This window comes from Flavobacterium sp. 140616W15 (assembly GCF_003668995.1).
In the GTDB taxonomy this organism is placed as follows: Bacteria; Bacteroidota; Bacteroidia; order Flavobacteriales; family Flavobacteriaceae; genus Flavobacterium.
This window is the reverse complement of the sequence record NZ_CP033068.1, coordinates 1,903,157-1,960,827: the sequence shown is the minus strand read 5'-3', so window position 1 is coordinate 1,960,827 and position 57,671 is coordinate 1,903,157. Positions and strand designations below refer to the sequence as shown.

54 protein-coding genes (1 of these 54 cut by a window edge) are annotated in these 57,671 nt (G+C 31.7%); 18 read left to right on the top strand and 36 right to left on the bottom strand.

Going from position 1 to position 57,671, the window contains the following annotated elements; genetic code table 11:
* Nucleotides 1–101 precede the first annotated feature (101 nt).
* Complete coding sequence (locus tag EAG11_RS08285; protein WP_129538775.1) at nucleotides 102–695, bottom strand: TetR/AcrR family transcriptional regulator; 594 nt, start codon at nucleotides 693–695, stop codon at nucleotides 102–104.
* 336 nt (nucleotides 696–1,031) lie between these two features.
* Here EAG11_RS08285 and EAG11_RS21655 point away from each other — a divergent pair, with 336 nt between their 5' ends.
* Both EAG11_RS21655 and EAG11_RS08280 read left to right on the top strand, forming a co-directional pair.
* Nucleotides 1,032–3,599 (top strand): hypothetical protein, encoded by a 2,568-nt coding sequence (locus EAG11_RS21655; RefSeq protein ID WP_164998675.1) that lies wholly within the window; start codon nucleotides 1,032–1,034, stop codon nucleotides 3,597–3,599.
* Nucleotides 3,599–4,684 carry a DUF2339 domain-containing protein gene (locus EAG11_RS08280; RefSeq protein WP_242499301.1) on the top strand — a complete coding sequence of 362 codons (1,086 nt, stop codon included), beginning with the start codon at nucleotides 3,599–3,601 and terminating at the stop codon, nucleotides 4,682–4,684. The genes EAG11_RS21655 and EAG11_RS08280 overlap by 1 nt, the downstream gene beginning before the upstream one ends.
* Before the next feature lie 64 nt (nucleotides 4,685–4,748).
* Here the strand turns inward: EAG11_RS08280 and EAG11_RS08275 are convergent, their stop codons facing one another.
* Nucleotides 4,749–5,678: a ketopantoate reductase family protein gene (locus EAG11_RS08275; protein WP_129538773.1), complete on the bottom strand. Its 930-nt coding sequence runs from the start codon at nucleotides 5,676–5,678 to the stop codon at nucleotides 4,749–4,751.
* A 101-nt stretch (nucleotides 5,679–5,779) separates the two neighbouring features.
* Between EAG11_RS08275 and EAG11_RS08270 the strand changes: the two genes are divergently transcribed.
* Nucleotides 5,780–6,607, top strand: coding sequence for a helix-turn-helix transcriptional regulator (locus EAG11_RS08270; RefSeq protein WP_129538772.1), 828 nt, complete (start codon nucleotides 5,780–5,782; stop codon nucleotides 6,605–6,607).
* A 242-nt stretch (nucleotides 6,608–6,849) separates the two neighbouring features.
* Here the strand turns inward: EAG11_RS08270 and EAG11_RS08265 are convergent, their stop codons facing one another.
* The 5 genes from EAG11_RS08265 to EAG11_RS08245 form a co-directional block, all read right to left on the bottom strand.
* On the bottom strand, nucleotides 6,850–9,954 hold the full coding sequence (locus tag EAG11_RS08265) for an efflux RND transporter permease subunit (protein WP_129538771.1): 3,105 nt from the start codon (nucleotides 9,952–9,954) through the stop codon (nucleotides 6,850–6,852).
* A gap of 37 nt (nucleotides 9,955–9,991) precedes the next feature.
* The gene (locus EAG11_RS08260) at nucleotides 9,992–11,080 is read right to left on the bottom strand and encodes an efflux RND transporter periplasmic adaptor subunit (RefSeq protein WP_129538770.1); all 1,089 of its coding nucleotides are present in this window, start codon (nucleotides 11,078–11,080) and stop codon (nucleotides 9,992–9,994) included.
* Between the two features lie 52 nt (nucleotides 11,081–11,132).
* Complete coding sequence (locus EAG11_RS08255) at nucleotides 11,133–12,419, bottom strand: TolC family protein (protein ID WP_129538769.1); 1,287 nt, start codon at nucleotides 12,417–12,419, stop codon at nucleotides 11,133–11,135.
* A gap of 97 nt (nucleotides 12,420–12,516) precedes the next feature.
* Nucleotides 12,517–13,875, bottom strand: coding sequence for a HAMP domain-containing sensor histidine kinase (locus tag EAG11_RS08250; RefSeq protein ID WP_129538768.1), 1,359 nt, complete (start codon nucleotides 13,873–13,875; stop codon nucleotides 12,517–12,519).
* Nucleotides 13,876–13,877: 2 nt separating this feature from the next.
* Complete coding sequence (locus tag EAG11_RS08245) at nucleotides 13,878–14,549, bottom strand: response regulator transcription factor (protein WP_129538767.1); 672 nt, start codon at nucleotides 14,547–14,549, stop codon at nucleotides 13,878–13,880.
* Nucleotides 14,550–14,904: 355 nt separating this feature from the next.
* Between EAG11_RS08245 and EAG11_RS08240 the strand changes: the two genes are divergently transcribed.
* Complete coding sequence (locus tag EAG11_RS08240; protein ID WP_129538766.1) at nucleotides 14,905–15,741, top strand: sulfite exporter TauE/SafE family protein; 837 nt, start codon at nucleotides 14,905–14,907, stop codon at nucleotides 15,739–15,741.
* A gap of 4 nt (nucleotides 15,742–15,745) precedes the next feature.
* Complete coding sequence (locus EAG11_RS08235) at nucleotides 15,746–16,135, top strand: DUF1634 domain-containing protein (protein ID WP_242499300.1); 390 nt, start codon at nucleotides 15,746–15,748, stop codon at nucleotides 16,133–16,135.
* Between the two features lie 20 nt (nucleotides 16,136–16,155).
* On the opposite strand, the gene EAG11_RS22600 is transcribed toward EAG11_RS08235, so the two are convergent.
* The 8 genes from EAG11_RS22600 to EAG11_RS08195 form a co-directional block, all read right to left on the bottom strand.
* Nucleotides 16,156–16,416: a DUF4328 domain-containing protein gene (locus tag EAG11_RS22600; protein ID WP_164998673.1), complete on the bottom strand. Its 261-nt coding sequence runs from the start codon at nucleotides 16,414–16,416 to the stop codon at nucleotides 16,156–16,158.
* Between the two features lie 29 nt (nucleotides 16,417–16,445).
* Nucleotides 16,446–16,856, bottom strand: coding sequence for a DUF4328 domain-containing protein (locus EAG11_RS22595; RefSeq protein ID WP_129538763.1), 411 nt, complete (start codon nucleotides 16,854–16,856; stop codon nucleotides 16,446–16,448).
* A 301-nt stretch (nucleotides 16,857–17,157) separates the two neighbouring features.
* The gene (locus tag EAG11_RS08220) at nucleotides 17,158–17,550 is read right to left on the bottom strand and encodes a VOC family protein (RefSeq protein ID WP_129538762.1); all 393 of its coding nucleotides are present in this window, start codon (nucleotides 17,548–17,550) and stop codon (nucleotides 17,158–17,160) included.
* Between the two features lie 342 nt (nucleotides 17,551–17,892).
* On the bottom strand, nucleotides 17,893–18,912 hold the full coding sequence (locus EAG11_RS08215; RefSeq protein ID WP_129538761.1) for a TQO small subunit DoxD: 1,020 nt from the start codon (nucleotides 18,910–18,912) through the stop codon (nucleotides 17,893–17,895).
* Nucleotides 18,913–18,984: 72 nt separating this feature from the next.
* Complete coding sequence (locus EAG11_RS08210) at nucleotides 18,985–19,347, bottom strand: hypothetical protein (RefSeq protein WP_129538760.1); 363 nt, start codon at nucleotides 19,345–19,347, stop codon at nucleotides 18,985–18,987.
* 217 nt (nucleotides 19,348–19,564) lie between these two features.
* The gene (locus tag EAG11_RS08205) at nucleotides 19,565–19,978 is read right to left on the bottom strand and encodes a hypothetical protein (RefSeq protein WP_129538759.1); all 414 of its coding nucleotides are present in this window, start codon (nucleotides 19,976–19,978) and stop codon (nucleotides 19,565–19,567) included.
* 538 nt (nucleotides 19,979–20,516) lie between these two features.
* The gene (locus tag EAG11_RS08200) at nucleotides 20,517–21,065 is read right to left on the bottom strand and encodes a DUF2199 domain-containing protein (protein ID WP_164998672.1); all 549 of its coding nucleotides are present in this window, start codon (nucleotides 21,063–21,065) and stop codon (nucleotides 20,517–20,519) included.
* Nucleotides 21,066–21,405: 340 nt separating this feature from the next.
* On the bottom strand, nucleotides 21,406–21,672 hold the full coding sequence (locus tag EAG11_RS08195; RefSeq protein ID WP_129538757.1) for a hypothetical protein: 267 nt from the start codon (nucleotides 21,670–21,672) through the stop codon (nucleotides 21,406–21,408).
* 323 nt (nucleotides 21,673–21,995) lie between these two features.
* Here EAG11_RS08195 and EAG11_RS08190 point away from each other — a divergent pair, with 323 nt between their 5' ends.
* Nucleotides 21,996–22,754, top strand: coding sequence for a phosphatase PAP2 family protein (locus EAG11_RS08190; protein WP_129538756.1), 759 nt, complete (start codon nucleotides 21,996–21,998; stop codon nucleotides 22,752–22,754).
* Between the two features lie 362 nt (nucleotides 22,755–23,116).
* Here EAG11_RS08190 and EAG11_RS08185 read toward each other — a convergent pair whose 3' ends face one another.
* Nucleotides 23,117–23,911 (bottom strand): AraC family transcriptional regulator, encoded by a 795-nt coding sequence (locus EAG11_RS08185; protein ID WP_164998671.1) that lies wholly within the window; start codon nucleotides 23,909–23,911, stop codon nucleotides 23,117–23,119.
* A 395-nt stretch (nucleotides 23,912–24,306) separates the two neighbouring features.
* On the opposite strand from EAG11_RS08185, the gene EAG11_RS08180 reads away from it, so the two are divergent.
* The gene (locus tag EAG11_RS08180) at nucleotides 24,307–25,005 is read left to right on the top strand and encodes a DUF1963 domain-containing protein (RefSeq protein WP_129538754.1); all 699 of its coding nucleotides are present in this window, start codon (nucleotides 24,307–24,309) and stop codon (nucleotides 25,003–25,005) included.
* Between the two features lie 95 nt (nucleotides 25,006–25,100).
* Here the strand turns inward: EAG11_RS08180 and EAG11_RS08175 are convergent, their stop codons facing one another.
* The 6 genes from EAG11_RS08175 to EAG11_RS08150 all read right to left on the bottom strand — a co-directional run bounded on the left by EAG11_RS08175 (nucleotide 25,101) and on the right by EAG11_RS08150 (nucleotide 31,843).
* Nucleotides 25,101–25,982, bottom strand: coding sequence for a diacylglycerol kinase family protein (locus EAG11_RS08175; protein ID WP_129538753.1), 882 nt, complete (start codon nucleotides 25,980–25,982; stop codon nucleotides 25,101–25,103).
* A gap of 92 nt (nucleotides 25,983–26,074) precedes the next feature.
* Nucleotides 26,075–26,818 (bottom strand): hypothetical protein, encoded by a 744-nt coding sequence (locus tag EAG11_RS08170; RefSeq protein WP_129538752.1) that lies wholly within the window; start codon nucleotides 26,816–26,818, stop codon nucleotides 26,075–26,077.
* Between the two features lie 9 nt (nucleotides 26,819–26,827).
* Entirely contained in the window at nucleotides 26,828–29,242 is a 2,415-nt protein-coding gene (locus tag EAG11_RS08165; RefSeq protein WP_129538751.1) for an outer membrane beta-barrel family protein, read from the bottom strand.
* Nucleotides 29,243–29,411: 169 nt separating this feature from the next.
* The gene (locus EAG11_RS08160; protein WP_129538750.1) at nucleotides 29,412–29,840 is read right to left on the bottom strand and encodes a PepSY-like domain-containing protein; all 429 of its coding nucleotides are present in this window, start codon (nucleotides 29,838–29,840) and stop codon (nucleotides 29,412–29,414) included.
* 70 nt (nucleotides 29,841–29,910) lie between these two features.
* On the bottom strand, nucleotides 29,911–31,173 hold the full coding sequence (locus EAG11_RS08155) for a HAMP domain-containing sensor histidine kinase (protein WP_129538749.1): 1,263 nt from the start codon (nucleotides 31,171–31,173) through the stop codon (nucleotides 29,911–29,913).
* Nucleotides 31,166–31,843 (bottom strand): response regulator transcription factor, encoded by a 678-nt coding sequence (locus EAG11_RS08150; RefSeq protein ID WP_129538748.1) that lies wholly within the window; start codon nucleotides 31,841–31,843, stop codon nucleotides 31,166–31,168. Before EAG11_RS08150 ends, EAG11_RS08155 begins: the two co-directional genes overlap by 8 nt.
* A gap of 345 nt (nucleotides 31,844–32,188) precedes the next feature.
* On the opposite strand from EAG11_RS08150, the gene EAG11_RS08145 reads away from it, so the two are divergent.
* The 3 genes from EAG11_RS08145 to EAG11_RS08135 all read left to right on the top strand — a co-directional run bounded on the left by EAG11_RS08145 (nucleotide 32,189) and on the right by EAG11_RS08135 (nucleotide 37,950).
* Nucleotides 32,189–33,736, top strand: a complete 1,548-nt coding sequence (locus EAG11_RS08145; RefSeq protein ID WP_371414632.1) for a DUF6377 domain-containing protein — start codon at nucleotides 32,189–32,191, stop codon at nucleotides 33,734–33,736.
* Between the two features lie 220 nt (nucleotides 33,737–33,956).
* Entirely contained in the window at nucleotides 33,957–36,173 is a 2,217-nt protein-coding gene (locus tag EAG11_RS08140; RefSeq protein WP_129538746.1) for a glycoside hydrolase family 3 C-terminal domain-containing protein, read from the top strand.
* Between the two features lie 310 nt (nucleotides 36,174–36,483).
* Nucleotides 36,484–37,950 (top strand): DUF1254 domain-containing protein, encoded by a 1,467-nt coding sequence (locus EAG11_RS08135; RefSeq protein ID WP_129538745.1) that lies wholly within the window; start codon nucleotides 36,484–36,486, stop codon nucleotides 37,948–37,950.
* Nucleotides 37,951–38,081: 131 nt separating this feature from the next.
* Here the strand turns inward: EAG11_RS08135 and EAG11_RS08130 are convergent, their stop codons facing one another.
* Nucleotides 38,082–38,531, bottom strand: a complete 450-nt coding sequence (locus tag EAG11_RS08130) for a GNAT family N-acetyltransferase (RefSeq protein WP_129538744.1) — start codon at nucleotides 38,529–38,531, stop codon at nucleotides 38,082–38,084.
* An 83-nt stretch (nucleotides 38,532–38,614) separates the two neighbouring features.
* Nucleotides 38,615–38,845 carry a DUF4287 domain-containing protein gene (locus tag EAG11_RS08125; RefSeq protein WP_129538743.1) on the bottom strand — a complete coding sequence of 77 codons (231 nt, stop codon included), beginning with the start codon at nucleotides 38,843–38,845 and terminating at the stop codon, nucleotides 38,615–38,617.
* A gap of 196 nt (nucleotides 38,846–39,041) precedes the next feature.
* Here EAG11_RS08125 and EAG11_RS08120 point away from each other — a divergent pair, with 196 nt between their 5' ends.
* From EAG11_RS08120 to EAG11_RS22160, 4 genes are all read left to right on the top strand, one after another.
* Complete coding sequence (locus EAG11_RS08120; protein ID WP_129538742.1) at nucleotides 39,042–39,614, top strand: Crp/Fnr family transcriptional regulator; 573 nt, start codon at nucleotides 39,042–39,044, stop codon at nucleotides 39,612–39,614.
* A 60-nt stretch (nucleotides 39,615–39,674) separates the two neighbouring features.
* Nucleotides 39,675–40,463: an SDR family oxidoreductase gene (locus EAG11_RS08115; protein ID WP_129538741.1), complete on the top strand. Its 789-nt coding sequence runs from the start codon at nucleotides 39,675–39,677 to the stop codon at nucleotides 40,461–40,463.
* A gap of 230 nt (nucleotides 40,464–40,693) precedes the next feature.
* Nucleotides 40,694–42,649: an acyl-CoA dehydrogenase family protein gene (locus EAG11_RS08110; RefSeq protein ID WP_242499299.1), complete on the top strand. Its 1,956-nt coding sequence runs from the start codon at nucleotides 40,694–40,696 to the stop codon at nucleotides 42,647–42,649.
* Nucleotides 42,607–42,951 carry an acyl-CoA dehydrogenase gene (locus EAG11_RS22160; protein WP_242499298.1) on the top strand — a complete coding sequence of 115 codons (345 nt, stop codon included), beginning with the start codon at nucleotides 42,607–42,609 and terminating at the stop codon, nucleotides 42,949–42,951. The genes EAG11_RS08110 and EAG11_RS22160 overlap by 43 nt, the downstream gene beginning before the upstream one ends.
* A gap of 184 nt (nucleotides 42,952–43,135) precedes the next feature.
* Here EAG11_RS22160 and EAG11_RS08105 read toward each other — a convergent pair whose 3' ends face one another.
* From EAG11_RS08105 to EAG11_RS08095, 3 genes are all read right to left on the bottom strand, one after another.
* Nucleotides 43,136–43,621 (bottom strand): thioesterase family protein, encoded by a 486-nt coding sequence (locus EAG11_RS08105; RefSeq protein WP_129538740.1) that lies wholly within the window; start codon nucleotides 43,619–43,621, stop codon nucleotides 43,136–43,138.
* A gap of 53 nt (nucleotides 43,622–43,674) precedes the next feature.
* Nucleotides 43,675–44,256 carry a TetR/AcrR family transcriptional regulator gene (locus tag EAG11_RS08100; protein ID WP_129538739.1) on the bottom strand — a complete coding sequence of 194 codons (582 nt, stop codon included), beginning with the start codon at nucleotides 44,254–44,256 and terminating at the stop codon, nucleotides 43,675–43,677.
* A 122-nt stretch (nucleotides 44,257–44,378) separates the two neighbouring features.
* Complete coding sequence (locus tag EAG11_RS08095) at nucleotides 44,379–45,800, bottom strand: PLP-dependent aminotransferase family protein (protein ID WP_129538738.1); 1,422 nt, start codon at nucleotides 45,798–45,800, stop codon at nucleotides 44,379–44,381.
* Nucleotides 45,801–45,907: 107 nt separating this feature from the next.
* On the opposite strand from EAG11_RS08095, the gene EAG11_RS08090 reads away from it, so the two are divergent.
* Nucleotides 45,908–46,822, top strand: coding sequence for an EamA family transporter (locus EAG11_RS08090; protein WP_129538737.1), 915 nt, complete (start codon nucleotides 45,908–45,910; stop codon nucleotides 46,820–46,822).
* Nucleotide 46,823: 1 nt separating this feature from the next.
* On the opposite strand, the gene EAG11_RS08085 is transcribed toward EAG11_RS08090, so the two are convergent.
* The 7 genes from EAG11_RS08085 to EAG11_RS08055 form a co-directional block, all read right to left on the bottom strand.
* Nucleotides 46,824–47,279, bottom strand: coding sequence for a DoxX family protein (locus EAG11_RS08085; protein ID WP_129538736.1), 456 nt, complete (start codon nucleotides 47,277–47,279; stop codon nucleotides 46,824–46,826).
* A gap of 5 nt (nucleotides 47,280–47,284) precedes the next feature.
* The gene (locus EAG11_RS08080; protein ID WP_129538735.1) at nucleotides 47,285–48,565 is read right to left on the bottom strand and encodes an acetyl-CoA C-acetyltransferase; all 1,281 of its coding nucleotides are present in this window, start codon (nucleotides 48,563–48,565) and stop codon (nucleotides 47,285–47,287) included.
* Nucleotides 48,566–48,731: 166 nt separating this feature from the next.
* Nucleotides 48,732–49,469, bottom strand: a complete 738-nt coding sequence (locus tag EAG11_RS08075; RefSeq protein ID WP_242499297.1) for a DsbA family oxidoreductase — start codon at nucleotides 49,467–49,469, stop codon at nucleotides 48,732–48,734.
* A gap of 455 nt (nucleotides 49,470–49,924) precedes the next feature.
* Nucleotides 49,925–51,031 (bottom strand): NADH:flavin oxidoreductase, encoded by a 1,107-nt coding sequence (locus EAG11_RS08070; protein ID WP_129538734.1) that lies wholly within the window; start codon nucleotides 51,029–51,031, stop codon nucleotides 49,925–49,927.
* 11 nt (nucleotides 51,032–51,042) lie between these two features.
* Entirely contained in the window at nucleotides 51,043–51,342 is a 300-nt protein-coding gene (locus EAG11_RS08065) for a helix-turn-helix transcriptional regulator (protein ID WP_129538733.1), read from the bottom strand.
* Between the two features lie 394 nt (nucleotides 51,343–51,736).
* The gene (locus EAG11_RS08060; RefSeq protein WP_129538732.1) at nucleotides 51,737–52,444 is read right to left on the bottom strand and encodes an AAA family ATPase; all 708 of its coding nucleotides are present in this window, start codon (nucleotides 52,442–52,444) and stop codon (nucleotides 51,737–51,739) included.
* A gap of 28 nt (nucleotides 52,445–52,472) precedes the next feature.
* A complete protein-coding gene (locus EAG11_RS08055; protein WP_129538731.1) occupies nucleotides 52,473–53,204 on the bottom strand; it encodes a YggS family pyridoxal phosphate-dependent enzyme in 732 nt (243 codons plus the stop codon).
* 424 nt (nucleotides 53,205–53,628) lie between these two features.
* Here EAG11_RS08055 and EAG11_RS08050 point away from each other — a divergent pair, with 424 nt between their 5' ends.
* Genes EAG11_RS08050 through EAG11_RS08040 form a run of 3 tightly spaced genes read left to right on the top strand, consistent with a single transcriptional unit; the run spans nucleotide 53,629 to nucleotide 55,736 of the window.
* Nucleotides 53,629–54,225, top strand: coding sequence for a TetR/AcrR family transcriptional regulator (locus EAG11_RS08050; RefSeq protein WP_129538730.1), 597 nt, complete (start codon nucleotides 53,629–53,631; stop codon nucleotides 54,223–54,225).
* Between the two features lie 9 nt (nucleotides 54,226–54,234).
* On the top strand, nucleotides 54,235–54,462 hold the full coding sequence (locus EAG11_RS08045; protein WP_129538729.1) for a hypothetical protein: 228 nt from the start codon (nucleotides 54,235–54,237) through the stop codon (nucleotides 54,460–54,462).
* A gap of 20 nt (nucleotides 54,463–54,482) precedes the next feature.
* Nucleotides 54,483–55,736, top strand: a complete 1,254-nt coding sequence (locus EAG11_RS08040; RefSeq protein WP_129538728.1) for an MFS transporter — start codon at nucleotides 54,483–54,485, stop codon at nucleotides 55,734–55,736.
* A gap of 242 nt (nucleotides 55,737–55,978) precedes the next feature.
* Here EAG11_RS08040 and nadB read toward each other — a convergent pair whose 3' ends face one another.
* Together nadB and nadA are read right to left on the bottom strand one after the other, a co-directional pair.
* Nucleotides 55,979–57,502, bottom strand: a complete 1,524-nt coding sequence (nadB, locus tag EAG11_RS08035; RefSeq protein WP_129538727.1) for an L-aspartate oxidase — start codon at nucleotides 57,500–57,502, stop codon at nucleotides 55,979–55,981.
* Nucleotides 57,503–57,520: 18 nt separating this feature from the next.
* Nucleotides 57,521–57,671, bottom strand: the 3' end of a protein-coding gene (gene nadA / locus EAG11_RS08030) for a quinolinate synthase NadA (protein ID WP_129538726.1). 782 nt of this gene lie beyond the right edge of the window; the window shows 151 of its 933 coding nt (coding positions 783–933); its start codon lies beyond the right edge, outside the window — the gene reads right to left on this strand; its stop codon occupies nucleotides 57,521–57,523.

Here is a 57,671-nt window from a genome sequence, read left to right as displayed (position 1 = left end):
TGATGAAAAAAAAAATTTTGGATCCGCTTTGGATGACAAAATTTGGTTCAAATTTACTACATTAAATTATTTATCAGTGTTAAGTGGAGATTAAATTTTTTTTAACGTATCGATTTTATGATTCCACCAATGGCGTCTTTTAAAATTTGAGTGTTAATTGTTTCTAAAACTTCACTTTTATTGATGATATTGATAGAGATTAAACCGTGTATTACTGAAAAGAATGTAAAATATTTTTGTTTAATTACATCTTCAGTAGGCTTACTTTCTTTCATTATTTCGGCAATAACGGCAGTAAATAGTTTGTAAGGTGCTTCTGAAGCCGAACATCGCTCATTACAGCAAGTCATTTGCACACCAAACATTAACTGATACATATCGGTATTGGTAAATGCAAAGTCCCAATAAGCCATCCACATAGCTTCTAGTTGCTCTTCAGGGTTGTCAAATTTACTTTTTGCTTTTTCAAGTTCAATAGTTAACTTAACAAAACCTCTACCAGTTAATTCTTGTAATATTGCTTCTTTATTCGAAAAGTATTCATAAATAATTGGGGCTGTATATTCAATCTTGTCTGCAATTTTTCGCATACTAAGACCTTGCCATCCATCCTCTTTTACAATAGTACAGGCAGCGTCCAGAATGTTTTTTCTGGTCTCTTCTTTTTGTCTTAAAATTCGATCTTTGCTTGCCATTTTGATAGAGTATTAAATTGTTTAACACCGTTAGGCAAATGTATGGCAATTTTTAGGATTAAAAAATATTTCTCTCATAGTTTTTTCTTATTGCTGAATAAAGAAAAATTTAAGAATGTATTTTTTTAAGAAAATAAGCGTATTAACTTACTGATTATTAGAAAATTACGTGTTTTGTTGTTTTTAATTATGACTTTCTAGACTTGTTTGATATAATTCATTTATAATCATTATGTTGGGTTATTTTTGGAGTAGTTTTATTCTAACAAAATAAAATGGTTTGGTGAATTTAAAATTGCTAATAATTCTTACATTTGGCGATTCTAAATTTAAACTATGGTAGGTTTTATTGTTTTTGCTTTAATTATATGTGTTGTTATCTTGTTTTATAATTTTTCTATATTAAAAAGGGAGAACGAATATTTAGATTCTCTTTATAGAAAAAATAACGGAGAGTACAACTCTTTGAAGAAAGAGATTGAAGACCTCAGAAAACAAATTATGCAGCCTGATTTTGTTACTGGAAATTTAGCTTCAAAAGCTGATGAAGTCCAAATCATTTCAGAACCGATCCAAGAGGCTTCTCCTCAAATCATTCCAGATATTTTGAATGTTATTGATGATTCTCCTCAAGAAGAAGACATCATTATTGATGAGCCTATAGAAAAACCTGCTTTTAGTTTTGAATCCCGAACGATTCATATACTTGATAAAGAAGAAAGCGTTAACGATAAAGAAACTCCAGAACTAGAAGAAAACCTTGAAACACAAGCTGTTTACGAACCTGAACCTCAGCCTGAGCCTCAGGTTTATGAAGAAGAGGTTTATGTAGAAAGTGCTTTTTCTATCCTAATTAAAAAGATAGAACATCAATTTGCTGAAAATTGGACAGGTATTTTGGGTACTGCAATAATGGTTTTAGGAATTGGTTATTTAAGTATTTATACTGCTTTAAAAGTTTCACCAATGTTCCGAATCTTAATTCTTTGGCTTTATGCCGGAATTTTAGTTGGATCCTATTTCTTTTTAAAAACAAAAGAAAAATGGTTTAAAACAGGACTTTGGCTTCGCAGTGCAGGAGCGAGTTTGTTTTTGTTTGGTTGTTTTGGTGCTTCGCAAATTCCCGCACTTACTTTTATACATAGTATTCCAATTGCTTATTCACTCATCGGAATTGGAATTGCAATCAATTTATATGTTGGTTACATTATAAGGCAGCAAACTTTTTTATCGCTTCACGTAATTTTGAGCATTTTGATTTTATGTGTAATTCCCGAAAAACTCTTAATTACATTCTTACTGGCGGCGATAACAGCAACAGCAGGAATTATTCTATCCTATAAAGAAAAGTGGGAATATCATTTATTGATAGTTATTTCGTGCTTTATCATATTTGATATTTGGTTTACTCAAGGGACAAATACGTTGAGCGCCTCTCAAAATATTTTTGCAATATTTGGTATTATCTTGGTTTCAGTAAGTTGTATGTATATGCAGTATCGAAATATTTATGCTAATACCCATTTTGATAGAATTGCTTTCGTAACGCATCTTACTAACTGGGTTTTATTTGCTTTAGGCTTAATTTTACATTCAACAGGAAGTAAGATCAAAATTTTTGTTTTATTTACTGCAGGAGTTCTTTGCCTTTTTGCGGCTCTTTTTGCAAGAAAGAAAAAAATATTTTGGCTGTATCATTTAGATGGGATGGTTTCGTTTTTGCTTTTTGCATTGAGCATCATCATGCTTAATGATTGGAGAGTTGGCTCTGATATTATTGCTTGCGGATTGTATGCTTTAGTAATTACTTGTTTGTTTATTGTTTATAAAAATAAGGAAGTCTTGTTGTCTAAAATATTCTTAGGACTCAATCATATTTTCTGTTTGTTTATTTTCGGCTTTTTTGTTCTGCATATTAATCCATTTACTGAACAAACCAATATTACAAACTCTTTTGCTTGCTTGATTGTTATGATATTCATGACGTTATTAGTTCCTGTTTTTTGCTCTATTAAAAAAGAGTTCTTAAAAATAGATTCTTTTATTGCTAAAAAAGATTTGAGTTTAAACGGAGTTTTCTCTGTACTATTTTCAATATTATTTTTCTTAAGTTGGTACCATACGATTGAAATTTCGTTTTATTACCCTGTTTTATTTATCGCTTTATTGTGGTGCTTTTTACGATTTAAGTTCAAAACAAATACTTTTGATTTTGGAAGATTCACTTTTTTAATCATTACGATTGCTACAGGACTAACATTAATTCTTACCGAGCCAAAATCTAATTTAGATGTTGTATTTGCTTTAGGAATTGTTTCTGTAATAACATTCAACTGGTTTGTAAAATTATTATACACAGATGATTCTACTATCAAAACAATTGGGATTGTTGGTGTAAATGTTTTATTAGTCTCACTTTTATATAAATATTTTGTTCTTTATTATATTATTCAAATTTTTGGATTGTTTGTTATAGCTCTGCTAAATCACGAATTTTTATGGATTCAATTTAAAAGAAATACGCTTTCAGTTAGCAACCAAATCTTGCTCTACGGTTTTTGTATTGCTCTTTCGATATTTGGAAGTTTCTTGTTTTTATACAATACCCAATTTTTAAATAATACTGAAATTGGATTAATTGCTATTGGACTTTCTGTAATCGAAACGTATATTTTATTTGCAGATAAAATCAGAAACAAATCAAATGTTATTATCTCTGGTTGGGGAAATTTAAGTGTTCTTAATTCAGAATTTATTCTTTTTAATGCTTTAGTTTTTGGATTTTCTTGCATCGAAATCGACTATATTCCTGTTTATTTAGGTGCTTTGGCATTGCTTACTTTTTGGGTTTATCAAAAACTGAAAAAATTAAACGTTATAATATTTACTCCTTTATATTATTAATGAGTTCTATACTTGTAAGTGTTTATTTAGCTATTGATGAAGTAAATGCTGCTAATAAAACGATGCTTTATGTGACACAAGCTACATGCATTTTGTTGTCTGTTGTTTATAGTTATTTACAGATTAAATGCTTGAAAGAAAAAGGAAAAATGTTTATTGCTATTTTACCTATTCTTCAAAACCTATGGATTATAACTTTATTATTTATTCAGGTAGAGATGGCTTATTTACCGCTATTATTTATGCTTTTGGCAATTCTTAATTTTGGTTTAATCGCATACAAAAAAATAGATTTAGTCCCAGAATCGGTACTTATGATTGGGTTATTGTCTATTTTAATCTCCGTTTTATATAGCATCAAAGAACTAAATAAGTTTAGCTTGTTAGACTGGGTGTTACAACTTTCTAGTATTGCTTTATTGATCGTTTTAGTGCTTTTGATGAATAAAAAAGACTTTGTTAAATCATTTAAAATTGATTATCAAATTGTCATAAATATTTGGCTTTCGATTATTATGTTCTCTCAATTAGAACACAAATGGCTTCCTGTATTTTGGGCAGTAACAGCTATAATAAACTTATGTCTTTATTATAAAAAAATCGGCACTAAGAAAGAGATTAGCATTGTTTATTATTTATTAGCAAATTTTCATCTGGCGTTTATTAGTTTCAATTATTACGAATCTAAATTTGAATTTGTTTACCTGATTATATTTGCCTTATTAGCACTATACATTTTTATTATCTATAAATACATTGAAGATTTCAAATTCAGAAATAGTATTATTATCTATCCTGCTACTTTTAGTATTGGATTGTTTTTGTTTCTTTCGTTTGACAAAGGAATCTTAACGTTCTTCTGGATTTTAGAATCTCTTGGATTACTAATACTAGGAATTATTCTGAAAGAAAAATATTTCCGTTATGTTTCGCTTTCCTTAGTGGGTGTTTGCGTAATTCGACTAATGTTTTTTGATTTATCGAATGCGGATTTCCTAATAAGAGCTTTAGTTTTATTGGGCGTTGGAGTAGTGCTTTTGATAATGAATACTTTGTTCAAAAAATATAAAGAGAGATTTGATTAAAAATAGGTGAATTTTATTTCTGCAAGATCTTTTTGACCTTGCAGAAATCTATTCAAAATTAATCTTAGTGCTGACTTTGCAAAATAATTCTTTCGTTGACACTTTCGTAAAAGGGAGTTGGGATTTTGTTTTTAGCGCAATTTTCAATGACGTAATCTACTAAGAAGGCTTTTTCAGTTTGGTTTTTGTTTTCAAAATCCAATTGTAAAGATGATTTGGACTCAAATGGAAATTTAGTCAATAAATCTTTTGAGGTTTCGATATCTTCTATCGTCAGGTTGATATTATTTTTGCGTGCAAGTGACTGAATCTCGATCATCATATTTTCTAGAATATGCATTAGATTTTTATCTTCTAAGAGTTGTCCAAAAGTGACTTTGTAAGCTGAAGTTATTGCAGCAACTGGAGCTACAAATAAGTATTTTTTCCAAAGTATCTGATTAATATCAGCTACATAAGCTATGTCTAAACCTCCTGTTGTTAATAGATCTATTAGCCATTTATTCTCTTTTTCTCCTCCAACGAAAATTTTTCCTGGTCCTCCAATATGCTGAATATGTCCTGGGCTTTTAGCATTAGAAGCTACATAAATACAACCTTCCATAATTTGTCCTAATTCGGGCAATGTTTCACGAATAATCTCTCTAGCATTTACAACATTCTGCAAAGTGATTATTATGGTATTAGTACCTATGCAATCTTTATAAGTAGTTAGGATTTCGCTTAATGAATAAGATTTGCTGGTAACAATCAATACATCTAAGATTCCAATTTCTGTTGGATCATCTGATACTAAATCAGGAAATATAGTTTCTTTAGTGCCTTTAGATTCAAATATTAATCCGCTTTTTTGGATGGCATTTTTAGTTGCGCCTCTGCAAATGAATATAATTTGGGTTGTACTGTCTTTGTACTTTTTTGCCAATGGTGCTCCTACAAATCCGCCGATTCCACCAATCCCAAGAATTCCTATTTTTATTGTATCTGAGTTCATCTTTTAGTATTTACCGTTTTAGGTTATTGATACAAAGTAAATAGGTTTATATTTATATATTGATGTAAAATTATAGGTTATATTTGTATAATTTAAGGATTATGAATAACACTTTTTTTATATATAAAGATTTCGAAATTTATTCGGTTGAAGAATTAACTTGGAAGAAAGAGGTGCATAGGCATAACTTTTTTGAGCTGTTATATATTGAGTATGGCACAGGCAATCATATTCTGAATTCAATTCATCATAATTATAAACAGCATGATACTTATTTGCTTACGCCAAAAGATTACCATTCTTTTAAAACATTAGAACCTACAAAGTTTCATTGCTTGCGTTTCTTGCCTAATTTTTTTTCGAATAGGAGCGAAATTGAAGAAATTGAAAAATTATTTTATTACCACAATCAGCTCAAAGGAAATTTGATTTTGCCAGATGAGGATAAGACATTTTGTGAATTGGTGATTTTAAAAATATTAGATGAAGTAGCAAAGCAAAAGGGGCAGAACGAAATTATAATCAAGAGTTTGATGATGTCACTTATTCAAATAATTAGAAGGAATGCGAGTGTAAATGAAAGCGATATAAATATCCAAACTACTGAGGTTCTTAAGATAGATACTATTCTAAGCTATATTCGTTTTAATATTGCTAATCCACATTTGCTAAAGAAAAAAGAAATGGCCAGCTATTTTAATGTTTCTATACATTATATTGGTGAATATTTTAAAACTCATTTAAATATTACTTTAAGAGATTATATTGTACAAACCAAACTGAAGGTAGTAACTGAAAAATTGAGTAAAAGCAATTTGACTTTTTCAGAAATCAGTAATGATTTGGGTTTTATAGATAGCAGTCATTTTAATAAATTCATTATGCGAAGTACCGGAGTTTCTCCATCTGAGTTTAGGAAGAGGATTTAAGTATTTAAGGTTAAAAGGTTCAAAGGTACAGAGGTGCAGAGTTACAAAGTTACAAAGGTTTTTTGTAGAGGTGTATAGCAGTGCATGTTTAGTATGCGATAAAGGAACACGATACGGATTTTTTAGTTTGATTATTAAAGAGATCCGTTTTTATCTGCGTTTCATTTCTAGATAATCTAATTAAAAAAAAACACCTTTAAACATTACGCTTAAAGGTGTTTTAGAAATTTAAATTATTGTGATTATGAATCTGTATTGCTCATATCTTTTTTGCGATACCCTAGATAAAATACTTGTGGTAATACTGTTAAAGATAATATCATACAAACAATTAGCCCTCCTACAATCATAATTGCCAATGGTTTTTGTACCTCTGATCCCATTCCTGTAGATAATGCCGCAGGTAATAATCCAAGAGATCCCATAAGTGCAATCATTACAATAGGACGTATTCTTGCATAAATACCATTCGATATTGCATCCTTTAAATGCATTCCGGATCGCATATTCTCTTGGATGATTCCGATGAGGACAATACTATCAATTGCGCTGACTCCAAAGAGTATAATGAAACCGATTCCTGCTGATATTCCAAACACTGTTCCTGTTATCCATAACGATAAGAAACCTCCAATAAAAGCATATGGCATGGCACTTACTGCGACCATAGTATCTTTGAAATTACCGAAATTGAAATACAATAGACATAAAATCAGAATTAGTACTACTGGAACAATCATCGCTAATTGTTTAGATGCTCTTTCTTTACTTTCAAATTCTCCTGCCCATTTCATTACATTTTCTTTAGGTAGTTTTACTTCGGCAGCTACTTTTTTCTGTGCTTCTTCAATTGTGCTTCCTAAATCTCTGCCCTCGATACTAAATCCTACTGCTATATAACGGCTGTTTCCTTCACGATATATAAACGTTGGACCCGTTTTATATTCTACAGTAGCGATTTCTTTTAAAGGCACCTTTTTCCCATTCATGGTTGGAATAAGAATATCTTCTATCTTTTCTTTTGAGTCACGGTATTCTTTTTCGAAACGTATGCTAATATCAAATATCTTTTCGTCATCATAAAACTGGGTTGCCGCTTGTCCTCCAATTGTCATTCGAATAACTGCTTGTGCATCGGCAGTTGTAATAGCATAACGCGCCATTTTTTCGTCATGGAGTTGAATTCTTAATTCTGGTAAACCTATATTTTTATATACATTTATATCTTCTATTCCTTTTACATCTTTGATTGACTTAGCAACTTTTGCTGCCATTTCTTCCAATTGAAATAAGTCATTTCCGAAAATCTTTATAACAAGAGGACTTTTTACACCTGCGACATATTCTTCTACATTATCCTGAATAGGTTGGCTAAAACCAAAGCCAATTCCAGGATATACATCCAGCTCCTTTTTAATCTCGGCGATTAAGTCCTCTTTGCTAATTTTACGTTTCCATTCATCCTGATGCAACAATTCAATATGCAATTCGATATTAAAAAATCCTGTTGGATCAGTTCCATCATTTGGTCTTCCTGTTTGCGTAAGTATAAATTTTACTTCTTCAAATTTTCTTATTTTCTCTTTCATCTCTTTTGTAAGACGTACCGCTTCATCAAGATTTATGCTGTTAGGCAAAGTAGCTCTTACATAAATTGCTCCTTCATTTAACTTCGGGATGAATTCGGAACCATAAAAAGCAAATTTGGCACAACATACAGCAAGTAATACCAAGAATCCGTATAATGTTGCTTTACGATTTCGAGTGCTCCATTTAAATAATTTAAATAGGTTTTCTCTAAAGAAACGCGAAATCATATTTTCTTTCTCAACGATATTTTTGGTCAACATTACTTTACACATTGCTGGTACGTAGGTAAGTGACAAAATTAATGATCCTAATAGTGCATAACTCAATGTAAAGGCTAGGGGAGAGAACATTTTCCCTTCTACTTTACTAAAAGAGAATATTGGCATAAGCGCTACAATCAAAATGATTAGAGCAAAGAAAATATAAGTAGCTACACTACCAATACTTTTCTTGATAAGTCCCATTTTACTCATTTTGTTAAAACGTTCCATACCCACTTTGTGTGCCTTTTTTTCGAGTGACACAAAGACCTGTTCGACTATAACCAGCGTTCCTTCGAGCAACAGCCCAAAATCCAGAGCTCCCATAGATATTAAGTTGGCTGGTAACCCTTGTATTCGTAACATTATAATTGCGAATAAGAATGAAAGCGGTATTACCGATGCAACAATTAATGATGTACGCCAATTGTAAAGGAAAATAAACACTATTAATGATACTAGTAATATTCCTTCAACAAGGTTTTTTGTAACTGTTTTTACGGTTGTGTTTACCAACTCAGTACGGTCTATAAACGGAACAATTTTTACATTATCCGGTAGTACTCTTTCATTAAGTTCGTTTAAACGATCTTTAAGTCGCTTTATAACTTCACCTGGATTTTCTCCACGAAGCATAATTACAATACCTTCTACAACATCATTTTCATCATCTAAGCCTACCTGTCCTAGTCTTGGTTTAGCCGCTATTTTAACTTCGGCTACGTGTTTTACCAATATTGGTGACGCCCCTTTAGTTTCTATAAGTATATTACCAATATCTTCTATTTTATTGATAAGACCAACTCCTCTTACTACATATGCCTGATCACCACGTTGGATTACATCACCACCAACGTTTACGTTACTTTTGGAGACAGCTTCGTAAACATCAAGTGCTGATAGATTATAATTTTCTAATTGTGTAGGGTTAATTTTTATTTCGAAGATTTTCTCTTCTCCACCAAAACTTACTACATCGGCAACTCCAGGAACTGATACCAGTTCTCTTTCGATTACCCAATCCTGAATGGCTTTTATTTCTTTAATTGGTAAATCACTTTTTATGACATACCTAAATATTTCACCTGTTGCTCCGGATGGCGGTTCAATATCAACATCTGCACCTTCAGGAAGATCTAATCCGTTAAGGCGATTGGATGCATATTGCTGTGCGTAAAAATCCTCAACATCATCATCAAATAATACGGTTACAACTGATAATCCAAAAAGCGAAATAGAACGTACTTCGGATTTTTTTGGTATCGTATTCATTTGTTTGGAAATAGGAAGTGTAATAAACTTTTCTACTTCTTCGGCGCTTCTTCCTGGCCATTGTGTAATTATCCTTGCTCGGGTATTGGTTACGTCGGGAAAAGCTTCTATAGGCGTATTGATATAGCTTACTATTCCGGCTACTAGTAGTACTGCAGTCAAGAAAAACACTATGAGTGAGTTTTTTAACGAAAATGCTACTAAACCTTGTACAAATTTTTTCATGTCTTGTATTGTGTTTATCCGTTTTTATGGAGGATACTTAGTTTTTTAATCTTTCGTGAATTAACAAGTGATTTTTAGTAATAACCTTTTCTCCTTCGTTAACTCCTTTATCAAAATAAATCCAGTTGTTATTTTTTATGGTAGGATTAATTTCTCTGGTTTCGATTGTGCAGTCATCTTTATAGATTAAGATGTAATTACGATTATTATCAAAGATGGCCGCTTTTGCAGGAACTGCAGCAAGCATTTCTCCTCCTAAGCTTTTATCGATAACAATATCAGCTGTCATTCCTGGTTTTAATTTTAAGTTTTTATTCTCCATTACGATTCTGGCTTTTAGTACATGCTCTTCGGCATCAAAAACTTTAGAAAGCATGGTTATTTTTCCTTTAAAAATTTCTCCAGGATAAGCTGGAGTAGTAACATCTACAAGCATGTTTTCGGTTACGTTTTTTAGATTACTGGTATAAACATTTACCAATACCCAAATTTCTTTTAAATCAGAAATTGTAAAAAGAGGTTCGCTGCCATCAGTTATCTGCATTCCAGGACTAATATTTTTAGCCACAACATATCCTTCTGTTGGCGCTTTTATCTGAAAAACGGCTCTTTCGCTGCTAGCACTAAACATGGCAAGATTTGCTTTTACATTTTCTAACGAAGACTTTAAAACATCTAATTCGCTTTGTGCTTGCATTAAGTCTTTTTGCGAAGCAATTCCATCATCAAACATTGATTTTGTTGCTTGTAACTGACGTTGAGCAACGGATAATTGTGATTGCAATGATTTACTTTCTGATTGCATACCGTTTAGCTCTGTACTTTTTATTTCTGCTAGTACTTGCCCTTTTTTCACATAATCACCTAATGAAAAAGTAGTTTTGGTTATAATTCCTTCTACAAGGCTATTAAATTGTACTACATGGTCATTATTATAGGTAATATTTCCTGTAAGATTTATGGATTCACTAACCGTACGTTTTTGTACAGGATCGATAGTAATTTTTTCTTTTAGATTTTTGTCAATACAAAATTTTTCATCTGTTGTATCTTTAATTGCTTCTTTTTTTTCACACCCGTAAACGAGCATTAATCCAAGGATAGGAAGTAAAATATGTTTCTTCATTATGTTTGTTGTTATTTTTAGATAATTTGTGCAGTATTCTGGATTAGGAGAATTAATTAATTTCCTGACCTGCTATATAGCGTAGTTCTTCAAGGTTTTTATTCAGATCTTTTTTAGAATTTAGCAGTATAGATTTGTTTTCTAAATAGGCTTCTACAAAATCTAGATATTCTAGTATACTAGTATTTCGTTGCATGAAGTTTTTACGATAACTTTCTAAAAGTTTGTCTAAATCTCCTTCATAACTAGAGTCCACACTATCATAAAGTTTTTTGGTTACAATTAAGTCTTCATAGGCTTGCAGTACCTCTGCTTGTACGCTTATTGCTTTCTCTTCGGTAAGTAGCTTGCCTTGGTCAATACTTATTTTTGCGGCTTTTATATTTCCTTGATTTCTATTTAAAAAAGGAAGATCCATAGAGAATCCTACTCCAACAAAATCCTTCATTATATTTGAAGCACGATCATACGTTACACCAAGAGTTACATCGGGCGTTCGCATGGCTTTTTCGTATTTGTACTTATTCGTATTGTATTCATTTTCCAGCTTAAGCACTTTCATGTCTGGTCTGTTTTCTATAGCGGAAGCTAATAGATTGCCTAAGTTTATGTTATTGATGTTTTTATTATCGGGAACAAAACCTTCATCGGTAATTTTGATATAACTTGTAGCAGGCATATTCATAAGAACTTTAAGTTCTTTTTGCAATGAATTATTCTCTTTTTTGAGTTCGCTTATTTCTTTTAAGAATTGTAATTCAGAAGCTTTTAATCTAATATATTCTCCTTTACCAATATTTCCTTGCGTAACTTGATTGCTATATGCTTTGAGTAATGTTTGCATTGAAGAAAGCTGTTTTTGATAAACGGCTTCTTGTGCTTGCACAAATTGTAGTTCGGTTAGATTTCCTCTGAACTCTATTTTTAGATTACGTAAAAAAGTTTTAAAATATTCTTTGGCTATATCTACACCAACTTTTTCCATGGCAATCATCTTTTTTCTTTTCCCTGCCGTTTGGATAAGTTGTTCTAGCTCAACATTAACTTGTGTTGTTCTTCCGAAATTACCTAACATTGGAGGTAAATCTTCAACTGTAGCATTTTTCCAAAGATTTATCTCGCCTACGTTAAGAGTTGGATTTGGCCATAATTTTGCCTGAATAACTTGTGCATCGGCAATGTCGATGTTTAGTTTTTCGGAAATAAGAGAAAGGTTCTTGTCTAGAAACAAAGCCTCGGCCTGTGTTCGAGAAAGAACAATTGTATCGTTTATTGTAGTAATTTGTGCCACACCTCTGTGTGATACAATAACGAGTAGGGTTAAGATTATACGTTTCAAATTATGTTGTTTTTAATATGATGCAAAGCTAGTTGCGGCATATTAAATCATAATTTGATATATATTAAAAGAGGATTAGACTAACATTAGAAAACGATTAGAGTGGCGGAAATAGCAATGTTACCGTTGTTCCTTCATCTTTTTTTGAAGTAATTGCAAAATGAATATTATTTTGCTTGAAGATAATGTTTGCCAAAGAAAGTCCTACACCACTGCCTTTTATATCATCGACATTTTTGCCTCTATAAAAGGTTTGTTTGATAAACTTTAAGTCGTTTTCACTAATGCCTGTACCGTGGTCTTTGATTACTATTTTTAATTGATTATCCTGTTGTAATAAGCTTATTTTTATAGGATTACCATTCGAGTATTTCACGGCATTCTCTATGATATTATACAAAGCAATTTTTATTTCGTTACTATTTCCTTTTATCGAAAGTAATTTGTCATTAGTAACTTCTAGTGCGATTTGAATTTGAGAATCCTTTAGTTTATGTACATCTGGTAACTGGTCATTAATATCCCATACGAGTTCATCAACTCTAAAAACTTCATTAAGTTCGGTATTGTCTCTAAGTCCGGACAACATCATAAGTGTATTGAGAGTATCTTCTATTTGATATACATTTTCTAATACTTTTTCAGACATTTCTTTGTACTCAGCACTTGTTCTTTCTTTTTGTGCAAATACTTCTAAATTTCCAGATATAGCTGTTAAAGGTGTTTTAAATTCGTGAGAAACATAATTGATGAAGTTTTTTTGAATTACAAATGTATCCGATAAACGCTTAAATAAATTATTATAGGTTTCTATAAGTTCTTGTATTTCGTCTTTGGTATTTGGAGATATAATATGTCGGTCTAGTGACGAAGCCTCGATTTCGTTTACCTGATCTACAATGTTTTTAATTGGACTGTAAGCAAGGTTTGATAACTTACGGCTAACCATGTATATTAGTATGAGTCCAATGAGTAAAACCAGCACCATGATAATTAACAATCGGTTGGTGATAGTTTTAAATTCAATATCATTTTTCTTAACAAAAACAACAAAATCACCTTGATTGTCACGGTAATAGCTTCCGAAATAAAAGTGGTGATTTGATTTAAAACTTAATTTCCTATTCTTCCGAATATAATCTAGTCTTTGAATAGTTATATTTTTATCATGTTCTTTTTCACCATAAACAATTTCGTTTTGCTTGTTGTAAACACGGGTTACTATCTCAAGAGAATTTTCTTTGAATTGCTGTCCAATGATTAAATGTTGATTTTCTGGCAATTCATCTTTTTCTAAATAGAAGATTCCAGTAAGTAAACATGTTTTTTGAAGTTCGTTGTACATTATCTTTTCTGAATAGCTGTAAAACGATAAGTATGTTATAATCGAAGCAATTATAAATACTATGCTAAACGTAAATGAAGATATTAATGTAAATCGGTTGCGTATTTTCATAACTATTCTTTAATCATATATCCTGTTCCTTTTATGGTATGGATAAATTTATGGTTTTGTTCTATTTTGTTTCTTAAGTAAGAAATATAAACATCAACCACATTGGTATTATTATCATAATTAATTCCCCAAACGGCATTTAATATTTGGGTTCTTGACATTACTTTATTTCTGTTTTCTAATAAAAACAATAGCAGTTTATATTCTCTTGGCGATAAATCAATTGGTTGATTGTTCTCGGTAACTTTATGTTCTTCAGGGTTTATTGTTAAGCTCCCGCAGGTGTATAATGTTTCGACCTTGTTATAATTAAATTTTGTTCTTCGGGTTAATGCATTGACTCTGGAAATTAGCTCCTGAAAATGAAAAGGCTTCACAAGATAATCATCGGCTCCAGAATCTAAAGCATTCACTTTATCATCGGTATTACTAAGTGCACTAAGCATCAATATGGGAGTATGGATTTTTTTAAAACGCATTAATTTGGTTAACTGAATACCATCAATGCCCGGAAGCATAATATCCATTAAGATAATATCCCAAGTGTTTTCCTGAAGTAAGTCTCTGGCAATTTCACCAGTTTCTGCTAAATGCACTGTGAAGTTATTTTCTTCCAGACCCTTTACTATAAATTCGCTTATGCGTTTATCGTCCTCGATGAGTAAAACATTCATATGATAGTTGTTTCTTGTATTTATTTTAATGACAAAGATTGTGTAAGATGGGATGCGGATGACGCGGATTTACTAACGTAAAGACGCTGATAAAGACAGATTCTTTTTCTTTCTATCAGTTTTAAAATTCGTTTTTTTCCGTTTTTTCGCCTTGGCGAATCCGCGTCATCCGCGTTCCATTTTTAGACAACGTTCATCATAAAACATTTTAAAATGATTATCAAAAATAACACTTAATTACGGGAATCTACTATTAAAACGGAAGGGATAGGGTTTTTTAATATTTTGTTATGAAACAGAATTCTCAAATAATTAATATCAATTCGTAAATTAGGGGCGATATAAATACATTCGAATGACAGTACTTACATTTACTTTGATTATGCTTTTTGGTGCTTTTTTAGCAGGTTTTATAGGCTCATTATCAGGTTTAGGCGGAGGAATAATCATTATACCATTATTAACAGTTGTTTTAGGAGTCGATATCCATTATGCGATTGGAGCTGCTCTGGTATCGGTAATTGCAACTTCATCGGGTTCTGCTGCTGCGTATGTTAGAGAGGGAATTACCAATATGCGTTTGGGAATTTTTCTTGAGATTGCAACTACTATTGGTGCTGTTGGCGGGGCACTACTTTCTACAATTGCACCAACATCTTTTATTGCTGTTTTATTTGGACTCACATTAATTTTTTCGGCTATTAATTCATTACGAAAAAAGGAAGAGCATATTGTTTTAGAGTCAAGTCCATTGGCTAAAAAACTGAAATTGCAAGGAACTTATCCTGCACATGATGGAGAAGTGATTAGCTATGGAACAAAAAATGTTGTGGGAGGATTTAGTATGATGGGAATTGCTGGTATGATGTCAGGATTATTAGGAATAGGCTCTGGTGCTTTTAAAGTAATTGCAATGGATAATATCATGCGAATTCCGTTTAAGGTTTCTACCACAACCAGTAATTTTATGATGGGAGTTACAGCAATGGCGAGTTCTGTAATTTATATCCAAAAGGGGTATATCGAACCAGGAATATGTATGCCTGTAGTTATAGGCGTATTATTTGGAGCTATGGCTGGAGCCAAATTATTAGTTAAAACAAATCCTAAAAAGCTTCGTATCTTTTTTGCCTGTCTTATTTTTGTGCTTGCAATAAATATGATTTATAATGGACTTAATGGAAAAATCTAAGGTTATGACACACGAAAAATTTGGAGAAAAAGATTTTCAATCCATTATAGGGAACTTATTGCGTTACGGAGTATGGATTTCATTATCAGTAGCTTTTATTGGTGGAATTATTTATTTAATGAATCATGGCGGTGATATCGAAGACTATTCGGTATTTAAAGAAAATGACAGAAACATCTTTGAAGTAATTAAAGCGATTTATAACGGAGTTATTCAAGGTAATGGTGAATCAATAATCTTTTTTGGAGTAATACTACTTTTTCTTACTCCAGTATTACGTGTATTATTATCACTATTCTCTTTTTTATTAGAGAAAGATTATTTGTACGTAGTAATTACTCTAATTGTAATTTTTATTATTCTGGTAAGTGTTTCTTTAGGATTTTCTCATTGATGGTTTTAAAGAAGACATAACTAATTTGACTCTACCAAAATGGGTGTTGGTTCTAGCTGTTTTTTACTCTCTTCAGTTTCAATCAATAATGGCTCAATTTGAGAATAATCTTTGATAATTTTTATAGTAATTAAAGCCAATGGTATTTCGATAACTTTATCTATAATATTCAGAATTGTACTTGTAGTTAATTGATCTATAGATGTTGCATCTGCGGTATATCTATAAATGATTTGTCCTAGGACATTATTAATAATCCAGAGTGTCCACCATAGAGTCAATGCTCCAGTTGTGAAATTTTTACCAATGTTTATTCCTTTTTAGATAAGTAAAAATCGCTATCATTATATAGTTCTTTCATTATTTGTAGCGGTCTATATAGAGATATAATTGGAACAAACCAACATCCTGCTGCCCAGCCTTCGCTATGTGATAAGTTGTCAACTTTTAAATGAAGATTATAATAAGCACGTCTAAACCATTGTATAAAAGTGACTCCAGAAATAATGAAAAAAATCAAGTAAATGATTAGAATAATTTGTTGGGTGCTATCATTTGCATTTGCTTCATCTGGAGTTATAAAACCTCCATTTGCTACAGTATGAAGTAAATTGTATTGTAGAAAGTTTGAAATTAATGAAACAATATTAATTGATAAAACAATCCATATTAATAACATTGCATTTTTTGCCCTTTGCTCATTAGGTCTTAATTCTTCCATTATTTTCACTTTGGTTTGGTTGGTTTTTTAACAGAGCGAATATATTCTATTTTGTATTATAATTACTAGTTAAATTTATTTGTTATTCAAATTTATGTTTTGAAATAACTTGATTTTAGATAATTTTGTCATTCCGATGAAAGAGACTCGAGCGGTAGTGAATAGACGTAGTAAATCTCCGTAAGAAACTCCATAATTTTTGTAGAGCTACTTGATGAGACCCTTCCTTCGTCAGGGTGACAAGATTGTGGCTATTTTGTGAGTAATTGATTGATGAATTAAAATTTTTTGTTACTAATATTTACCCCATCGGAGTACAAATCTCGATTAAAAACCCATCAATATCTCTTATATAAGCAACCGTTTGTCCCCAAGGTTTTTGCTTTGCTTCTTGCAAAATGGCAGCGCCAGCTTCTTTAGATTTTACAAGTACTTCTTCTACATTATCGGTTATAAAACCCAATTCGGTAGCAAAAGGTTTATTGGTTAAATCACTTTCTATAAAACCTTTTTTTAAATTAGAATTAGCTAATTCTTTTGATGCAAATGAAATTGTAGTTTCCCCAGTACTAAGTTCTCCGTAATCATTTTCGGGAGTTATAAATTTTCTCGTAAAACCAAAGGCATTTTCATAAAATGAAATTGATTTACTTACATCGTTAACATATAATATTGTATAACCGAATTTTACCATTTTTAATTTTTTTTAATTTTTATAATAATGTGTTAAGTGTATCTCATTAAACACATAGAAACATAGTTTTTATACGTAAAATAGAATACAAAAAGAAATATATTTCTTCCACATAGCTAGCTCTAGCTTTGTATTTTTGAATAAGTGATACGTCTTTTCGAGAGTACAAAATCTATATTTCTATGCGTTGAGATTAATTTTAAATAACGAATTTATAATAGTTAAGACCAATACATCTAAATTAGAAAAAGCTTGACGGAATAGAAATATAGATTTTTTAATGTACGAAAATACAAATAAAAAATAAGTTACCATTCCGCCAAACCTAAAATTATTTACACATTAATTAGTCACTTTACTAGTCCATTCTGTTCCGCTAATGTCGGTGAGGATTATAGTATAATTAGTGTTTTTTTGCAAATGATAATTCGTTAAATCAAAATTCAGAATTGCTTTTGCGCCAAGCGGAATTATCAAACTGTGTTTACCAGGTTTTACTTTTGTAACGTATTTGTTGGCTATGTCTTTTTTAGGAAATTTAGCCAAATCTTCTCCTTTTAAATCCAAGATAATTTCTCCTTGTTCATTCTTTAGCTGAATTCCAATTAAAAACGAACCATAAACATCAACACCTTCTGTACGATATATTTGAAATTGTAAGGCATTATTTTTTATAGTTGCATCGCTAATTTCTACTTTAGGCTTTACCGATTTGTTATGCAATTTTCCAAATACGCCACCGTGAAAGTATTGATTCGTAAATAATGTAAGTGCTAATATTAGTAATGATCCAACTAGAACAATTGGTTTAAGCTTAGGAATAGAAAGTGGTCCTGAACCAAGCCATGAGAACCATTTTGTTTTAGTGAAACCATAATTTTTATTCATGAAGTAATTGTCTAGAGAATAAGAACCGCTTCCGCTTAAAAAGAGAGTAAATCCACAAGCAATTCCTAAAACTCCAATTTGCCATTCGTCTAAGCAAGTGGTACCAATCCAGCCAGAACCTAATAAAATTCCCATGGCTAAATTAAATACTCCAAAGCTCATTAATCGGGTAAAGAATCCTAACATAATTAGTAATCCTACAATAGCTTCGATAATGGTGAAACTAACCATAGACCACCAGAGCGCTTCGGGATTTGTAACTAAATATTCGATTATGGGTTTTATTCCTAAAGCATTGGGAAGGAAATGATTGAATTTTTCACCAATATATCCTGCTTCATCTTGGATTAGTTTGTTCTCGAGAATAAGCCTTCTCCAAAACGCAGAAAAGTATGTCCAACCAATAACAAGCCTAATAGAAAGCGTAAAAAGACCAGCCAAATTATATGACTGATTCGTATGAATATTTTTCATAAGTGTATATTTTAATTTTAAAAAACGATAATAAATAAAACGCGATTGTTTGGGATTATGCCAAATCGGATTTTAATCGTTTGTATAAAATATACAAAGGGGAGTGTTTACAGTGGCAACATTTACATAAATATGTTTTTTATGTAATGCTGTTGCTAATAAAATTTGATTTTGAGAAATAGAAATGGGTAAAACAGGAATTTGTTTCTTAAGCTTCTCAATGCTATTTTCAGATTGATTAACGCTTGATTCTTGTACTTCGCAATAAGAAACTCCTGTTGGGGTAGTTTGGTTCTTATTAAGCGTCTGGAAGTACTCAATATCAAAAACTGAAAACAAAGAACTTTTTACCGAACACGGAGCAAGCGCAAACACTACAGCAAGTAGTATTACGACAAGTCGCATTTTTTTAGGATAGGTTCGTTTGCTTTTCATATTTTCCAAAGATATGCTTTTGTTTTTCTTTTTGCTAAAGTATAAAAGCATTAAGTAAAAAAACACTTTAAATATTTTACTGAATATATCTCTCGCAAAGGAGCAAAGACATAGAGAAAGTGTTGGTAACTTAACGACTTGGTATCTTTACATGAAAAATTTAATTAGAAATTTTAATGCGTTGACCTAAAGCTTAAAGTTATCCAAAATAGATTTTTTATAATTGGATTTCATGAAAAAGTAAATACCTAGTTTTTAAATCTATAAAATAAATTGAACCTTGTAGATCTTCGGGAGATGAAAAAGCCTTTAAGCCGATTTTGGGTTGAAACCAAGAAGGAGTATCATCGGGTAAATAAATTTCTGAGGTGTGAACTTCTAGTTTGTTTATTTTAATAAAATTTTTAAGCCATTCAGGTGTTGTATATAATTCTAAATACACATAATATTCATATGTAAAATGAGCTGACCGCCAATATTGTCCATTTAGTATTTTTACATCCTTTTCGGGTTCACGTCCAGACCATAATTGATATGCTTCATTCGGATCATCGGAATTCTGTTCTATACATGATGTAAACAGTAATGAGAACAGGATGATTGTAATATAAAATACATGGTTTGTTTTCATGGAGCTAGTTTAGGATGAGGTTGTTTTATAGGGTCAGCTTAAAATCATTTTTCGATTAATTGAATGATTTACAATTTGTGAATGTACTTTTGAGCTCTAATTCCTTTCTAAATTCTTTTGGTAATAATAGTTTTGTTCTACAAAAATCCTTAATCTCATATAGTTCCGTTTTTGGATTGAATATAATAGCTTCTGAAGAAGAATAATCAGAATTATAAAACCATACATTGGCATGTTCATCAACATAGAAGCACCAATAATGGTAAGGACTAAAAGTTTGGTTTAGATTTTGTTGAAACAATATTTTATTATGAATATCTGTTATTGCAAATATTATAGACCCATCTTTAAATTGTTTTAGATTTTTTTTTTAGTTTTAAGATCTCGTTGAAAAACAGAATATATCCCTGGTTTATTTATGAATCCTGATTTAATTCTTTGTATCCTCAGTTCGGATTCATTGCATGATACAAAGAGTAAGAATATTAGAAATAATAGAATTCTTTTCATTTTTTAAATTAAGATTTATCTCAGTTTACTATAGATTATGTGATTCTCTCAATATATTTTCAACCATTTCTATTGCTCTTTCATATGTTATTCCGTTTTCCTGATCAATTGTTAATGGATGATTTTCTTCGATACATTTAATCTCAGGAATAAATCCAAGTTCTTGTTCGATAGCAATTGTTTTTAAACTTAGTGTTTCTCCGTAATTAGGAACCATAGTCTGTAACCAGCCAAAATAAGGCTCTTGTTTGGTGCGGTTTTCATCTTCCCACAAATTAATTCTAGTTTCAAAATTCTCAGCACTAATAGATGTCCAAATATCAAAAGCTAAATCTTCATAATGGTCAATGATAGGAATTGTCAATCTGCCACGATGAAAAAAGTATTTATCATCGATAACACATAAACTTTCATCAAGTTGAATTCTTTGTTCTCTTTCTTCAGGAGGAATTGAGAAATAATATTCGGGATAACCAGAGCCAAAACAAAGCGGAAGGTCATTATAAATTACATCACAACATTCGCATTTATAGGCTGTTTTGTTTGTTTCGGTATTTAAAAAAGGAATTAATTTCAATTTGTATGCTATTAGGTTTTGTTATTGATTGAGCTGGGATTCTAGTCTAGCGAAGATATTAATTTAATAGAAATCATACTTAAGGTCTGAATGGAAAGATTTATGTTATTCTTTTTTTGTAGCTATTAATCCAAAGACCAATGCTATAATTAGCAAAATAGTAATTAGAGCTATTTCTTTCCAAGCTGATTTTTCGCAAGAATTATGTCCTTTTAATGTCATAAAATTCAAACCATTTTTATTTTTTTAAATTCAAATACCTCCTTTTCATTTCTTAATCTTTCATAAAAGGAATTTTGTTTTTTTACCTTAAATATTACAGAATCGTAAGCAACTGAGTTTAGAATGTTTTTTTGTCAATCAAGCTTAAATTTTTTAAACCGCATCCTTTTATATAGTAGGAATAAGAGTCTTCGATTACTTTAAAACTAATCTCAGGAATATTATCACCTGTAGATTCAGAATAAGTTGGTTTTTCTCGAAATTGAGCTTTTATCTCTACGAGGTCTTCTGTATTGATTTTATTAGGATTGAAGCATATGTAAATAGCATAAATGATAGTAACTAAAATTATAAACGATATCCACTCTTTTTTTTGTTTCCTCATTTAGTTTTTGTTCTTAAAGGAATTACAGTATTTATACTTCTGATTAACCAATTGCTATCTTCTTTCATTTAAATAAATTTCATGCAATAGTTGTTATATGATTTAGGACTTAGCGAAGATATTAATTAAAAAGATAGGAGAGTTTATTCAAAATGCAGAATTTATTCAAAATTGGATATGAAATTTGTAATATAATATAGGTATTGTTTAATATTTAGCATTGAATTTATAAAACCCAAAACATTTTAAATAGTTGTTATGAAGAAAAATTACGCTTGTTTATTTATTCACTTGTGTATTATTAATTTATAATCTTTTAAAAAATGCTAAAAATCATTCTATTTTCATTGTTGAGCGTTCTAACTCTTAAAGCTCAAGATACTGTAAAAGATACTGTAGCTGTAAAAAACGATACGGTACAGAATTTGAAATTCAATTACAAACAGCTTATTATTCCAGGCGTTTTAATTGGTTATGGACTTATAGGCCTTGAAAGCGATCAGTTAAAAGGATTTAATTCACAAATTCATAATGAAGTAAAAGAGGATATTGATAAGAAAATAACCATTGATGATTTTTCGCAATATGCTCCGGCAGTTTCTGTTTATGCTTTGAATGGATTTGGTGTTGAAGGAAAGAATAATTTAAAAGACAGAACTATAATATTGGGTACGTCTTATGTAATTATGACGGCTACAATATTAGGCCTTAAATCTATTACCAAAGTCGAAAGACCAGATGGGAGCTCTAACAATTCATTTCCTTCGGGACATACTGCAACAGCTTTTGCAGGAGCCGAATTCCTGTATCAGGAGTACAAAGACAAATCGATATGGTATGGTATTGCAGGTTATGCCATTGCTACAGGAACAGGAGTTTTTAGGATGGTTAATGACCGACATTGGCTCACTGATGTTGCAGCAGGAGCAGGGATCGGGATAATGAGCACAAAAATTGCTTATTGGATTAGTCCTTATGTTACTAAGAAGATTTTTGGTGAGAAAGAGAAAAATGTTTCTTCGGTAATAACTCCTTTTTATAATGGCAAACAAATAGGATTTGGGTTTGCAATGGCATTTTAAAATATCTTGATTACCGTTTTAAACTATATTAATTTTATATGTGAATCTTAAACGAACTTACTTTATTTTAAGAAATTTATTAGACACCTCCATAAAATAATAATGCAAAAATAGCGCGGTTCTATTTTTGCATTTTTTCAATCTACTGGTTTTCTGGTCTATTATGAGGTTAAATTTGTATGCGTTTTTGGAAATAACCTGTTTTAAATTTTTTTTGTTCTAAAACAGATTTAAGATAATTCTAAACAAGAACGTAATTAATGTTACAAGCATACTTATTGTTATTATAAAAGATGAGAATTATCTAACAAAAATATCTAGTTGGATTTATCTAAAATTGTAAAAATGTAACCTTAGCGTAATTATATATACAACCAATTAATAATTCCATCTTCATGAGAGGTTATTTTATTGAAGAAAGTTTTTGGTGTAAAACCTGTTATTGATTTAAAATCTTTGATGAGATGTGATTGGTCAAAGAAATCAAGCTGATAGGTAATATCTGAAAAATTAATCTTCGCGCGATCATTCATTTGTTGATGCATGGCTTGGCGAAACCTAATAATTTTTCGAAGTTCAGAAGGCGTTTTTCCAATATGTATTTCAAAATGTTTACACAATGTTTTACGGCTAATTTTATATTTATCGGCAAGGTTTTTAATTGTATAATTACCTTCAGTGTGTTGCATGTCTGCAAGCATAGAACCTAAAAAAGGGTGACTGAACCCTTTAAATTTACTGATGAGGTATTGCTCTAATTTTTTTATTTTCTCTTCTCCCAAAGTAGTATTCATGATTTCCGACATAGATGCAGTAAAATCATTAAAAGGATTAAAGTAAGAAAAAGATTTTCCCGTATAAAAGTTTAGGTTTTTTTCTAAAAAAGCATTTATTCCTAATGGTTTAAAGCTAATGGTTATTTCATGAATATATCCCGGAATATTAATTTCGATAGGTTTCGTATAACCGCATATTAAGGTAGCAAGTAAAGGATTGTTACTGTTTTTTCCGACGGTTAGTTTGTTGTTTTCAAATATGAACTCCGGATATTGATTAATAGAGACTATAGAATTTACATAAGGAAAAGTATAGTAACGTACGTTTTCAGAATCAGGAGATTTTTTGAGAATATAAAAATAATCGATATAATTTTTCAACAATTTATTTTGGGGAACAAAAAGTTTTAGATCCATAAATACAATGAAATAATAGTTGTTTTTAAATCGATTTGGGCTTCAAATATAGTCAAAAAGGGGTTTGATATTTTTAGGTTCTGAAAATTATATTAATCAAATTGTCTTTATTAGACAATCATTATTAAATACTTAGAAATATTGTTTCTTTGGCTGTATCTCATTAAAAAAACAACAAGGAATTTTTCTTGCTATCCACTATATCTTTTTCTGATAAAGAGAGTTAGAGAATACTGCTATCTGGGATAGAATCTTCATTTAGATATGAACATTTATTTATAGAATAAAAAATTATAATAAGGTTGTAACTTCTATCAATTTCTAAATATATTTACGTAATCATTCACTATTTAAAAAAGATGACCAACGTAGAATTAATAAAGAGCGAGCTTGCTAAAAAAGCTACTACATTTATTACAGGAGGATTTAAACCAACAAATTCAATTTCTGAAAGCTGGATTGGACGTGTTTATCTCTACGCAGAAAATGAAGAAATTCCAAAAGATACTAATGGCAATTTAATGTTACCTCTAATACAGCTTTGTTTAGATGGACTTCCTTTTGTTCCAAGTGCTTTATCTCAAACAAAAGTAATTACAGTTTTTATAGCTGCCGATTTGCCAGCAGATTTAACAGAGAATGGTAATAACTGGTTAATTAGAGAGTATAAGAATACAGACGAATTGGTTGTAAAAGATTTGAGAAATGAAGGTTCATATTTAAAAGAATTCCCATTGCAACCGCAAATTATAACTGCAGATTATCCAGTTTGGGATGGTGGCGGAATACCTGAAGAAATAGAAGATAGAATTATAGAACTTGAAGATTCAGGTGAAATAGAAGACTATTATGATATAGTCGAAAACAACTATGGACACAAAGTAGGAGGTTATCCAACATTTTGTCAATCGGGAGTGTTTTTTGGAGATGATTTTGAGTTTTTGATACAAATTTCTACAGACGAAAAAGCAAATTTGAATATTGTAGATAGCGGTACTATTTTTTTAGCTAAAAACTCAAAAACGAATGAATGGAAATACTATTGTGATTTTTATTAGAAGCTTTTTATTTTAGTAGTAGCTTTATGCGTGTACTAATCTCAATAGGCAGCATTCAGTTTTATGAATGCTGCTTGATGAATATGGAAATCTCTTTAATCTGTAATAACGGTAAGTCCATTTTTAATAATGGATATATTAATTTTATTTGTATTCAATACGTGCGATTCTCCATCTATTTGAGCATCCAGCTGAGTAACATCTGGAACTTCAATATCAAGATTTTGAATCAATGCATGTTCTGCTTTTTTAAATTTCTCAACACTATTACGCAATACATGATAACCTAAAGCCATCTTTTTGATAAATGATAATTTAGGAACAATAATTAAATCCAACCAACCATCATTAAGACTGGCTTTTGGCGTTAAGCTCATATTATAGCCCATTTCATTAGAATTAGAAATGAATAATAAAAATGGTTTTGCATTTATTTTTTTATCATTAAAAGATAATAGCGTATTTCGAGTTTTAAATTCTAAACTAGAAGCCAAAGAAGCTTTTACATAAGCAATAAGCGTACGATTTCCTGATTGTTCGTATTTCTTTATGATTAAAGCATCGATCCCAATTCCAGTATTGCTAAAGAAATAATGGTCATTTATTTTACCCACATCTATAGTAGAAACAGCTCCTTTTCGGATTATTTCGACCGCTTTTTCAAATTTTCTTGGGATATTTAAATTCGAAGCTAAACCATTTCCAGAGCCAACGGGGATAATTCCTAGTTTTATAGAAGTACCAATAAGGCAAGAAGCAACTTCGTTTATCGTACCATCACCACCACAGGCTACAATATAATCAGGAGTATTGGCTACAGCCGCCTTGGTTAATTCGATGGCGTGTTTTTTATGTTTTGTATAATCAACAACTGTTTTAAATTGATTATTTGGGAAATAATTCTGAATGAATGATGCAGATATGTTATGTTTTCCATTGCCCGAGATTGGGTTTACTATAAAATGGATATATGTCATTAGTTTTTTTAATTTTTTTGTAAAGATACTGTTTGCAATCTAATATTTTTTATCAATAAAATAGCTTAATATTTTAAATCAAATTCTGAATTTTAAATTGTATTTATTTTGTGTTTTGAATTTTTAAAAATAGAAAAAAATATTAAACTAGAAAGAATAATAAAAAGGACTAAAGACGAACCAATTGTCCCCAAATTTAAACCTCCTTTTTGGATAGGTTTCGTTAGTAGATCTCCAAATGTTGCTCCAAACGGGCGAGTTAGGATAAATGCCAACCAAAACAATGCAATATGTGAGACTTTAAGAAAATAATATGACAGACCTATTACTAAGAGCAAGGTAGCTATTAAAACAGCTCCACCAAGAAAACCTAGCCCTGTATCATCAGCGATGAAATCGCCTAAAGCAGTTCCTAGAGTATTTGAAAATAAGATTGCTGTCCAGTAAAATATTTCTCCCCGAAAACTACTTATAGTTGTAACATTTAATGAGCTTTCAGTTTTTTTCCAAAGAAAAAGAACTACTAACAAGAGTATGATTAATATTGCAGATCCTTTGGCATAACCTAAACCAAGAGTACGATCCATAAAATCTGAAATAGTTGTTCCAGCTGTACTAGTTGCTAATATTACTGCCCAATAAAGTGGCGGAATATACTTTTTGGAAATTAATTGCCCTAAAAGTACAACCATAAATATAAATAAAAGAATGATTGAACTTGCTCCATAGCCTATTTTTAGAGTCATAGACATCAAATCTCCAGCAGTTTCGCCTAATGTTGTAGCGCAAATTTTCATAATCCAAAATGCGATAGTGATTTCGGGTAATTTTTTCATCTTTAGTTATTAAAACTTATAACTGTATCCAAATCGAACAACTTGTGTTTCGTAGTAATCTCTACTGTTGTAGCTAAATCCATTACCTTGTATATCTTTCTTAATTACAAGTGTGTTTAGGATATCAGTTGCATTAATAAATACTTCGCCTTTCCCTTTTTGAACTGATTTTTTAGCTCCCAAATCTATTGAGAATCGAGAGTTTATCTTTCCCTGCGGAATGACATCAGGAGCGAGATATACTGCTGATAATTGACCGCTAACCGTTTTATTAAATTGAAAAGTATTGTTCCATTTAGCATTTCCAGAAATAATCTTTTGCTTTTCGGCAAAGTAGATTGTTGGAACAGGATATAAATTTGTTACAGTAAATGCATCTATTTTATTTTGATAGGCATTTCCATTTAAGTTAAAAGAGTACCACGAATTAACTTCTTTAGAATATACTATTTCTATACCTGTAGAAGAACTTTTACCTGCATTTTGAAAAACAGCATAAATAAGATTACTGTTTGGAGCTGTTGTTGCAATACGGCTAATTGTACCATTTACAAAACGATGGTATAGCGATGTAAATAAATAACCTTTGCCAATAGTTGCTTTATAACCAAGCTCAAATGCAGTGGTGAATTGCGGTTTAAGTGCAGGGTTACCAACTTTTATAATTTCGGCATCATCGTATTTAGGAAAAATTCGAATATCTACTTCACTTGGTCTGTCGACTCTACGGTTATAAAAAGCAGTCAACTTATTATTGTCATTAATTTTATATCCAAATCGAACACTAGGGAAGGGCTGTGTATAATCGTAACCATCGCTTTTGTAAGTAGAATGATTAGGATTTACATCATACTGTAATTTTACATATTCCAAGCGAAGACCAATTTCGGCTTCGATTTTATTATTCTCGAATATATAGTTACCATACAATGCAGGAATAATCTCTTTGTAAGTCGCCCAGCCACCAGCATTAGGATCTAGCGGAGAATTTATACCAGGGTAAAACTGCATGTTTGTTGGAATTTCTCTATTTCTGAATTTTAAACCAGTTTCAAAACGTCCGTACTTTAAAGGTTGAATATAATCAATATTGATATCGATCACTTTTTCATCAGAAAGTAATTTAAAAGAATCTTTCCCAGTAAAAGTTGGCATAATATTGTCAAAGAAATATTTTTCATCTTCTCTATGATAGGTATAATTAATTCCAGCATTTAGTTTGTGCCCCGCTTCTTTAAATTTATGTTGGTAAGAAGCTGATAGCATTACAGTTGTTTTTAATTCATCTTCAAGAAATTGCCATAAGCGCAAGCGTTGAGAATAATCATGATTAAAGAACGGTTGATCTCCATTATCGATAATCTTTTCGCTTCCAAACATACCAGATAATGCAAATGTATTTTGCTCATTATAATTCCAATCAATCCCCGTTTTTATCGTTGTAAAATGAGTATCCCGGTTTCTTTTTGTTTGCTGGTTTACAACAGTACCATCATCATACGTTCGGGTAACAAATTCATTTTTATTAAGCGTTTCGGTATATAAATAATCAGCTTGTAAATAGGTGTTTATTTTGTTCTTTCGGTAATTTAACGAAAGCGAAGGATTTATTTTAGGAGTAACTTCATATTGAGGTCTTATAGTAGGTAAATTGGATTTACGTTGCCATAAAGCACCATATCCGGATGCAATACCTACTTTTCCGTTAAAGCCTTCTTGTTTATTTTTTTTGTAAACAATATTGATAATACCTGCATTCCCATTGGCGTCAAATTTAGCCGAAGGATTATTGATAATTTCTATTTTCTCAATAGCCGAAGCAGGAATATTATCCAAACCCGATTGATTACCGAAACCAGTTAATGCCGTTTGTTTCCCATCAATAAAAACCATTACTTTGTCATTGCCTCTCAACTGTACTTTTCCGTCTTGAACCGTAACACCCGGAAGACTTTGCATAGATTGTAAAACCGAGCCACCACTTTGAGTAATATTATCGGCTACAGAAAAGACTTTTTTATCCATTTTGGCATTTACTTCATCTGTTTTGGATGCCGTTATTATTACTTCTTTTAGCGTATTAATATCTTCGTCTAGTTCTAGGGTTGATAAATCCAAATAGTCTGATAAAGTTCCAACAAACAGTGCTTGTGTTTTGGTTTTATATCCTACGAAGCTAATCTCCAGTATATAATTTCCAGAGTTGATGTTTGAAAATGTAAAACGCCCCTCTTCGTTGCTAACTACTCCAGCAACAAATGCTTGATTCTTGGATGATTTTAAAACAATATTGACATAAGGAATTGATGTTTTTAAGTTCTTGTCCTTTATGATTCCCGAAATAGTGACCGATTTGGTTTGTGCTGTTGTCTTTGAAACTAGTAATAAAGCCAAAGTAAGCAACAAAAATATGTTTGCTTTCATAGATATTTAGAGATTTGCTTGCCAAAAAAATAGGTAAAAAGATTCCTGTGCTAGATATAGGTGAGTGTCCTATATAGCATTTATAAATTCAGTTATTAAAAATGTATTTAGATTAAATGTATCAGTATTAGTAATTTTGATACCTATCTAAGATGAAAGTCACGATAGTTTATTTGGCTATTTCTTTGACAAAATTTCCTTTATGATCGAATATTAAATCTTTTTTATAGATTTCTACCTCAAAAAAAACTTTACCATTAACATCTGTGATTTTAGCAACTTCTCTAATTTTTTTACGACGATAATTCACTTTAACGTATGGTAAAATGCTATTAGGTAATTGTTCTTTGGTTATTTTAACTTCTGTTTGAATAAGGTTTCCAGAACTATCTAGTATAGCCGATTGTACTTCCTTATCATAGGTAAAGGTAACTTCATAGTTGTCATTTTCTTTCTCCCACTTTGGATTGGTAGCATCTGGAAATTTTATTAAAAAAGTTGATTTTACAATTCCAGGAACCTCTTTTGGAGTTAAGTCCTGAGCCATTGCAAAAGTTGAAATTAATATTGCGAATAGTGCTATTATTGATGTTTTCATGTATTCTTAGTTTCTATTAATAAATCTACAGTTCAAAATTAGAATAGAATTCTGTAGGAAGTTTGAATTTTTAGAATTTAACGGTAAAACGGTGTAAATTATTCTCAAATGCATAGTCTATTTTCCAATGACTTATTTCGGTAATTTTTTTTATGATTGCCATTCCCAAGCCGTTTCCTTGCGAAGATGGATTAGATTTAGAAAAACGATTAAATAATTTATCTACGATCAATGATGTTTCCTGACCTGTATTTAAAAACGTAATAGATTCACTAGTAATTATAATACTGATTTCCCCATTTTTGATATTGTGTCTAATAGCATTGAGAAACAAATTATTAATAAGCACTTCTGTTAGTGAGGGGTTGCCTTCTATTTTTAGTTTTTCTGCATATTCTATAACAATGTTGAGGTTCTTAGCCTTTGCCTGCTCAGTAAAAAAGTCAAGATGTTTTTTTAGATATTCATTTATAACGATGTGCTGTTTGTCTAGATAATTTTCATTTTCAATTTTAGATAATAACAAAAGGTTTTTATTTAATCTATTTAATCGTGAAACATCTTTATTTAGGGAACTTAAAACTTCCGACTGCTCTTTTGTTACGTCAAGCTGAAAGAGGGTATCTATTTTTGTCTGAAAAAGCGCCAATGGTGTTTGTAATTCATGAGCTGCGTTTTCGACAAATTCTCTCTGATTGTTATAAATGTCGGTATTTTTTTCGATAAGGCGATCCAAACTTTTGTTAAGTCCGTTAAACTCTTCAACATCAGTATGCATAAATTTTGGCTTATTGTTTTTATCTATTTCAAATCCCTGAATCTGATTTAGCGTATCATAAAAAGGAGCCCAAAGTTTTTTGGATAAAACTTTAGTAATTAGTAATATGCCTAAAAGTAAAATAATAATAACTACTAAAAACAATAACGCAATACTTACAATTAAATCTTCCTTTTCTATCAAATTAATTCTTCCAACGTAGGTGTAAGGTTGCCCATTTATTTCTATTGGAGAATTAAGTTCTCTGTAAGGTTCATTTTCATTTTCGAGTTCATCAAAATAAATCTTATCAAAAATGGTGTCTTTAGTAACAATATGAGACGGAATAATCTGAACATTTCGATTGTATTTATTCCACAATGAGATATCATTGCTGTTCATTTTAGGTAATTCTTCTTTTAAGAATTCATCTCTGTGTAAAGAGAGTGTTTCATCAGTTTCCTCAATGTATAACCGTTCTGTGATGTAGTAAAAAGCAGGAACTGATATTAACAGTATCAAAACTGAAAATAACAAAAAACTGGCAGTCGTTTTATTTAAAAGTTTTTTATTCATTATCCCATTTGTATCCTAAACCATAAATCGTTTTTATATAATCACCACTTTTAGCATTGCTTAGCTTCTTTTTTAGGTTTTTTATATGTGCATAAACAAAATCGTGATTATCCAGCATATCAGCCATATCCCCCGAAAGATGTTCGGCAATAGCTCCCTTTGAGAGTACTTTGTTTTCATTGCCTATTAAAAACAGTAATAAGTCTATTTCTTTTTTTGTGATATCTAGTTTTGTATTGTTTACAGTGACTGTTTTAGATAAGATATCGATAACAATTTCATTAAAGATAACAGTATTATTTCCTTTAAAATTTTTACGGCGTATAAGTGCTTGGATTCGTACTAATAATTCAGATAAATGAAAGGGTTTTGTTAAATAATCATCAGCACCTAGATTGAATCCTTCAATTCGGGTATCTAGTGTTTCTTTGGCAGAAATAATAATAACCCCTTCAGTTTTATTTCTTTTTTTTAATTCTTTTAGTATATCAAATCCATCACCATCGGGAAGCATTAAATCTAATAATACACAATCATAATCATAAAGATTAATTTTGTCCAGAGCGTCTTTGTAAGATCCAGAGGTCTCACAATGAATCCCATTGGGCTTGAAATAACTTTTTATACTTGCAGCTATTTCTAATTCGTCTTCTATTATCAAAATTTTCATAACGCAATTTACTAATTCAATTCTGAATGAATTCTGAATTTTATTGATTTTAAATATTAAAATTTGGATTGACTCTTACCAAATACTTTGAAATATATGATATTAGTTTATTAAAGACTATCTGTTTTTTAGAAAAAATATGATTTGAGGTACCTTTTTACTAAAGGGTTTAATAGTATAAAAAAATATTTCTTTTGTTGCACTTTACTATCTTTGGCTATCGTAATTTTTATATTGAAAACGGTTTTGAAAAATACTCTATTGTTTTTTTTTCTGGTTATTGTTTGCCATTCTGTTTCTGCGGATAACAGCGCTGATTCTGTTTTTGTAAAATTGAATTTGGCTTTGAAAAACAAACAGAAATATGATGCCATAAAAGAAGAACGAATTGCTAATTTTAAGAAAATAAAATCTACGGATTTATCCGATTATCAAGAGTATAATTATAACCAAACGTTATATAAAGAATACCAAAAATTCAAATCAGATTCGGCAATTTTGTATGTCAAGAAGAATCTGAAGATTGCTTATGAGTTACATAAAAAAGATTTAGTAGAAACAGCCCAATTACAATTAGCAAATCTATATTCCTCATCGGGGAGATACCGTGAGTCTGAAGAAATCTTAAAAAGTATAAATAAAAAGCTCCTATCACCGAAATTACTTCCAGATTACTACGAAGCATATCGTGAGTTTTTCTCGCATTATTCGACTAATAGTTACAATCCGATGTATGTTGAGCAAGTTGTAAAATATCGTGATTCACTGTTAGCAATATTAAATCCTCAATCGCTGAAGTATAAAATCAATCTTGCCGAAAAGAATATTTCAGAGGGGCAAATTGGTAGAACCGAGAAAGACCTGATTCAATTGCTAAAAGAAACAAAGGATGACAACCCGCAATATGCTATGATTGGCTACCTTTTGGGAAGCATTAATAAAAAGAAAGAGAATTTAGAATTAAAAAAAACGTATTTCGCTATATCCGCAACTGCTGATTTAAAAAACTCAATAAAAGACAACGCTTCAATTCAGGAATTAGCTTTAGTTTATTATGAATTAGGAGATGTAGATACGGCTTATAAATTGACAAAATCAGCTATCGAAGACGCTATTTTTTGTAATGTACAATTCCGTACACTTCAAATGTCTGAAGTATTTTCGATTATCAATACAGCTTATCTAGATAAAGAAGCCAAAAGCAAAAGTCAATTGCAATTGTATTTGATATTGATAAGTGTGCTATCAGTATTCCTCGTTTTGGCAGTGATTTATGTTTACAAACAGATGAAGAGAGTTTCCAGAATAAAGGAAGAACTTTCTAAAACAAGCGAAGAACTGGTAAAATTAAATGCAGACATCAGTAAAACAAATAATCAGCTACAGGAACGAAATGCTCAATTATCTGATTCCAATCATATTAAAGAGGAATATATTGCCCATTTCTTTAGTCTTTGTTCTAGTTATATCAATAAGCTCGAAACGTATCGTATTACTTTAAATAAGAAAGCAACAGCCAAACAATTTGATGAATTGTATAAGATTTTAAAATCAAATACTTTGGTTGATAATGAGCTAGAAGAATTATATAAAAACTTTGATACGATTTTTTTAAATCTGTATCCAACTTTCGTGAAAGACTTTAACTCGTTGCTTATTACCGAAGAACAAATTGTACTTAAGCAAGGAGAATTGTTAAATACAGAGTTGCGAATTTTTGCTTTAATACGACTTGGTATTAATGACAGTGTAAAAATTGCTGCTTTCCTTCGTTACTCTTTGAGCACTATTTATAATTACCGTACAAGAGCGAGAAATAAAGCGGCAGTTTCTCGTAATGATTTTGAAGAAATGGTTGTTAAAATAGGATCAATTGCTGTTAAAACGCATTAATTTATTTTAATTCTACTACTTTTTTTATCACATAAAAATAGTTAACTGTTTGTTCTTTAGTTAGTTGTGTTTTTTTGTAGCTACTTTTCTTTAATAGCGCTTTCTAATTATACTATATCGTTTTAGTTTTACAATGTAATTACATGAATCTTAATTTAAGATTAAGTAAGATTTAAGTTTTGTCATTATATTAAAATAAATTATTAATAAATAAGTAGTTATGTTTAGAAACATTAAAGCAGTTGTTGTTTTGCTCTTATTAGGTACATTCGGAATGAATGCACAAAATAAAGTACCAGTTTATCTAGATGATAAAAAGCCAATTCAAGAACGTGTAGAAGATGCACTTGCGAGAATGACACTAGAAGAAAAAGTGGCAATGGTTCATGCACAATCAAAATTTAGTTCGCCTGGAGTACCACGTTTAGGAATTCCTGAATTCTGGATGACAGACGGACCTCACGGTATTCGTTCAGAAGTTTTATGGGATGAATGGGATCAGGCCGGATGGACAAATGACTCTTGTATTGCTTTTCCAGCTCTTACTGCTTTAGCAGCAACTTGGAACAAAGAATTGTCTTCATTATATGGTAAATCTATAGGTGAGGAAGCACGTTACCGTAATAAAACTGTTTTGTTAGGACCAGGTGTAAATATTTATAGATCGCCACTTAACGGACGTAACTTTGAATATATGGGAGAAGATCCGTTTTTGGCTTCAAAAATGGTAGTGCCTTATATTAAAGGCGTACAGCAAAACGGTGTTGCAGCTTGTGTAAAACATTTTGCATTGAATAATCAAGAAACAAATCGGCATACTGTAAATGTAAATGTAGATGATCGTGCTTTGTACGAGATCTATTTGCCAGCATTTAAAGCAGCTGTTCAAGAAGGAGATGCTTGGACTATAATGGGATCTTATAATAAATATAAAGGACAGCCTAATTGCCATAATGAGTTTTTGTTAAATGATATTCTTCGTGGAGAATGGGGATTTAAAGGAGCTGTTGTTGCCGATTGGGGAGGAGTAAGTAACACACGTCAAGCAATTACAAATGGTTTAGACATGGAGTTTGGAACATGGACAAATGGTTTATCTGCAGGAACAAGCAATGCTTATCAAAATTATTACTTAGCAAAACCTTATCTAGATTTAATTAAATCAGGAGAAGTAGGAACTAAAGAATTAGATCAAAAAATACGTAACATCCTTCGATTAGCTTTCCTTACTACAATGGATAAAAACAGACCATATGGTTCGTTTGGAACAGAAGAACATGGTCTTGCTGGTCGCAAAATTGCCGAAGAAGGAATCGTTTTATTGCAGAACAAAAATAATATACTGCCAATTAATCTTAACAAAACGAAGAAAATTGCTGTTATTGGAGAGAATGCAATAAAGATGATGACAGTAGGTGGAGGTAGTTCTTCATTAAAAGCTAAATATGAAATTTCACCATTAGACGGTTTAAAGAAAAGAGTGGGAACACAAGCTGAAGTTATCTATGCTCGTGGATATGTAGGTGACGCTGAGGGGAATTACAACGGAGTTGTTTCAGGACAAGATTTGTCAGAGAAACGTCCAGCAGACCAATTATTAGCAGAAGCTATTGATGTTGCTAAAAAAGCTGATATCGTATTGTTTGTAGGTGGATTGAACAAAAGTAATTATCAAGATGCTGAAGGTGTTGACCGTTTAGGTTTAGAGCTTCCATACAATCAAGATAAAATTATAACTGAATTACTTAAAGTAAATAAAAACCTAGTATTCATCAATATCTCAGGAAATGCAGTAGCAATGCCATGGGTAAATGAAGTACCTGGAATTGTACAAGGATGGTTTTTAGGATCAGAAACAGGTAATGCTTTGGCTTCAGTTTTAGTTGGAGATGCTAACCCTTCAGGAAAATTGCCATTTACTTTCCCTGTAAAATTAAAAGATAACGGAGCACATGCTTTGGGAGAATTTCCAGGAAAAGAAGAAGTAACATACAACGAAAGTATTTTTGTAGGATACCGTTGGGCAGATAAGCAAAAAGTAAAACCATTGTTTAGTTTTGGACACGGATTAAGTTATACTACTTTCCAATACGGAAAAGTTACTGCTGATGCAAAAACGATAACTGCCGCTGATAAAATTACATTTACAGTAAAAGTTAAAAATACAGGAACTAAAGATGGTTCAGAAACAGTTCAGTTGTACATAAGTGATTTAAAATCATCTTTACCACGTCCAATCAAAGAACTGAAAGGATTTGAGAAAGTAAATCTAAAAGCAGGAGAAGAAAAAACAGTTTCAATTACAGTTGATAAAGCAGCTTTAAGCTTTTTCGATCCTGTTAAGCATGACTGGGTTGCTGAACCAGGTGACTTCGAAGCGTTAATTGGAGCTTCTTCTACAGATATTAAAACAAAAGTGAAGTTTACTTTAAAATAGTTTCACAAAAGATGCTTTTGAAGCTTTATAATTAGTGCTTCAATGGTTGGTTAGTTAGTTTGCATAATCCCGATTACCTTTTGTGGTAATCGGGATTTTTTTGCTTAAATTTACTATACCATTTTTGTTTTTTTTAATAGAAACAAACCTCAAGTGTTTAGATAGATTAAAGTTATAAAGTAGGATTAGTTATAAGGTGTAAGAGCTTAATAGTAGGGAGAAATACATAATATAAAAGAGTCTAATTGATTGTTCTTAAAATATTTATTAATCGTAAAGTATCACTGCTTTACATTTAAATTCAAAAAACATGAAGAACTTTATGCTAATGATTTTTGTAATTTGCTTATTCACAGGTTGCAAAAAGGATCAAAAAGAAGCGACTACTGAAAAAAAAGCAGCTATTGTAAACGATGATAGTACGATTATAAAAACAGCCGAAATGGCTTATTTGTATGGTTTACCATTAGTATTAATGGATATTGCCCGCAGACAATCAACTAATGCGGAAGAGGTAGGGAGTATGGCAGCACCTATGAACCAGTTTGTTCATAAATCAACGTTTCCGGATGCTACTCTTAAAAATGGTACACGACTTAATGCCGATACTTATTATTCATCGGCTTGGCTAGATTTAAGCAAAGAACCTATAGTGCTTTCAGTTCCTGATACATATGGAAGGTACTATCAGCTTTCGATGCAAGATGCATACACCAATATTTTTTCCTCATTAAATAAAAGAACTACAGGAACAGGAGCAGCAAATTTCTTAATTACAGGACCAAAATCTACTGAGCCAGTTCCGATAGGAATGCAAGAAATTAAGTCTCCTACCAATATGGTACGTATTATTAATCAAATTCAAATGAATAGTTATGTTGATGGACTAAAAGTGTATAAGCTGCAACGACAATATAAATTAATTCCTTTGAGTGGTTGGGCTACAGATTATGTTGCTCCAAAAGGTAAAATTGATTCATCGGTTCCAAAAGGTTCGCCAAGTGAAATTGTTTCTAAAATACCTATTGGAGAGTTTTTTAATTATGTAAATCAGTTAATGGCTAATAATCCGCCAAGAGACAAAGATGCTGAAACGGTAAAAATGTTTGCTACAATTGGAATTAAACCAGGAAGTAAATTCAACTTAAGTGGCTTTAATAGTTCAGTGCAATCAGTAGTAAGGGCACTTCCAGATAAAATGCTAGGAGCACTAAATAAAGAGATAACAATGCCTCCAAAACTAGAGAACGGATGGACTCCAATAGATTTAAAATTAGGAGCATTTGGAACTGATTATAAGCACAGAGCAATGATTTCCTATAAAGGATTAGAAATTAATCTTCCTCAAGATATAATTAATTCTTCTTGTATGGTCGATGAGGGAGGTGATAAACTAAATGGATCCAATAAATATACGATTCATTTTAATCAGGATGAAATTCCATTAGCAAATGCCTTTTGGTCATTAACAGCCTATGATGCTAAAGGAGCATTTGTTGCCAATCCTATGAACCGTTTTACAATAGGTAATCGTGATTCATTAATTAGAAATGCCGATGGTTCGATAGATATTTATTTTCAAAGATCATATCCCGGAAAAATCAGAGAAAATAATTGGTTGCCAGTATCATCTGGAGAATTTAATATAGTATTGCGAGTATATTCTCCAAAAGAACAAATGTTAAAAGGAAAATGGATCATACCTTCAATAAAAAAAACAGTTCCAATAGCTCCAGTAACTGAATCAGTACCGGTTACAGTAGCTGTATCAGAATAACTTTAGTATAAAATATTTCAATAGACAAAAGAGACACTAAATTCAAAATAGATGAATGGTAGTGTCTCTGTTTTTTAATAGCTTAAAAGCATTTTGCAAAGTTTTAAAAAGAAGAATTTAGCAGTAATAACTTATAAGCTTATCTGATAAATTCTAGATTCTTCTCCCCAAGGATGATGCCCTTGTCCGATATAATTAAAACCATATTTCTCATAAAAACCGACATGATCAGTGCATAGATGTAAGTTATTAAATCCTGCTTTTTTTGAATCTTGTTTTGCTTTTTCAATTAATAAGGATCCATATGAATTTCCTCTGTGTTTTTCATCTATAAAAATGGCGCATACCCAAGGATATAAATCCATTCGGCTAATAAAGTCATTTGTAATAAGACCCGCGCAGCCAATAATAGTATTATCCTTTTCTAATATATACCACTGAGGCAATGAATCTTTAGCATTAATACTATGTGTAATACAATCTTCATAAATAACTGCAGGTACTTCTGGCCAGCTATCTTGAAAATAATGTATTGCCTTATCTTTATATTCGGGATTTTCCCTTACCGAAATTATTCTCATCTTAATTTTAAATTTATTGTATTTTGGTTATTTGGCAAAGAAAATTACATTTAGCAAAGTTATTAGCTTTGAACTTCAGAACCTTATAGACTATTTTCGTCCTTGATTCCTTTGAGCAGTGCATAAATCGCCATTGCGTGCCCTTGTCCTAAATCAAAATCTTCTTTAAGCCAGTTTGTAATATCGCCAGCTTTTATTTCAGGTTTAAGTTTCCCATTTAATGTAAAACCTTTTTGCTCTGCCAAAGTTCTAAATTCAGCTGGACCATTAGCTGTTTTTTCTTTAATTGTTTTTAAGTATCCTTGAAATGACATAAAATGTTGGTTTATTGGTTAATATTAAATTTTATTTCAGAAAACAACTATAAAAATATAGATTTTTATATTCTTTAGTTTATCTAAAAGAATATTTTTTCATTTTTAAAATTACTAATTCACTCTAATTGAATAACCTCTTAACTCAGAAAGAGTTTGTAGCTTTACAGTAATTTACTAAAACAATAAAGATATAATGTATACAAAACTACTAGAGCTTGTCGCGGAGATTATTACCATTGATGATTCGGATGCAATCTTGGTTGAACGTTTTTTTGAGCCAGTAAGTTGCGGTAAAGGAGAAATTTTGGAAAAAGAAAACAAGATAGCTCAATATTTATATTTTATTAATTCGGGGTTTATCAGGGCTTTTTATAATAAAAATGGCGATCAGATAACTACGCATATTAATTGTCCTTCTGGATTCATTACCTCTTTTAATAGTTTTGTAACAGGTATTCCTGCGGTAGATAATATTGAATGTCTTACTGCATGTGAAGTGTTGCGAATTACCAAAAGCGATTTGGATACATTATGCCATAAAAGCCAAAAGTGGGCAGATTTTGCCAGAATTATTTATGAAAAATCTTTAATTTATAATGAGCAGCGTACAAATGACATCATTGCGTTATCAGCTGAAAAACGCTATCTTAAAATCCTGAACGATAATCCTGCTATGATACAAAATGTCCCACTTCAATATATAGCGTCGTTTATAGGAATCAAACCCGAAAGTTTGAGTCGAATTCGTAAACAAATAATTTCCTAACATAGATCAAGTAGATTGCTTTGGTTATTACTGAATTTTGTGTCAGAAATAATTAAAGAAATGAAAACGATAAAAAACAAAACGGCATTTATTACTGGGGCATCCTCTGGTATTGGAGAAGCATTTGCTTATGAACTAGCAAAACAAGGAGCAAATCTAATATTAACAGCTCGATCTGAAGATAAACTGCAAGTCATAGCCCGAAAAATTACTAAAAAGTATAATGTAAGAGTAACAGTGCTTACAGGAGATCTTTTGCAAAAAGAAACGCCACAAAAATTATACAATCAGATAAAACAAGCTGAATTGTCTGTTGACTTGCTGGTGAACAATGCAGGATTTGGTAAATGGGTAAATTTTCTAGACGAAAGTATAGAAGATTATGAAGACATGATCGAAATAAATGTTAATGCATTAGTCAAATTATGCCATCTGGTATTACCAGATATGCTGAAAAAAGGGGATTGTGGAATAATAAATGTAGCTTCAACCGGCGCATTACAGCCATGCCCATATGTTGCAGTATATTGTGCAAGTAAATCATTTGTATTAGATTTTTCAGAAGCATTACAAGGAGAATATTCTAAGCATAGTATTACCATTACAGCACTATGTCCAGGGAATACTGCCACAGGTTTCCAATCGGTTGCAAAAGCAAATACTAAAGGTATGGCCGCAGACACTCCAGAGACAGTTGCTAAACAAGGAATTTCAGCATTATTAAAAAATAAAAGCTTTAAGATTGTAGGTACTGCAAATTATTTACAATCATTTTTACCAAGAGTATTACCAAGAAAAACAATGATTGATATAGTAAGTAAAATGATGAATGGAAAAGTAAATAGCTAAAGAGGTAAAAGAGAAAAACATCTTAATTTTTCTCACTTATAATGATATGAGACAGTTATTCCACATAGCTTCCCCAATAAATTCTAAGTTCCACGAAGCTTTTTAGCTTTGAACCTCAGAACCTTATTTATCTCAAATAGTTTTCTATGAAATAAACAATTGTGAGATTCTTAACGCACTTTAGTTGGTAAAATTCATTAATTTAACAAAAGTTAAAAAATAAGCTTACTATGGAAAATTCAAGACTCAAATCCTTTATACCACTTTTTTATCTTGTTTGGTCAGATGACCTTTTAACACAAAAAGAGTTCGTTACCTTGCAAGAATTCATTCGTTCGCAAAATTGGCTTTCCAAAGAAGAACAGGAAGAGTTACTTTCAAAAATTGATATTTCAACACCTCCATCTAGAGAACAGCTTACAAAATGGAAGATAGATATCGAGAAAAGTATTCAGGATAAACAGTCTGTTAAATCTATATTTGATATAGTTTTAGCTCTTTCAGGAGATGATAAAAGTCTAAAAGAATTAGAACCTGTTTTTACAAAACTAGAAAATGATCTTGGTGTATTTGGTGAAGAAGCTATAGGAGCTTTTAAAAAAACAGCGACTTCATTTACTTCAAATTATAAAACCGAGAGTAGTTTTGATACCAAAATACTTACTGAGATTTTGGATGGAGAACAAGCTTCAATTATAAAAAGAGTAAAAACGGTGATAAGCAAACCTGAATTTGCTTATGAAACTTCTACAGATACTACTGTTTATCGTGCAAAAGTATATGAATGGTGTAAAATCCTTGCTAAGGAAAACCTTGGTAATATGGCCTATCCGAAGCAATATGGTGGAGGAGAAAATATAGCCGATTATTTTGCCATTATGGAAACGCTAAGTTACCATGATCTAAGTTTGGTAATCAAGTTTGGTGTACAATTCGGACTTTGGGGAATGAGTGTGCAATCGTTGGGTACAGAAAAACATTATAGCAAATACCTAAAAGATATAGGTTCGCTTAAGCTACCAGGATGTTTTGCTATGACCGAAACGCATCATGGATCGAATGTTAAGGGACTTGAAACTACTGCAACTTACAATCACAATAACCAGACATTTACCATTCATACACCAAACGCAACTGCACAAAAGGAATATATTGGTAATGCGGCAGTACACGGGCAGATGGCAACTGTGTTTGCAAAATTGTTCATTAATGATGTTGATTATGGAGTAAACGCATTTATTGTGCCTTTAAGAGATACAGCTGGCAATACTATAAATGGTGTTACTATTGGAGATTGTGGGCATAAAATGGGGTTAAACGGAGTAGATAACGGAACAATTAGCTTTGACAATGTGGTTATCCCAAAAGAGAATATGTTAGATAGATTTGCTTCTGTCAACGAAAAAGGGGAATTCGAAAGCCCAATACCAAGTGATAACCGACGATTTTTTACCATGCTTGGAACATTGGTTGGAGGACGAATAGGGATTCCGCGCTCCGCATTGGCTGCAGCTAAATCAGGACTGGCAATCACGATTAGATATAGCGATCAACGCAGACAATTTGGACCTGAAGGTGGTTCAGAAGTTCCTATTTTAAATTATCGTATGCACCAACGCAGATTGATTCCACAGCTGGCAAAAACGTATGCAGTTCATTTTGCTTTGCAATATCTTACCAATCGTTTCCTGAATAAGAAAGAATCAGAAATGCAGGAAATCGAAGCACTTGCTGCAGGAATGAAATCCTATTCAACATGGAGTACGAGAGATATTTTACAAGAATGCCGTGAAGCCTGTGGGGGCAAAGGATATTTGTCTGAAAATAGAATCGATGCGTTAAAAAATGACACCGAAATTTATACCACTTTTGAAGGGGATAATACTGTATTAATGCAATTGGTAGCTAAAAATCGTTTATCCGAATTTAGAAAATCGTTTGGAGAAATGGGAACAATGGGAATTATTAATTATGTTTATGAAAATGCAAAAACAGTTATTTCTGAGAAAAACCCAATTGCAACTCGTAAAACAGACGATGTGCATTTGCTTGATAATGAGTTTCATTTATTAGCATTTCAGCACCGAGAAAAAACAACATTGGCATCAGCGGCTAAGCGTATAAAAAACTTATTGATAGCGGATTGGAGCCTTACGATGCATTTAATGTGGTGCAACACCAAATGATTGATGTGGCTCAAGCCTATTTGGAACGAATCGTTTTAGAACAGATTCAACTTGCAATAGAGTCAGTTAAAGATGTAAACGTTAAAGAGATTTTATCAAAATTATGTCACTTGTATGCTCTTGCTCAAATAGAAAAAAATAAAGGATGGTATCTTGAAGATGGATATATGGAAGCTGTTAAAACAAAGGCGATTCGTAAAATGGTTAATCAGCTTTGCTGGGATATCAGACCCGATGCAGTTTCGTTGGTCAATGCATTTGATATTCCCGAAAGTTGCCTCGCAGCACCAATATTGAGGTAGTCATTAATTGTTGATTTTGTTTGTGAATGTTGACATGAAGATTAAACAATTTTTAGCTCACCTTGTTATCTAATGTAACTCCACAAAGCAAAAGTTTTAAAAAATAAACCATTAAGAGATTAAGAATAAGAACTTAAATTTCTTAATCTCTTAATGGTTAAAAAAAGATAATGTTTCAAAACACTTAAGCTGTTTCTTTTAGCTTTTTAATGATTTCCATATAACGATTCTCAAAAATAGTTTGCTCAACAGGAACAACTACAGCCTGAAATAATTGCATTAAATCATCGGCGTGATTTGCTACTTTTTTAGTTTGAAAACTATAATGAATAAACTTAATCCATAGTACAGCTTTTAGTTCCGTTTCATCTTCATTCCACATTTTCATCTCTACCAATAGCACATTATCAGTATATTGAATTAATTGAGAATCTATTAGAACAGTTTCCATGGTAGATGCTGGTCTCATATAGCTTATTTGGTTTGAAGCAACAACCCAACTTAAGGCTGATGTTTTCATAAGTTTAAATATATCCAAACCATAATGCTCTGCAATTTGATCTTCACGAGTGTTAATGAAGTATTCCAAATATTTTGCATTGTTTAAATGATTGAATGGGTCACAATCCTGAAATCTGATTTTTCTTTTTGTTTTTAATACTTTTTCCATTGTTCGTTAAATTACACTGCATACCAATTGGTATTTAGTGAGTTAAATTTTTTTTACTTTTTTATAGTTTCTATTATCATGTTATCAATGCAATCCATTGCATTGGTTATGTAGGTTTCGTCATTGTGAGTGAAAGCTAGAAGTGAGCTACCTTCAATTAGTGATAAAATTATCTGGGCGTATTTATTTACATCAATGTCTGATTTTATTTCATTAAACTCAATCCCTTTTTTCAGTATATCTATTAGACCATTAATAAATTTTTGAGAAAGTTTTTCAGCGGCTTCAAACAGTAACGGATTAACAAATTTTGTATCCACACCAACCCTAAGCATCGGACAACCGCCTCTGTCTTTAACCAGATTATAATAACTGCGTTGGTAATTTGTTATTGTGTGGAGTTTGTTTATACTACCTTCCTTGGTAGCAATTAGTTTAAAGAGCGGTAGTATAGCTATGCTGATATTGAGTTGAAACGCTTTTAAAGCTAAATCTTCTTTATTCGAAAAATTACAATAAATAGCTCCTTTGGTAAGTCCAGTTGCATTTGTAATATCTGATAAACTCGTACCAATATAGCCTTGTTTATTAAAAATTGGGGCAACTTTATTTAATATAAATTCAGAAGTATTCATAGCTCTGTTCGATTTTTGAATAAATTACAGCACAAATATAATAAATAAATACCAATCGGTATGTGGAAGAAATGTTTTATTTTAAATCGAGATTTCAAAGTTTTAAATATCCTTTTTTAGAATCACATTTTAGCAATTAACATCCCTAATGTTTGTATTGATTGTCTTAATTCATTGCTCCATGGTAACCCAAAACTTAAGCGCATGCAATTAGAAAACTGATCTTGAAATGAAAATATACGGCCTGGGGCTATGCTAATATTATGTTTCATTGCGAGATGATAAAAAACGGCTGTATCTATTTTTTTATCCAATTCAAGCCAAAGAAAAAATCCTCCTTGGGGCTGACTCACCTTGGTTCCTGCAGGAAAAGATTCCAGTATGGTATTGATATAATTAATACTGTTGTGATGCAAAATTTGACGTATTTTTCGAAGGTGATTTTCGTATCTGCCATTTTTAAGGAAATCAGCAACTACTTCATGCGTTATAGTGGTAGAAGAAACAGTGTGATAAAGTTTGGTGTGTAAGATTTCTTTTTTAAATTTTCCAGGCGAAACCCAGCCCACACGATAACCAGGAGCTAGAGATTTAGATACTGAGTTACAACAAAGCACAATACCACTTTCGTCGTAGGTTTTGCAATTAGTTGGTCTGCTAGTTCCAAAATACATATCACCATAAATATCATCTTCAATAAGCGGTATATTGTAATGTTCCATTAACCGAACGACTTCTTTTTTGTGCTCCACAGGCATCATGCTTCCTGATGGGTTACTGAAATTACTTATTAATAAACAAAGAGTAATCTTCTTGGTTGCAAGTGCTTTTTTTAGCGCATCAAGCTCTATTCCTGTGGTCATGTTGGTAGGTAATTCCATTATATATAGCCCCAATGATTTTGCCAGTTGTAAAATCCCAAAATATACAGGGCTTTCTGTGATAATTGTGTCACCAGGTTTAGTCAATGTCATTAAACAATGAGATATAGCTCCTATACAACCAGATGTCGTAATTACATCGTCTTCGGTTAATGTACCTCCCCAAGTAAAAGACCATCTGGCAATTTCTTTTCTCAAATTTAGATTTCCTTGCACTTCATCGTAGCAAGTACCACTATTAGGAGACTGTCGCACTGCTTGTATCATTCCTTTGTTTAATTTGGTAATAGGAAGAAGCTCATTAGATGGGAAACCCAAAGAAAGCATAGTCACATTTTTATCCATCATACTGCCATAAACAAGATCAATTAAGTCTTCACGTTCAATATTGGCACTGCTAATTATAGGACTACTGGGTGAAGGCTCAGCTATCGTTCGTGATGAAATATTACTTACATAATAACCAGATTGTGGTCTGGATTCTATAAGTGAACGACTCTCCATCTCGTAATATGCTTTGCTTACTGTACTCATACTGTATCCAGTTTCGGCACATACTTCTCGTATTGAAGGAAGTTTATCTCCAACATTAAAAAGACCTGATTTTATTTGTTTTTCAATTCGGTCAGCAAATTGTAGATATAAGTAGTTGGAATTTTTCATTTTAAAAATGATAACTGTTACGCTGCAATTTAACAAAACTGTATCTGTATTGCTATTTTATTTTCTAGAAATTTGCAGTGTCACAAAAGGTAAACAAAAAAATCTCCATGAAGAACACAAAATATTACTTGGCAGCCATTACTGCGTATACAATCTGGGGTTTTTTTAGTTTGGTATTAAAACCAATACATTCCTATGCTTCGTTGGATATTTTGTTTTATCGTGTTTTTAGCTGTAGCATATTATTACTACTAATAACGTTTCTTTTTAAAAGAAAAAGATTTAAAGAAGCTGTTGTTGCATTTAAAGCTTTGTCTGTGGAAAAAAAACGTAGAACTATTTTATTGAACATTGGGGGAAGCGTTTTTTTAACTGCCAATTGGTTTACTTTTATATATGTGATGAATCATGTGAGTGTTAAAGCAACATCACTTGCTTATTTAGTTTGTCCGATCTTGACGACCTTATTGGCATATTTTATTCTGCATGAAAAACTGTCTAAAACGCAATGGATATCAGTAGGGTTGAGTATTACAGGCTGTTTGCTTTTGTCTTATGCTAATATTATGGATATGTTTTTTAGTATAATTATAGGTTTAACTTATGCTTGTTATTTGGTTAGCCAAAGAGTTAATGTTGGTTTTGATAAATTTATAGTGCTTACTTTTCATATAACTTTATCGGCATTATTTTTATTGCCGTTTTTCCCTGCTTATAGCGGACCTGTTCCTACAGAATTTAAATTCTATTTCTGTATCGAAATAATTGCACTTGGTTTTACTATTTTCCCATTGTTACTGAATCTATTTGCTCTTACAGGGCTTAATTCATCTACAGTTGGGATGTTACTGAACATTAATCCAATGATAGCTTTTGGGTTAGCAACTTTTGTATATCATGAACAAAGTGGACCATTACAGATTTTATCATACAGTATTATTTTTATCTCAGTACTTGTTTTTAATTCGCATCATCTTTTTAAAAACAAACAGAAGGCAATTCAAGTAACGAAATGTAGTTGATTTATAAAACGATCAATTTCATTTTAGATAGTAATTTGTCGACACTCCAATTGTAAAAAGGAATTGTAGCCAACAGTAAAGAAGCAGCACTTGCAGTAAATACAGAATAATTAAATGGCGCTCTGTATCCTGCAAAAATAAGCATGCTTAAAGCAAATGATAATGTTAATATAAAACTTCCATAAGCGGAAAATTTAGTTTTAAAACCTATAATTAATAATACACCAAATAGTATCTCTGCTAATGTTGCAATTATGCCCATGACATTAGCCATAGTATGGTTGAGGTAAGGCATTAAGGAATTTGTATAATCAACAAAATTGGTCCAATTTCCCCATCCTACGTTGGGTTCTCCTGCTTCCCCCAGCATACCAAATCTGTCCATTACAGGTAATATAAAACCAATTCCTAAAGCCAATCTTAGGAATATTTGTGCCAACTGTTGTGTGTTTTTCATTTGTTTTATTTTTCGATAATCATTGTGATTCCTTGTCCTCCGGCCGCGCAAATTGATATAAAGCCTCTTCCAGAACCTTTTTCGTTGAGTAATTTTGCCATAACACCAATTATCCTTCCGCCAGTAGCTGCAAAAGGATGTGCTGCTGCCAGACTGCTTCCTTTTACGTTAAGTTTGTTTCTGTCGATTGCTCCAAGACTTTTCTTTAACCCCAATTCTTTACTGAGATCAGGACTTTCCCAAATTTTTAGTGTGGCTAAAACCTGAGCGGCAAAGGCTTCGTGAATTTCGTAATAGTCAAAATCTTGTAGTGTTAGCCCTGCTTTATCAAGCATCCTGCTTGCTGCAAACAGGGGAGCTAATAGAAGATTCTGTTGATTTTTTACATATTCGATAGCGGCAACTTCTGCAAAAGTAATGTAAGCAAGAATAGGAAGGTTATTTTCTTTTGCCCATTGCTCACTGGCCAAAAGAATGCAAGAGGCGCCATCGGTAAGGGGAGTAGAGTTTCCCGCTGTGAGCGTACCATTGATTTTATCAAATGCAGGAGGAAGCTTTGCCAGTTTTTCGAGTGTACTATCTCTCCTTAAATTATTGTCTTTATCAAGACCTTGAAAAGGGGTGGTCATATCATTAAAGAAACCTTCATCATATGCTTTTGCCATATTTAAATGACTTTGTAGGGCTAAATTATCTTGATCTTCTCGGGATATTTTGTAATATTTGGCTGTAATTTCAGTATGACCTCCCATAGAAAGTCCAGTTTGAGATTCTTCATTTTGAGGAACTAGTGGTGTAAAATCTTTAGGACGTAGTTTAAAAAACTGTTTTATTTTACCTCCCAAGGTTTTTTCTTTTCTTGCATTGAGTATTATTTTCCTTAGATTTTCACTTACTGCAATTGGTATGTCACTAATAGAGTCAACTCCTCCGGCAATTCCAGACTCGATTTGTCCGAGAGCAATTTTATTAGCAATATATATTGCACTCTCTATTCCTGTGTCACAGGCTTGTTGTAAGTCGCAAGCAGGAGTAGCTGGATCTAATGAAGTTTTCATGACACATTCTCTTATAAGATTGCTATCGTAAGTATGTTTTATCACAGCACCTCCTGCAACTTCACCGAGTAGTTTTCCTTGCAGTTTATGTTTTTCTATGAGTCCGTTAAGAGTAGCAACCATCATATCTTGATTTCCTACTTTTGCGTATGCGGTATTTGCTCTCGCAAAAGGAATTCTGTTGTATCCTACTATTGCTACTTTTCTTATTTTATCACTATCACTCATATCAGAATTTTATTTGCATGAAAAGATTACTATTAAAGTTTCACTTTAGAATAATAAATTTAATGATTTAGATTTAAATGTATTGAGTTATCTATAAAAAAAATAAGCCTTGCGTTTTATATTTAAAACAGAAGGCTTATTTATATCTAAATTATTGGAGTGCTAGTTAGATGCAATTTCCATCGGGAGTACAAGACTGACCATCGATTATATCCAATTTTGTAACTGGATTATCTTTTCTCCATTCTCCAAATGACTTTTCTAATGTTTGCAAAAATGTTTCAGGAGCTTGTGCGCCGTTAATTGCATATTTACGATTAAAGATAAAAAACGGAACTCCATTTATACCAAGATCTTGAGCTTCCTGGATATCACTTTTTACTTTATCAGCATATTGGTCATCAGTCAAAGATTGTTTTACATCTTCAGCTGTTAATCCGATATCTTTTCCTAATTCTTCTAAAATTTGTGAATCTCCAAAGTTTTTTCCTTCAGTAAAATAAGCATAAAATAAACGTTCTTCAGCTTGATCTCCAAGTCCTTTTGTTTTTGCTAATTGTATCATTCGATGCGCATTGAATGAATTAGCGATAACTGCATTATCAAAGTTATATTCTAATCCTGCATTTTTTGCAGTTTGAACAACTCCTTGATGCATTCTCACTGAATCTTCGTAGCTAAAGCCTTTTCTGTTAGCTAGGTATTGGTAAACTTTTTCTTTTTGGTCGAATTGTTCTGGAATGTTTGGGTCAAGTTGAAAACTTTTCCAAACAATTTCTATGTCTTTATTGTCAGCAAATTTGTTAAGTGCGGTTTCATAATTTCGTTTTCCAATGTAGCAAAATGGGCACATAATATCGCTCCAAACTTCTACTTTCATTTTAGGTGTTCCTATTATTTCCATGGTGTTTTATTTTAATATTTTTGTTACGTTTAACCTAAGGATGCAGTTCCGATAGCTATCGGGATACGCAAAGTATGCAAAGTTTTTAAGCTGTAGGTTAAAAAAGTTTTACCATAAAGGTATTAAGTTTCATTAAGGATAAAGCCTAGTTTTCTTTATTTTGAATGGTTAAATTTAACCGCAAAGGGCGCAAGGGTTTACGCAAAGTATGCAAAGTTTTTAAGCTGTAGGTTAAAAAAGTTTTACCATAAAGGCATTAAGTTTCATTAAGGATTAAGCTTAATCTTTCTTTATTTCTTAATGGTGAAAAATCATTTAATTTATGGTTAAATAAGATTTTTATACTCAATTTCTTAGAACCTTAGTCTCTCAGTATCTCAAAAAAGATAAAAGCTGATTACTTAAATGGGTGAAAGTAATCAGCTTTCTTAAGAAACGTGTACAGGTTTCTATATTTATTCAATAACCAATTGGCCTAAAGCTTCTTTAGTAAAACCTTTTAGATCTTCGGTTTTTCCATGTTTTATTTTGGCAACCCAATTTGGATCTGAAAGCAAAGGTCTTCCAACTGCTACAAGATCAAAATCACCTCTATCCATGCGTCTAGTTAATTCGTCTAGAGATGTTGGTTGAGAGCTTTCGCCTGCAAATGCACCAAAGAAATCACTTGAAAGTCCAACTGAACCTACTGTAATTGTTGGTATTCCTGTTATTTTTTTTGCCCATCCAGCAAAGTTTAAATCACTACCTTCAAATTCTGGTTCCCAGAAACGACGTTGTGAACAATGTAAAATATCTACACCAGCATCTACTAAAGGAGCAAGCCAAGCTTCCATTTCTAGAGCATTTTTAGCTAATTTATACGTGTAATCAGCTGGTTTAAATTGTGAAAGTCTGATGATTATTGCAAAATCTTCTCCTACTTGTTTTCTTACTTCTTTGATAACTTCTACAGCAAAACGAGTACGTTCTGCAAGTGTTTTACCTCCGTAAGCATCGGTTCTGTGATTTGTTGCATCCCAGAAAAACTGGTCGATAAGATAATCGTGTGCTCCGTGTATTTCAACACAGTCAAAACCTAATCTTTTGGCATCGGCAGCTGCTTGTCCATATGCAAGGATAGTATCTTCGATATCTTTTGTGGTCATCGTATTACCATTGCTAAAACCTGGTCGGTTTAATCCTGATGGTCCTTCAAATGGTACAGGTGGTACCCATCCTGAATGATGATTATCCATGATACCCATATGCCAAATTTGTGGCCCCATTTTTCCATCAGCGGCATGAACACCATCGATTACTTTTTTCCATCCAGCTAATGCTTCATCCCCATAAAAGTGAGGCACGTTGGCATCATTTGATGATGAAGGTCTGTTTATAACAGTCCCTTCCGATAAAATTAAGCCAACTTCACCTTCGGCTCTTTTTTGATAATATTTTGCTACTTCGTCAGTAGGAATTCCGTTAGGAGAAAATGAACGCGTCATAGGCGCCATTACAATTCTATTTTTAATATCTAACGTCTTTAATTTAAAAGGCGTAAATAAACTATCTGTACTCATATTAATTCTTTTTATAAATTCGATTCAATTATTTTGCTTAGTTCTACAAATGCTTTTTCATTGCGTCTGTAATAGGTCCATTGTCCGACACGAGTTGATTCTATGAATCCTGCACGTTGAAGAATGGATAAATATTCAGAAACAGTCGATTGTGTAAGTCCTGATTTGGCTTGTATTTCTCCCACGCATACACCATGCTCAAAGCCACAAGATTGTTGCTTCGGAAAGTTAATTTCGGGTTCTTTTAGCCATTCCAACATAAGTAGTCGGGACTTGTTTGATAATGCTTTAAATATTTCGATATGTTCCATAGTGCAAATATATCGACTTTTTCCGATATGTCAATATTAGAAAAAGTATTTAGGAAAATTTTATGATAGGGAATAGTGTGAAAACTTGTTGTAAGTCAGTGTTATATGGGGTATTTAAAGCCTTTTTGAAGTTTTAATGGGTTTTAAATCTTGTAGATTTGAATTGTATTGTCATAATTATTTTAAGATTTTATTGGTATCAAAAACCTCTTAAGGAAAACAACGCGAAATTTGTTGCCTTGTTTTTTGTAGATATAATTAGACCTGCGAGGTTTAAAAAAGGCCTTGCAGGATAGGGGAGCTTTATTGAAAAGAAATAAATACAAATTTGCACCAATCAATTAGTATGAATTCGTGCAATTGGTGTTTACTTATATCACTTATGTGGTTAAAATTATTTTTGGAGTTCTAATTCTTCAATGATTTGTTTTTTCATTGTAGTATGGATGTAATCTTTGGCTTCGGCATAAGAGATTTGATACTTACGTTGAATATCTTGCAGATGTACAGGAAATGTTACTAGTAATTTATCATAATATAAATCCAATTGTTTTTCATCAGGCATTTCAAATTTCAATCGTATCTGAAATCTTCTCAATAATGCAGTGTCTATGATATTATAATGGTTTGTTGCACATATCAATAGACTATCATCTGGAAAATAATCAATTAACTGAATGATTGTGTTTACAAGCCTGCGCATTTCGCCAACATCCTTATCGTCACTTTCTCGACTTTTTCCTATTTGGTCAAATTCATCTAAGAATAAAACAGCTTTTTCGCGAATGGCCTTATCAAATATTGCCTTTACATTTCTGGAAGTTTCTCCAATTCGGGCATTAATTAATGTGCTTAGATTTATTATTACGATATTTTTATTCAAAGCAGTTGCAATCGCTTTTGCTGTGGTTGTTTTTCCGCAACCTGTATGCCCGTATAAAAATATTTTATTATCTACTTTAAGGTTGTATTTTCTTAGTTCATCAATATATTGATGTTCTTTTATGGTTTGTGACAAAGCTACTTTGTTTTCTTCGCTAAAAAGCAAGTCATTTAAAGCTACTTTTTCGGTATCGTTTACGGTAAGTTCGTATAGATTCATCTGATTTTATTTGATGCAAAATTATGGTTTATTCTGCAATATTCTCATTCCAGATTTCTTTTCCTAAAAAGCGGTTGCCAAAAATCGATGTGCCTATTCGTACTATATTAGAACCTTCGGCTATAGCTAGTTCCAGATCTTGTGACATTCCCATAGAAAGTAGTAATTTAGTCTGATTTTCTATTCCTTCAGCATAAATAGTATCTCTTATTTCTCGTAATAATCGGAGTGAAGGCTGCATTTTTTCTTTTTGTACATCTAGCAACCCAATTGTCATTAAACCTTTAATTTTCAGTCTGTCGTATTTTTTAATTTCTTTGATAAACGGAATGACATCATTTGGGGCAAGTCCGAATTTACTTTCCTCATACGAAGTATTTACTTGTACAAATACATCTATGTTTTTTCCTTGCTTTTGTAATTGCTTGTCTAATTCGTGAGCTAAACTAAGCCTGTCTAAAGACTGAATACAAGTTGCATATTTTAGGACATCTTTTATTTTATTGGTTTGCAGATGGCCTATAAAATGACGTTCGATATGCAATTCTTTTAATACGGAATCTTTATCTCGTAATTCCTGCATTTTATTTTCGCCTATCAGAGTTTCACCTGCTTCTATTGCTATGCGTATGTTGTCAGCAGGAACAGTTTTGGTAGCCAATAGCAATTGCACATCCGATTTGTTCCTGCCTGATAATATACAAGCATTCTCAATGCGGTCATGAATCTGTTTTAAATTTGAAATTATCGTGTCTTTCATAATTATGCAAAGGTAAGTAGGTGTGGATCATGATAGTAATCCAGTTTCAAGTTTTGCTTATGGTCCAGTTTTTTTTAAGGTTCTAAGTGACAAAGGTTCTGAGGTGCTAAGAAATTTAGACTTGAAGTTTTATTTAACTGCGAGTTAAATAATTTTTTACCATTAAGAAATAAAGAAAAATTAAGTTTAGTCCTTGTTTTTTACCACAGATTAAAAAGATTAGAAAGATTTTTTTCACCATTAAGAGATTAAGAAAGTTACGTTTTATCCTTAATGAAACTTAATGCCTTAATGGTGAAAACTTTTTAGCCATAGCTTTAAACTTTGTGCCCTTTACAGTTAATTTTTAAGCATAAATAAAAAAATAATTAATAAAAGAGCGTTCATTCACTTATTGTTTTATATTTGCTAAAAATTTGTAATAATGAGAGTAAGAGATATAGACAAAGAGAAGTTAGTTGTTACTAATGCGATTGAGTTAATTGTTCAGGATGGCTTTCAGGGCTTTAGTATGAATAAGTTAGCAAAAGCGTGCAAAATCTCTGTAGCGACACTCTATATTTATTACAAAGATAAAGATGATTTGATTAAAAAAATTGGGGCAGAAATTGCGATAGAATTCTTTACATCCACCATAGAGAATTTTTCGCCTGATATGAGTTTTGAGGAAGGTTTATGGATTCAATGGCAGAATCGTGCGGCTTTTACATTTAAGCATCCTAAGAAAGTAGCTTTTTTTGAAGTGATAAAGCAATCTCCACATGCTGAGGATATATTAAATTCTACTACCAAATTTTCTGATTTTAGAATAATCATGAAACAATTTATCACTAATGCATTGCAAAATAAAGAAATAGTTGAGATGCAATTTGAAGTTTTTTGGAGCATTGCCTACGGCCCTTTATATACGTTACTTAATTTTCATAATGAAGGGAAAAGCATGGGAGGAAAGCCATTTAAACTTACTCAAGAAATGATGAAAGAAGCCTTTCAGGCCTCAATAAGAGCATTAAAACCATAAAATAACACTATGGAAACAGATTTAGATAAAATCTATATTTTTAAAACAAACATAGAACAACTATGTACTGATTGTGAAGTGACTAAAACGCTAAATAATCATGTAAATATTCTGCAATGGAGCATCGATACTGAAGATGTAGATTGCGTATTACGCATTGTTTCGGAATCCCTTACTGCCGAAACGATAATCAATATTATAAATGGTCTTGGACATGAATGCCAAGAATTAAATTAATAAAAAATACAATCATCAAAATGGAAAAAACAAAATTAGAAATCCCCCCATTTTCTTCTTATCAAAAATACATTATTGTCTTATTGGCACTTTTACAATTTACGGTAATCTTAGATTTTATGGTTATCTCTCCTCTAGGGGATATACTGATGAAAAAACTAGATATGACTACTGCAAATTTTGGGTTGACTGTTTCTGCTTATGCATTCAGTGCAGGTATATCAGGATTGCTTGCAGCGGGTTTTGCAGATAAATTTGACCGAAAAAAATTGCTGATTTTCTTTTATACAGGTTTTATTATCGGTACTGTATGTTGTGCCTTGGCAACGAATTATGCTTTGTTACTTGCAGCCAGAATTGTAACTGGTCTTTTTGGCGGTGTTATTGGTTCGGTATCATTGGCTATTGTAACCGATTTATTTGTGATTCATCAGCGAGGCCGTGTGATGGGATTCATACAAATGGCATTTGCATCAAGTCAGATTTTGGGGATTCCGTTAGGGATTTATTTTGCAAATCATTGGGGCTGGCATTCGTCTTTTTTAATGATTGCTGGATTAGGAATTCTTATCCTTGTTACAATTGTAATCAAGATGAAACCTGTAGTGAAACACCTCGAGTTACAATCGGATAAAAGCCCTTTTTTACATTTATGGCATACTTTAAGTAATAAAGACTATCAAGTTGGTTTTATGGCTATTGCGTTCTTATCTATAGGTGGTTTTATGTTACAGCCTTTCGGTAGTGCTTTTCTAGTAAATAATATAAAAATAAGCCAATTAGATTTGCCAATGGTGTTTTTCTATACCGGACTTTCGGTACTTTTCATCATGCCTATTATTGGAAAATTAAGCGATAAGGTTAACAAGTTTTGGTTGTTTACTGCGGGATCTTTATTGACGATTGTTATCATCATAATTTATACTAATCTTGGTCCTGTTCCTCTATGGCAGATTGTTGGTCTTACTATGATTATGTTTATGGGAATTATGAGCCGTATGGTTCCTGCAACGACTCTTAATACGGGTATCCCTGAAATGAAAGATCGTGGTGCTTATATGTCGATTACTTCTTCGATGCAACAAATCGCTGGTGGTATTGCTGCTGTTTGTGCAGGATTAATTGTTCATCAGGAAACCAAAACTTCTCCATTAGAAAATTATGATATCCTGGGATATGTAATTTCAGTTGTTTCTCTTTTTTCTATATTTTTTATTTGGAGAGTGAATCAACTTGTTAAATCGAAAGAAAAGGCTGGGGCAGTGAAAAGTTAAGGGTGAGATGTGGAATGTGGAATGTGGAATGTGAAATGTAGGATGTGAAATGTAGGATGTGAGATGTGAAATGAAAACTGAATACTTATTTTTGCATACTGGTTTTTTATTGAGAGTAAATACTCAAATGATTATTATTGGTGTTAGTGAACACTGATTACTGTGACTAAACTAATCTGGGATATAGTATAAAAAAGAAAAGGCTCTTATGAAAATTTCATAAGAGGCTTTTTTGTAGTGGTTTAATAACTTGCACTTTTTTCATAAAAATGTCGCATATTACTTTCAATGACGATTTTAGCAACTGTAAGCATATTTGTAAATTCTACTAGTTGCGTTGTGATTTTTTGTTTTTCATACAATAATGAGACTGTTTTCATTTTCATCAACTCTATTTTATCTAATAGTTTTCGGAAATCGGTATCTTTATTTGTATAATAAATTGTCATTAACGATTGCAATTCAGACTTCAATCGAATAAAACTATCAGAATGGATATTAATTAGAGGTTCATTAAAATCTGACATGATCTTTTTTGATGAAAAAGAAACTCCATCGATAGTTTTTTCGATTTGATTTGAAGCCTGATGTGCAAAGACCAAAGCTTCTAATAATGAGTTTGAAGCCAATCTATTTTTGCCATGTAATCCTGTTCTAGAACATTCTCCTATGGCGTACAGGTTTTTTATATTCGTTTCTGAATTTTCGTTAACATTTATACCACCACATTGATAATGGGCAACTGGAACAATAGGAATTAAATCTGTTTTTGGATTTAGTCCAATTATATTGCAATAATCTGTAATAGATGGAAAGTGGTTATAAAACTCTTCATAATTCAAATGACGGCAATCTAAATAAACATGTTGTTTCTCTGAAGTTTCCATTTCTTCGCTTATAGCTTGCGAAACAATATCTCTAGTTGCTAATTCTCCGCGGGTATCATGTTTGAATATAAAACGTTTTTCGTCTTCATTAACGATATGTGCTCCAAAACCCCTTACTGCTTCTGAAATTAAAAAGAATGGATTTTTGTCTCCTTCGTATAATGCTGTAGGATGAAATTGTATGTATTGTATATCTTTTATTAAAGCTCCTGCTCTTGATGCTATTGCGATACCATCTCCTGTTGCAATTTCTGGATTTGTAGTGTTTTTAAATAGTTGCCCGCATCCTCCTGTGCTCAATACAATCGTTTTAGCTTGAATGTATTTTATTTTATTATTTATTTTATCACAATAAAAAGCTCCTGTACATGAAGGGTTTCCTTTGTTTTTTTTGGTATTTATATCAATAACCAAATGATTTTCTAATAGTGTAATATTAGATAGTTGGTTTATAGTATGTATTAGTTTTTTTTCGATTTCAGCCCCAGATATATCTTTGTGATGTAAGATTCGATGTTGCGAATGACCTCCTTCTAAGCCTAAATTCCAAATTCCTGATTTATCTTTATCAAAAGAAACGCCAATATCGATAAGCTCTTTTAATCGCTCTGGTGCTTGGTTAATTACCATTCTTACGATTTCTTCATCACAAAGTCCTCCACCTGATTGTATGGTATCCTGAATGTGCTGTTCAAAACTATCCTCGATATGATCTGTAACAACTGCAATACCTCCTTGTGCCATTTGGGTGTTGGAGTTTTGCGCTTTTTCTTTTGTCATTATTACAATTGATAAATCAGGGCGTTTTTTTGCCGTTTTTATTGCAAAAAATAAACCTGCTATTCCTGAACCAATTATAAGTATATCTGCTTTCTTCATTTTGATTAATTTAGATATTTATGATAAATTGAGCATTCTGTTTATAGGCTTTATGGCTTCTATTCTTAATTCTTCATTAATGCTAATTTCTGGACTTTCATTTTTTAGGCATAAATATAGTTTCTCTAAAGTATTGACTTTCATAAATGCACATTCGCTGCAAGCACAA

What these genes read in the sequence shown, in the direction of transcription:
- EAG11_RS08285 (WP_129538775.1), bottom strand. Translation starts at nt 695, where the DNA reads ATGGCAAGCAAAGATCGAATTTTAAGACAAAAAGAAGAGACCAGAAAA.
- EAG11_RS21655 (WP_164998675.1), top strand. Translation starts at nt 1,032, where the DNA reads ATGGTAGGTTTTATTGTTTTTGCTTTAATTATATGTGTTGTTATCTTG.
- EAG11_RS08280 (WP_242499301.1), top strand. Translation starts at nt 3,599, where the DNA reads ATGAGTTCTATACTTGTAAGTGTTTATTTAGCTATTGATGAAGTAAAT.
- EAG11_RS08275 (WP_129538773.1), bottom strand. Translation starts at nt 5,678, where the DNA reads ATGAACTCAGATACAATAAAAATAGGAATTCTTGGGATTGGTGGAATC.
- EAG11_RS08270 (WP_129538772.1), top strand. Translation starts at nt 5,780, where the DNA reads ATGAATAACACTTTTTTTATATATAAAGATTTCGAAATTTATTCGGTT.
- EAG11_RS08265 (WP_129538771.1), bottom strand. Translation starts at nt 9,954, where the DNA reads ATGAAAAAATTTGTACAAGGTTTAGTAGCATTTTCGTTAAAAAACTCA.
- EAG11_RS08260 (WP_129538770.1), bottom strand. Translation starts at nt 11,080, where the DNA reads ATGAAGAAACATATTTTACTTCCTATCCTTGGATTAATGCTCGTTTAC.
- EAG11_RS08250 (WP_129538768.1), bottom strand. Translation starts at nt 13,875, where the DNA reads ATGAAAATACGCAACCGATTTACATTAATATCTTCATTTACGTTTAGC.
- EAG11_RS08245 (WP_129538767.1), bottom strand. Translation starts at nt 14,549, where the DNA reads ATGAATGTTTTACTCATCGAGGACGATAAACGCATAAGCGAATTTATA.
- EAG11_RS08240 (WP_129538766.1), top strand. Translation starts at nt 14,905, where the DNA reads ATGACAGTACTTACATTTACTTTGATTATGCTTTTTGGTGCTTTTTTA.
- EAG11_RS08235 (WP_242499300.1), top strand. Translation starts at nt 15,746, where the DNA reads ATGACACACGAAAAATTTGGAGAAAAAGATTTTCAATCCATTATAGGG.
- EAG11_RS22595 (WP_129538763.1), bottom strand. Translation starts at nt 16,856, where the DNA reads ATGGAAGAATTAAGACCTAATGAGCAAAGGGCAAAAAATGCAATGTTA.
- EAG11_RS08220 (WP_129538762.1), bottom strand. Translation starts at nt 17,550, where the DNA reads ATGGTAAAATTCGGTTATACAATATTATATGTTAACGATGTAAGTAAA.
- EAG11_RS08215 (WP_129538761.1), bottom strand. Translation starts at nt 18,912, where the DNA reads ATGAAAAATATTCATACGAATCAGTCATATAATTTGGCTGGTCTTTTT.
- EAG11_RS08210 (WP_129538760.1), bottom strand. Translation starts at nt 19,347, where the DNA reads ATGAAAAGCAAACGAACCTATCCTAAAAAAATGCGACTTGTCGTAATA.
- EAG11_RS08205 (WP_129538759.1), bottom strand. Translation starts at nt 19,978, where the DNA reads ATGAAAACAAACCATGTATTTTATATTACAATCATCCTGTTCTCATTA.
- EAG11_RS08195 (WP_129538757.1), bottom strand. Translation starts at nt 21,672, where the DNA reads ATGAGGAAACAAAAAAAAGAGTGGATATCGTTTATAATTTTAGTTACT.
- EAG11_RS08190 (WP_129538756.1), top strand. Translation starts at nt 21,996, where the DNA reads ATGCTAAAAATCATTCTATTTTCATTGTTGAGCGTTCTAACTCTTAAA.
- EAG11_RS08180 (WP_129538754.1), top strand. Translation starts at nt 24,307, where the DNA reads ATGACCAACGTAGAATTAATAAAGAGCGAGCTTGCTAAAAAAGCTACT.
- EAG11_RS08175 (WP_129538753.1), bottom strand. Translation starts at nt 25,982, where the DNA reads ATGACATATATCCATTTTATAGTAAACCCAATCTCGGGCAATGGAAAA.
- EAG11_RS08170 (WP_129538752.1), bottom strand. Translation starts at nt 26,818, where the DNA reads ATGAAAAAATTACCCGAAATCACTATCGCATTTTGGATTATGAAAATT.
- EAG11_RS08165 (WP_129538751.1), bottom strand. Translation starts at nt 29,242, where the DNA reads ATGAAAGCAAACATATTTTTGTTGCTTACTTTGGCTTTATTACTAGTT.
- EAG11_RS08160 (WP_129538750.1), bottom strand. Translation starts at nt 29,840, where the DNA reads ATGAAAACATCAATAATAGCACTATTCGCAATATTAATTTCAACTTTT.
- EAG11_RS08155 (WP_129538749.1), bottom strand. Translation starts at nt 31,173, where the DNA reads ATGAATAAAAAACTTTTAAATAAAACGACTGCCAGTTTTTTGTTATTT.
- EAG11_RS08150 (WP_129538748.1), bottom strand. Translation starts at nt 31,843, where the DNA reads ATGAAAATTTTGATAATAGAAGACGAATTAGAAATAGCTGCAAGTATA.
- EAG11_RS08140 (WP_129538746.1), top strand. Translation starts at nt 33,957, where the DNA reads ATGTTTAGAAACATTAAAGCAGTTGTTGTTTTGCTCTTATTAGGTACA.
- EAG11_RS08135 (WP_129538745.1), top strand. Translation starts at nt 36,484, where the DNA reads ATGAAGAACTTTATGCTAATGATTTTTGTAATTTGCTTATTCACAGGT.
- EAG11_RS08130 (WP_129538744.1), bottom strand. Translation starts at nt 38,531, where the DNA reads ATGAGAATAATTTCGGTAAGGGAAAATCCCGAATATAAAGATAAGGCA.
- EAG11_RS08125 (WP_129538743.1), bottom strand. Translation starts at nt 38,845, where the DNA reads ATGTCATTTCAAGGATACTTAAAAACAATTAAAGAAAAAACAGCTAAT.
- EAG11_RS08120 (WP_129538742.1), top strand. Translation starts at nt 39,042, where the DNA reads ATGTATACAAAACTACTAGAGCTTGTCGCGGAGATTATTACCATTGAT.
- EAG11_RS08115 (WP_129538741.1), top strand. Translation starts at nt 39,675, where the DNA reads ATGAAAACGATAAAAAACAAAACGGCATTTATTACTGGGGCATCCTCT.
- EAG11_RS08110 (WP_242499299.1), top strand. Translation starts at nt 40,694, where the DNA reads ATGGAAAATTCAAGACTCAAATCCTTTATACCACTTTTTTATCTTGTT.
- EAG11_RS08105 (WP_129538740.1), bottom strand. Translation starts at nt 43,621, where the DNA reads ATGGAAAAAGTATTAAAAACAAAAAGAAAAATCAGATTTCAGGATTGT.
- EAG11_RS08100 (WP_129538739.1), bottom strand. Translation starts at nt 44,256, where the DNA reads ATGAATACTTCTGAATTTATATTAAATAAAGTTGCCCCAATTTTTAAT.
- EAG11_RS08095 (WP_129538738.1), bottom strand. Translation starts at nt 45,800, where the DNA reads ATGAAAAATTCCAACTACTTATATCTACAATTTGCTGACCGAATTGAA.
- EAG11_RS08090 (WP_129538737.1), top strand. Translation starts at nt 45,908, where the DNA reads ATGAAGAACACAAAATATTACTTGGCAGCCATTACTGCGTATACAATC.
- EAG11_RS08085 (WP_129538736.1), bottom strand. Translation starts at nt 47,279, where the DNA reads ATGAAAAACACACAACAGTTGGCACAAATATTCCTAAGATTGGCTTTA.
- EAG11_RS08080 (WP_129538735.1), bottom strand. Translation starts at nt 48,565, where the DNA reads ATGAGTGATAGTGATAAAATAAGAAAAGTAGCAATAGTAGGATACAAC.
- EAG11_RS08075 (WP_242499297.1), bottom strand. Translation starts at nt 49,469, where the DNA reads ATGGAAATAATAGGAACACCTAAAATGAAAGTAGAAGTTTGGAGCGAT.
- EAG11_RS08070 (WP_129538734.1), bottom strand. Translation starts at nt 51,031, where the DNA reads ATGAGTACAGATAGTTTATTTACGCCTTTTAAATTAAAGACGTTAGAT.
- EAG11_RS08065 (WP_129538733.1), bottom strand. Translation starts at nt 51,342, where the DNA reads ATGGAACATATCGAAATATTTAAAGCATTATCAAACAAGTCCCGACTA.
- EAG11_RS08060 (WP_129538732.1), bottom strand. Translation starts at nt 52,444, where the DNA reads ATGAATCTATACGAACTTACCGTAAACGATACCGAAAAAGTAGCTTTA.
- EAG11_RS08055 (WP_129538731.1), bottom strand. Translation starts at nt 53,204, where the DNA reads ATGAAAGACACGATAATTTCAAATTTAAAACAGATTCATGACCGCATT.
- EAG11_RS08050 (WP_129538730.1), top strand. Translation starts at nt 53,629, where the DNA reads ATGAGAGTAAGAGATATAGACAAAGAGAAGTTAGTTGTTACTAATGCG.
- EAG11_RS08045 (WP_129538729.1), top strand. Translation starts at nt 54,235, where the DNA reads ATGGAAACAGATTTAGATAAAATCTATATTTTTAAAACAAACATAGAA.
- EAG11_RS08040 (WP_129538728.1), top strand. Translation starts at nt 54,483, where the DNA reads ATGGAAAAAACAAAATTAGAAATCCCCCCATTTTCTTCTTATCAAAAA.
- nadB (WP_129538727.1), bottom strand. Translation starts at nt 57,502, where the DNA reads ATGAAGAAAGCAGATATACTTATAATTGGTTCAGGAATAGCAGGTTTA.